Annotated in this window: 61 protein-coding genes (2 of these 61 only partly in view); 49 read left to right on the forward strand and 12 right to left on the reverse strand. The window is 37.2% G+C overall.

All coding sequences use genetic code 11. The annotated features are described in order from the left end of the window. A protein-coding gene (gene comER / locus WAK64_RS01655; RefSeq protein WP_336585178.1) for a late competence protein ComER crosses the window boundary here: on the reverse strand, positions 1-667 show its 5' portion. It extends 155 nt beyond the left edge of the window; 667 of the gene's 822 nt are visible here — the first part of the coding sequence; it begins with the start codon at positions 665-667; its stop codon lies beyond the left edge, outside the window. Between the two features lie 87 nt (positions 668-754). Here comER and WAK64_RS01660 point away from each other — a divergent pair, with 87 nt between their 5' ends. The 3 genes from WAK64_RS01660 (at position 755) to WAK64_RS01670 (ending at position 4,219) form a co-directional block, all read left to right on the forward strand. Beyond that, positions 755-1,327, forward strand: coding sequence for a helix-hairpin-helix domain-containing protein (locus WAK64_RS01660; protein ID WP_336585179.1), 573 nt, complete (start codon positions 755-757; stop codon positions 1,325-1,327). A 67-nt stretch (positions 1,328-1,394) separates the two neighbouring features. Further along, a complete protein-coding gene (locus WAK64_RS01665; RefSeq protein ID WP_336585180.1) occupies positions 1,395-1,958 on the forward strand; it encodes a ComE operon protein 2 in 564 nt (187 codons plus the stop codon). A gap of 5 nt (positions 1,959-1,963) precedes the next feature. Then, positions 1,964-4,219 carry a DNA internalization-related competence protein ComEC/Rec2 gene (locus tag WAK64_RS01670; RefSeq protein WP_336585181.1) on the forward strand — a complete coding sequence of 752 codons (2,256 nt, stop codon included), beginning with the start codon at positions 1,964-1,966 and terminating at the stop codon, positions 4,217-4,219. 57 nt (positions 4,220-4,276) lie between these two features. On the opposite strand, the gene WAK64_RS01675 is transcribed toward WAK64_RS01670, so the two are convergent. Continuing rightward, entirely contained in the window at positions 4,277-4,411 is a 135-nt protein-coding gene (locus WAK64_RS01675) for a YqzM family protein (RefSeq protein WP_336585182.1), read from the reverse strand. 299 nt (positions 4,412-4,710) lie between these two features. Between WAK64_RS01675 and holA the strand changes: the two genes are divergently transcribed. Beyond that, on the forward strand, positions 4,711-5,730 hold the full coding sequence (gene holA / locus WAK64_RS01680) for a DNA polymerase III subunit delta (protein ID WP_336585183.1): 1,020 nt from the start codon (positions 4,711-4,713) through the stop codon (positions 5,728-5,730). 83 nt (positions 5,731-5,813) lie between these two features. Here holA and rpsT read toward each other — a convergent pair whose 3' ends face one another. Beyond that, positions 5,814-6,068, reverse strand: a complete 255-nt coding sequence (gene rpsT / locus WAK64_RS01685; protein ID WP_336585184.1) for a 30S ribosomal protein S20 — start codon at positions 6,066-6,068, stop codon at positions 5,814-5,816. A gap of 172 nt (positions 6,069-6,240) precedes the next feature. Between rpsT and gpr the strand changes: the two genes are divergently transcribed. The 13 genes from gpr (at position 6,241) to deoC (ending at position 21,367) form a co-directional block, all read left to right on the forward strand. Beyond that, on the forward strand, positions 6,241-7,398 hold the full coding sequence (gene gpr, locus WAK64_RS01690; RefSeq protein ID WP_336585289.1) for a GPR endopeptidase: 1,158 nt from the start codon (positions 6,241-6,243) through the stop codon (positions 7,396-7,398). Between the two features lie 79 nt (positions 7,399-7,477). After that, entirely contained in the window at positions 7,478-8,644 is a 1,167-nt protein-coding gene (gene spoIIP, locus WAK64_RS01695; protein ID WP_336585185.1) for a stage II sporulation protein P, read from the forward strand. 29 nt (positions 8,645-8,673) lie between these two features. Then, complete coding sequence (locus WAK64_RS01700) at positions 8,674-8,997, forward strand: DUF3679 domain-containing protein (RefSeq protein WP_336585186.1); 324 nt, start codon at positions 8,674-8,676, stop codon at positions 8,995-8,997. Between the two features lie 213 nt (positions 8,998-9,210). Then, on the forward strand, positions 9,211-11,043 hold the full coding sequence (gene lepA / locus WAK64_RS01705; protein WP_336585187.1) for a translation elongation factor 4: 1,833 nt from the start codon (positions 9,211-9,213) through the stop codon (positions 11,041-11,043). 165 nt (positions 11,044-11,208) lie between these two features. Then, positions 11,209-12,339, forward strand: a complete 1,131-nt coding sequence (gene hemW / locus WAK64_RS01710; protein ID WP_336585188.1) for a radical SAM family heme chaperone HemW — start codon at positions 11,209-11,211, stop codon at positions 12,337-12,339. 91 nt (positions 12,340-12,430) lie between these two features. Beyond that, positions 12,431-13,462, forward strand: a complete 1,032-nt coding sequence (hrcA, locus tag WAK64_RS01715) for a heat-inducible transcriptional repressor HrcA (RefSeq protein ID WP_336585189.1) — start codon at positions 12,431-12,433, stop codon at positions 13,460-13,462. A gap of 118 nt (positions 13,463-13,580) precedes the next feature. Beyond that, a complete protein-coding gene (grpE, locus tag WAK64_RS01720; protein WP_336585190.1) occupies positions 13,581-14,150 on the forward strand; it encodes a nucleotide exchange factor GrpE in 570 nt (189 codons plus the stop codon). A gap of 34 nt (positions 14,151-14,184) precedes the next feature. Continuing rightward, complete coding sequence (gene dnaK, locus WAK64_RS01725; protein ID WP_336585191.1) at positions 14,185-16,017, forward strand: molecular chaperone DnaK; 1,833 nt, start codon at positions 14,185-14,187, stop codon at positions 16,015-16,017. A 296-nt stretch (positions 16,018-16,313) separates the two neighbouring features. Next, entirely contained in the window at positions 16,314-17,429 is a 1,116-nt protein-coding gene (dnaJ, locus tag WAK64_RS01730; RefSeq protein ID WP_336585192.1) for a molecular chaperone DnaJ, read from the forward strand. Positions 17,430-17,451: 22 nt separating this feature from the next. Next, positions 17,452-18,405, forward strand: coding sequence for a 50S ribosomal protein L11 methyltransferase (prmA, locus tag WAK64_RS01735; protein WP_336585193.1), 954 nt, complete (start codon positions 17,452-17,454; stop codon positions 18,403-18,405). 10 nt (positions 18,406-18,415) lie between these two features. Continuing rightward, positions 18,416-19,168 (forward strand): 16S rRNA (uracil(1498)-N(3))-methyltransferase, encoded by a 753-nt coding sequence (locus WAK64_RS01740; protein ID WP_336585194.1) that lies wholly within the window; start codon positions 18,416-18,418, stop codon positions 19,166-19,168. A 5-nt stretch (positions 19,169-19,173) separates the two neighbouring features. Further along, positions 19,174-20,529 (forward strand): tRNA (N(6)-L-threonylcarbamoyladenosine(37)-C(2))-methylthiotransferase MtaB, encoded by a 1,356-nt coding sequence (mtaB, locus tag WAK64_RS01745; protein WP_336585195.1) that lies wholly within the window; start codon positions 19,174-19,176, stop codon positions 20,527-20,529. Between the two features lie 166 nt (positions 20,530-20,695). Continuing rightward, on the forward strand, positions 20,696-21,367 hold the full coding sequence (deoC, locus tag WAK64_RS01750; protein ID WP_336585196.1) for a deoxyribose-phosphate aldolase: 672 nt from the start codon (positions 20,696-20,698) through the stop codon (positions 21,365-21,367). Positions 21,368-21,497: 130 nt separating this feature from the next. Here deoC and WAK64_RS01755 read toward each other — a convergent pair whose 3' ends face one another. Beyond that, positions 21,498-22,427: a Na/Pi symporter gene (locus tag WAK64_RS01755; protein WP_336585197.1), complete on the reverse strand. Its 930-nt coding sequence runs from the start codon at positions 22,425-22,427 to the stop codon at positions 21,498-21,500. Positions 22,428-22,603: 176 nt separating this feature from the next. Here WAK64_RS01755 and rpsU point away from each other — a divergent pair, with 176 nt between their 5' ends. The 15 genes from rpsU to recO all read left to right on the forward strand — a co-directional run bounded on the left by rpsU (position 22,604) and on the right by recO (position 34,467). Next, on the forward strand, positions 22,604-22,777 hold the full coding sequence (gene rpsU, locus WAK64_RS01760) for a 30S ribosomal protein S21 (RefSeq protein ID WP_006838418.1): 174 nt from the start codon (positions 22,604-22,606) through the stop codon (positions 22,775-22,777). Positions 22,778-22,794: 17 nt separating this feature from the next. Beyond that, positions 22,795-23,241 carry a GatB/YqeY domain-containing protein gene (locus WAK64_RS01765; protein WP_336585198.1) on the forward strand — a complete coding sequence of 149 codons (447 nt, stop codon included), beginning with the start codon at positions 22,795-22,797 and terminating at the stop codon, positions 23,239-23,241. A gap of 225 nt (positions 23,242-23,466) precedes the next feature. Continuing rightward, positions 23,467-24,789, forward strand: a complete 1,323-nt coding sequence (locus WAK64_RS01770) for an NfeD family protein (RefSeq protein ID WP_336585199.1) — start codon at positions 23,467-23,469, stop codon at positions 24,787-24,789. Positions 24,790-24,791: 2 nt separating this feature from the next. Next, positions 24,792-25,796 (forward strand): flotillin-like protein FloA, encoded by a 1,005-nt coding sequence (gene floA / locus WAK64_RS01775; RefSeq protein WP_336585200.1) that lies wholly within the window; start codon positions 24,792-24,794, stop codon positions 25,794-25,796. 41 nt (positions 25,797-25,837) lie between these two features. Continuing rightward, positions 25,838-26,239 (forward strand): hypothetical protein, encoded by a 402-nt coding sequence (locus tag WAK64_RS01780; RefSeq protein ID WP_336585201.1) that lies wholly within the window; start codon positions 25,838-25,840, stop codon positions 26,237-26,239. Between the two features lie 55 nt (positions 26,240-26,294). Then, positions 26,295-26,582 (forward strand): sporulation protein YqfC, encoded by a 288-nt coding sequence (yqfC, locus tag WAK64_RS01785; protein ID WP_336585202.1) that lies wholly within the window; start codon positions 26,295-26,297, stop codon positions 26,580-26,582. 9 nt (positions 26,583-26,591) lie between these two features. After that, positions 26,592-27,788 (forward strand): sporulation protein YqfD, encoded by a 1,197-nt coding sequence (gene yqfD / locus WAK64_RS01790; protein ID WP_336585203.1) that lies wholly within the window; start codon positions 26,592-26,594, stop codon positions 27,786-27,788. Further along, complete coding sequence (locus WAK64_RS01795) at positions 27,785-28,744, forward strand: PhoH family protein (RefSeq protein ID WP_336585204.1); 960 nt, start codon at positions 27,785-27,787, stop codon at positions 28,742-28,744. Before yqfD ends, WAK64_RS01795 begins: the two co-directional genes overlap by 4 nt. A 119-nt stretch (positions 28,745-28,863) precedes the next feature. Then, positions 28,864-31,029, forward strand: coding sequence for an HD family phosphohydrolase (locus tag WAK64_RS01800; protein WP_336585205.1), 2,166 nt, complete (start codon positions 28,864-28,866; stop codon positions 31,027-31,029). After that, the gene (ybeY, locus tag WAK64_RS01805) at positions 31,026-31,499 is read left to right on the forward strand and encodes an rRNA maturation RNase YbeY (protein ID WP_336585206.1); all 474 of its coding nucleotides are present in this window, start codon (positions 31,026-31,028) and stop codon (positions 31,497-31,499) included. Before WAK64_RS01800 ends, ybeY begins: the two co-directional genes overlap by 4 nt. Then, a complete protein-coding gene (locus WAK64_RS01810) occupies positions 31,480-31,866 on the forward strand; it encodes a diacylglycerol kinase family protein (RefSeq protein ID WP_336585290.1) in 387 nt (128 codons plus the stop codon). Before ybeY ends, WAK64_RS01810 begins: the two co-directional genes overlap by 20 nt. A 222-nt stretch (positions 31,867-32,088) precedes the next feature. Further along, positions 32,089-32,487 carry a cytidine deaminase gene (locus WAK64_RS01815; protein ID WP_336585207.1) on the forward strand — a complete coding sequence of 133 codons (399 nt, stop codon included), beginning with the start codon at positions 32,089-32,091 and terminating at the stop codon, positions 32,485-32,487. Continuing rightward, positions 32,480-33,394, forward strand: a complete 915-nt coding sequence (gene era, locus WAK64_RS01820; RefSeq protein WP_336585208.1) for a GTPase Era — start codon at positions 32,480-32,482, stop codon at positions 33,392-33,394. The genes WAK64_RS01815 and era overlap by 8 nt, the downstream gene beginning before the upstream one ends. A gap of 106 nt (positions 33,395-33,500) precedes the next feature. Continuing rightward, the gene (locus WAK64_RS01825; RefSeq protein ID WP_336585209.1) at positions 33,501-33,644 is read left to right on the forward strand and encodes a YqzL family protein; all 144 of its coding nucleotides are present in this window, start codon (positions 33,501-33,503) and stop codon (positions 33,642-33,644) included. Between the two features lie 55 nt (positions 33,645-33,699). Further along, on the forward strand, positions 33,700-34,467 hold the full coding sequence (gene recO, locus WAK64_RS01830) for a DNA repair protein RecO (protein ID WP_336585210.1): 768 nt from the start codon (positions 33,700-33,702) through the stop codon (positions 34,465-34,467). A gap of 51 nt (positions 34,468-34,518) precedes the next feature. Here recO and WAK64_RS01835 read toward each other — a convergent pair whose 3' ends face one another. Continuing rightward, positions 34,519-35,892 (reverse strand): glycine--tRNA ligase, encoded by a 1,374-nt coding sequence (locus WAK64_RS01835; protein ID WP_336585211.1) that lies wholly within the window; start codon positions 35,890-35,892, stop codon positions 34,519-34,521. A 481-nt stretch (positions 35,893-36,373) separates the two neighbouring features. On the opposite strand from WAK64_RS01835, the gene WAK64_RS01840 reads away from it, so the two are divergent. The 9 genes from WAK64_RS01840 (at position 36,374) to WAK64_RS01880 (ending at position 45,907) form a co-directional block, all read left to right on the forward strand. Next, entirely contained in the window at positions 36,374-37,009 is a 636-nt protein-coding gene (locus WAK64_RS01840) for a transcriptional regulator CcpN (RefSeq protein WP_336585212.1), read from the forward strand. Positions 37,010-37,032: 23 nt separating this feature from the next. Continuing rightward, complete coding sequence (locus WAK64_RS01845; protein ID WP_336585213.1) at positions 37,033-37,839, forward strand: pyruvate, water dikinase regulatory protein; 807 nt, start codon at positions 37,033-37,035, stop codon at positions 37,837-37,839. A gap of 398 nt (positions 37,840-38,237) precedes the next feature. After that, positions 38,238-38,696, forward strand: a complete 459-nt coding sequence (locus WAK64_RS01850; protein WP_336585291.1) for a YaiI/YqxD family protein — start codon at positions 38,238-38,240, stop codon at positions 38,694-38,696. A 42-nt stretch (positions 38,697-38,738) separates the two neighbouring features. After that, entirely contained in the window at positions 38,739-40,553 is a 1,815-nt protein-coding gene (gene dnaG / locus WAK64_RS01855) for a DNA primase (RefSeq protein ID WP_336585214.1), read from the forward strand. A 28-nt stretch (positions 40,554-40,581) separates the two neighbouring features. Next, positions 40,582-41,712, forward strand: coding sequence for an RNA polymerase sigma factor RpoD (gene rpoD, locus WAK64_RS01860; protein ID WP_336585215.1), 1,131 nt, complete (start codon positions 40,582-40,584; stop codon positions 41,710-41,712). Between the two features lie 636 nt (positions 41,713-42,348). Further along, entirely contained in the window at positions 42,349-43,497 is a 1,149-nt protein-coding gene (locus tag WAK64_RS01865) for an acyl-CoA dehydrogenase family protein (protein WP_336585216.1), read from the forward strand. 157 nt (positions 43,498-43,654) lie between these two features. Then, positions 43,655-44,014: a cytochrome c550 gene (cccA, locus tag WAK64_RS01870; protein ID WP_336585217.1), complete on the forward strand. Its 360-nt coding sequence runs from the start codon at positions 43,655-43,657 to the stop codon at positions 44,012-44,014. An 82-nt stretch (positions 44,015-44,096) separates the two neighbouring features. Further along, complete coding sequence (locus tag WAK64_RS01875; protein WP_336585218.1) at positions 44,097-44,792, forward strand: tRNA (adenine(22)-N(1))-methyltransferase; 696 nt, start codon at positions 44,097-44,099, stop codon at positions 44,790-44,792. After that, complete coding sequence (locus WAK64_RS01880) at positions 44,789-45,907, forward strand: Nif3-like dinuclear metal center hexameric protein (RefSeq protein ID WP_336585219.1); 1,119 nt, start codon at positions 44,789-44,791, stop codon at positions 45,905-45,907. The genes WAK64_RS01875 and WAK64_RS01880 overlap by 4 nt, the downstream gene beginning before the upstream one ends. Before the next feature lie 43 nt (positions 45,908-45,950). Here WAK64_RS01880 and WAK64_RS01885 read toward each other — a convergent pair whose 3' ends face one another. After that, positions 45,951-46,904, reverse strand: coding sequence for a 4-hydroxy-3-methylbut-2-enyl diphosphate reductase (locus tag WAK64_RS01885; RefSeq protein WP_336585220.1), 954 nt, complete (start codon positions 46,902-46,904; stop codon positions 45,951-45,953). 118 nt (positions 46,905-47,022) lie between these two features. Then, positions 47,023-47,760, reverse strand: a complete 738-nt coding sequence (gene vrrA, locus WAK64_RS01890) for a VrrA/YqfQ family protein (protein ID WP_336585221.1) — start codon at positions 47,758-47,760, stop codon at positions 47,023-47,025. A 203-nt stretch (positions 47,761-47,963) separates the two neighbouring features. Between vrrA and WAK64_RS01895 the strand changes: the two genes are divergently transcribed. Continuing rightward, the gene (locus tag WAK64_RS01895; RefSeq protein ID WP_336585222.1) at positions 47,964-49,271 is read left to right on the forward strand and encodes a DEAD/DEAH box helicase; all 1,308 of its coding nucleotides are present in this window, start codon (positions 47,964-47,966) and stop codon (positions 49,269-49,271) included. Between the two features lie 29 nt (positions 49,272-49,300). Next, complete coding sequence (locus WAK64_RS01900; protein ID WP_336585223.1) at positions 49,301-50,197, forward strand: deoxyribonuclease IV; 897 nt, start codon at positions 49,301-49,303, stop codon at positions 50,195-50,197. Between the two features lie 107 nt (positions 50,198-50,304). Here WAK64_RS01900 and WAK64_RS01905 read toward each other — a convergent pair whose 3' ends face one another. After that, entirely contained in the window at positions 50,305-50,562 is a 258-nt protein-coding gene (locus WAK64_RS01905; protein WP_336585224.1) for a DUF2624 domain-containing protein, read from the reverse strand. 80 nt (positions 50,563-50,642) lie between these two features. Here WAK64_RS01905 and WAK64_RS01910 point away from each other — a divergent pair, with 80 nt between their 5' ends. The 4 genes from WAK64_RS01910 (at position 50,643) to WAK64_RS01925 (ending at position 53,712) form a co-directional block, all read left to right on the forward strand. Beyond that, positions 50,643-51,527, forward strand: a complete 885-nt coding sequence (locus WAK64_RS01910) for a YitT family protein (RefSeq protein WP_336585225.1) — start codon at positions 50,643-50,645, stop codon at positions 51,525-51,527. Positions 51,528-51,647: 120 nt separating this feature from the next. Further along, the gene (locus WAK64_RS01915) at positions 51,648-52,406 is read left to right on the forward strand and encodes a metal ABC transporter ATP-binding protein (protein WP_336585226.1); all 759 of its coding nucleotides are present in this window, start codon (positions 51,648-51,650) and stop codon (positions 52,404-52,406) included. A 14-nt stretch (positions 52,407-52,420) separates the two neighbouring features. Then, positions 52,421-53,284 carry a metal ABC transporter permease gene (locus WAK64_RS01920; protein WP_336585227.1) on the forward strand — a complete coding sequence of 288 codons (864 nt, stop codon included), beginning with the start codon at positions 52,421-52,423 and terminating at the stop codon, positions 53,282-53,284. Next, positions 53,281-53,712 (forward strand): Fur family transcriptional regulator, encoded by a 432-nt coding sequence (locus tag WAK64_RS01925; RefSeq protein ID WP_336585228.1) that lies wholly within the window; start codon positions 53,281-53,283, stop codon positions 53,710-53,712. Before WAK64_RS01920 ends, WAK64_RS01925 begins: the two co-directional genes overlap by 4 nt. A gap of 33 nt (positions 53,713-53,745) precedes the next feature. Here WAK64_RS01925 and WAK64_RS01930 read toward each other — a convergent pair whose 3' ends face one another. Next, positions 53,746-54,318 carry a 5' nucleotidase, NT5C type gene (locus WAK64_RS01930; protein ID WP_336585229.1) on the reverse strand — a complete coding sequence of 191 codons (573 nt, stop codon included), beginning with the start codon at positions 54,316-54,318 and terminating at the stop codon, positions 53,746-53,748. A 164-nt stretch (positions 54,319-54,482) separates the two neighbouring features. On the opposite strand from WAK64_RS01930, the gene WAK64_RS01935 reads away from it, so the two are divergent. Continuing rightward, positions 54,483-54,860 carry a DUF4190 domain-containing protein gene (locus tag WAK64_RS01935; RefSeq protein ID WP_336585230.1) on the forward strand — a complete coding sequence of 126 codons (378 nt, stop codon included), beginning with the start codon at positions 54,483-54,485 and terminating at the stop codon, positions 54,858-54,860. A 55-nt stretch (positions 54,861-54,915) separates the two neighbouring features. Here the strand turns inward: WAK64_RS01935 and ispG are convergent, their stop codons facing one another. The 3 genes from ispG to WAK64_RS01950 all read right to left on the reverse strand — a co-directional run bounded on the left by ispG (position 54,916) and on the right by WAK64_RS01950 (position 57,389). Further along, complete coding sequence (gene ispG / locus WAK64_RS01940; RefSeq protein ID WP_336585292.1) at positions 54,916-56,010, reverse strand: flavodoxin-dependent (E)-4-hydroxy-3-methylbut-2-enyl-diphosphate synthase; 1,095 nt, start codon at positions 56,008-56,010, stop codon at positions 54,916-54,918. A 118-nt stretch (positions 56,011-56,128) separates the two neighbouring features. Then, positions 56,129-56,452: a hypothetical protein gene (locus tag WAK64_RS01945; RefSeq protein WP_336585231.1), complete on the reverse strand. Its 324-nt coding sequence runs from the start codon at positions 56,450-56,452 to the stop codon at positions 56,129-56,131. A 166-nt stretch (positions 56,453-56,618) separates the two neighbouring features. Beyond that, complete coding sequence (locus WAK64_RS01950; protein ID WP_336585232.1) at positions 56,619-57,389, reverse strand: DUF1189 domain-containing protein; 771 nt, start codon at positions 57,387-57,389, stop codon at positions 56,619-56,621. 254 nt (positions 57,390-57,643) lie between these two features. On the opposite strand from WAK64_RS01950, the gene WAK64_RS01955 reads away from it, so the two are divergent. Then, positions 57,644-57,671, forward strand: partial view of a Na/Pi cotransporter family protein gene (locus WAK64_RS01955; RefSeq protein WP_419465880.1) — the 5' portion only. Its footprint extends 1,583 nt past the window's final position; only the first 28 of its 1,611 coding nucleotides appear in the window; it begins with the start codon at positions 57,644-57,646; its stop codon lies off the right edge, out of view.

The raw sequence follows: 57,671 nt of genomic DNA on the forward strand, positions 1-57,671 counted from the left end.
GCGATGGTAATGTGTACACGTTTTTCTTTAATAAATCCCCTAGACCAACAAGCATTTGTGATGCTAGAAGAGTGGCTTGTTGTTGGGATATTTTCGTTTCCTCTACAGCCCCATCGATAAAGCGTTGTGTGATATAGCTGAAAAAGGCTGGTCCACAACTGACAATATCAGAAGCTACCCTCGTAATTTCTTCTTCGATTTCAACAGGAATCGAAATATTATCTGCTAAGCTTGTTAAAGTTAATTTCCAATTGGTTGAGCAATTTTCCCCAAATGATAAAAGGGAAACCCCCGCTAATACGCGATTGGTAATACTCGGTATCATTCGAGCACAGGAGCAATCTACGATTGACTCTAGTTGCTTCACACTTACTGGACTTGTAATGGACACAAGGCATTTATTATTTGAGAAAAGATGCCTATGTTTAAACAATATCGGGAACATATCTACCGGCTTAACACAAAGAAACAGAAGGTCTGCCATTTGGATGGTATCCGAAATGGATTTGCAAACGGTTATTAACGGGATATCCTTTTGAATATTCTTTGCCTTATGGATGCTCCGATTAGTAATATAAAGTTGGGAAGGAGAAATAGCTTCCGATTCTACAAGAGCCTCAATCATAATTTTTCCCATGTTGCCCGTACCAATAATGCCAATTTTCATGCTGAATCCCCTCCTTCTATATCCACATTCTCTCATACAATCTATGTCGTATTCGTTCTATTTATGCTAATGGAGGTGAATTAGAATATGAAAGAATGGATACTGCTGTACAAAAAGCCAATCTTATTTGGAACCTTATTCATTGTAGTTTTTTTAATTTATTATGAAACAGCCGTTAAAGAGAAAAGGAATATCGAAGTTTTACCGCCTGTATTACAAGAAACAGAGGAAGTAAATCAACATACAGAGGAAGTTTTAATGGTTGATGTGAAGGGTGAAGTGACTCACCCAGGAGTGTATGAAATGATGGTGAATGAACGAGTCATTGATATTATAAAGAAAGCTGGTGGGCTTACGAATCAAGCGGACGCTTCAATGATTAATTACGCCCAAAAAGTAAGAGATGAAATGGTTATCACCATACCTAAAAAGGGAGAGGTGATAGATGGAGGAACTTCACAAGGGACTACACTTAATCTTAATGTAGCGACAAAAGAAGAGTTAGAAACTCTTTCGGGAATTGGTCCATCTAAAGCAGAAGCCATTATCAAGTATCGTGAAGACAATGGTCCATTTGAAAGCGTTGACGATCTCCAAAATGTTCCTGGAATCGGTGAAAAAATGCTTTTTCAAATAAGAGAGGATGTTTCAATCAACTAAAAAAGTATATTGACGATGTCTTCTAATACTCGCTACACTAAAGATAATGAAATGAAAGGGGAAAAACATGAATAGAATTTCCTGGAATGAATATTTTATGGCTCAAAGCCATTTACTATCATTACGAAGTACTTGTACAAGGTTAGCTGTTGGTGCCACGATTGTAAGGGATAAACGGGTCATTGCAGGTGGATATAATGGATCCATTACGGGAGGAGATCATTGTATCGACCATGGTTGCTATGTCATTGATAATCACTGTGTCAGAACGATACATGCGGAAATGAATGCTGTCTTACAATGTGCCAAATTCGGGGTGCCAACCGAAGGGGCTGAAATATATGTCACCCATTTCCCTTGTTTGCAATGTGCGAAATCGATCATTCAAGCTGGTATTCAAACAGTATACTATGCTCAAAATTATAAAAATCATCCGTATACGATGGAATTATTTAACCTAGCAGGAGTAACTGTGCAGCATGTTCCATTTCAGCAAAATCAACTTGATCCTCAATCCGTTCAAAAAGAAGAACTGGTAAATGAACTCTTATTAGAAGTTGAAACAAATGGAACTTCAGATGAATCGCTATCAACACTTAAGAAAAGAGCTTTGCAGCTCTTTTCAAGCTGAAGTGCATGATATTTTATGTATATATCACTTTCTCCTTTGTTATTGGAGTATCCCTTCAGCTAACTGCTGGAGGGGGATTTATGTTACTTTGTTTCTTCCTTCTCGTTATCCTCTTTAAAAAAATGCCTCTAACTGCTGTACCACTTTTAATTGCTTCGTTTATTATTGGTTACGAATATACTGAATATATCGACGCTAACCAAATCTCCTCATACAACGGTAATGAAACCTCGTTTACCATTTTCGTAAAAGAGCCTCTTCAACAACAGGACGATAATTTAAGGGGAATTGTTTATACGACAAAAGAACGTTTTCTGCTTACTTATTCTTCTCCTAATGTAACAGAACATTCCGTTAACAACTTATCCTTTCCAATAGGTTCAAAATGTCAAGTAGAGGGGAAATTAGAAAAGGCGAAGAAGCCATCAAATATGAATGCATTTGATTATAGGCAATACTTGCGAAATCAACAGGTGTATTGGACCCTTGAAGTACATCATGCTGTTTGTCAAAAAGATGGAAAGAGTCTTTCTATATTCATTAATCAATGGAGAGATCGAGCTAAATCATTTATTTTGAGTCATTTTGGTCAAGCTAGTCCAGTAGCATTGGCATTGATTATGGGTGATCGCTCGGAGCTTTCAGAAGATATTTACAAAGCGTTTCAACGAATTGGTGTCATACATCTGTTAGCAATTTCAGGGTTACATGTAGGAATCATTACAGGAATTTGTTATTATGTTTTTCTGCGATTTGGCATGACTCACCGTGATATAAAAGTAGTGCTGTTATTCTTTTTACCATTGTTTGCTCTATTTACAGGAGCTGCTCCTCCTGTTGTACGTGCAACGGTTATGCTAATGCTTATTCTCATCTCTTCTCTAATCAAACTTAATATAAATAGTTTAGCGGCTGTGTGTCTTAGTTTAGTGTTGAATATTTTGTACGACCCACGACTGATTCTGTCTCCTGGGTTTCAGTTGTCCTATTGCGTTTGCTTTGCATTAATTTTATCCTCACGAAAGCTCTTCCAAGGAAAACCTTATTTTACTGTGATGTGGAGAGTAAGTGTCGTGTCAACGATCTCTTCGTTACCGATTATTTTATTTCATTTTTATGAGGTCTCGATTATAGGCTTAATCACTAATTTAGTGTATGTTCCTTTCTTTTCCTTTATTATTTTACCTCTTTGCTATCTCACTTTCTTCATTAGTTTAATGATTCCGACTTTATCGGATAGGATAATCTATCCATTAGAACAATCTATAAAGATAATGGAAGATATGTCTATTATGATAAGTTCAATTCCGTACTCGACAGTCTTACTCGGTAAACCTTCGATTCCCCTTCTTTTCTTTTGTTTATGCTTAATTGTTTCATTCTTTTATTTTTGGGAAAAGGGCAAGACCCTTTACCTTTTTATCTTATGTTGCACATTCTTTTTTCTTTCCTTTATTCTCCCCTTTTTATCTCCAAAGGGAGAGGTAGCTTTCTTAGATGTTGGTCAGGGGGATAGTATTTTTATTAAACTGCCGTTTAACAAAGGGAACTACTTAATAGATACAGGAGGGATGATGCCTTATAACAGTAGTTCAACATACGATGTGGGAGAGGCCATTATCGTTCCGTTTTTAAAAAGCAAAGGTGTAAAAAGAATCGATAAGTTAATTTTAACGCACAATGATTTTGACCATATTGGAGGAGCGACTGCAGTCATGGAGGAGTTTATTGTAAAGGAGATCGTAATAAGTCCGTCATCGTTAGATAATGTTGAAATGAACAAAATAGCTAGCAAAGCAGCTAGCAAACAAATCCCTATTTTACAGGTGAGAGCAGGAGAAACATGGACGAATTCAGGAGGTTCTTTCTTGGTTGTCTCACCCTTTGAGGAGCATTATGAAGGGAATAATGACTCGCTCGTTATATATGCGGAACTAGGAGGGAAACGATGGCTATTTACAGGTGATTTAGAAGAAGAGGGGGAGAGGCAATTACTTCAGAAATGGGAGCTTGATATTGATGTCTTAAAAGTTGGGCATCATGGGAGTGATACGTCATCAACGGAAGAATTTATCAAGTCGTTAACTCCTCAAGTATCAATCATCTCAGCAGGGAATAATAACCAATTTGGTCATCCACATGAAGCGGTCCTTTCCAGGTTGCAATCTGAAAAGTCAAAGGTTTTTATTACAGCAAAACAAGGGGGGATTCATTATGAATATGCCGGAAATAGTGGAACGTTTTATACGGTTCTCCCATAGAATACTGTAACAATAATGAAAAAAGAGTTCGTATTTACGAACTCCCTTCCATCGTTATTAAGATCCTAAAAATTGAATCAATGTTGCAATGGCAAACATTGTAGCAAAGAACCCAAAAGATACTATAAATCCAACACCTGAATCAACAGCATCATTACGTTTTGATTGAACATTTTTTTCGAATTGGTTCACAAGTACCCCTCCTATTTCTATTTTAGTATAGAGGATTGTCTTTAAAAAATCTATACTTCTCTTCACATTTTCCTTTACTAGAAAGAGTTTACACCTATAGTTTATTCTAAGGGGGTTAAAATAAGCTTACCAAGGGAGATACCGTCAAGAAAGAGGAATCCTAGGTCTTGTTTCTTGACGTTTATATAGATTTAGGGGGGGGCCTTCTAGACAAGGTACCCCTCTTACCCCTTGATTTATCCTCTGCGCTTCCTTACCATTATAAATGAAAGATAAACTATAATTTGGAGCGGTTAATAGTGGTTACAACTATATGGAAAGACTTAGAACGAAAAAAATTCTCGTCCCTTTATCTATTATATGGTACAGAGGACTTTCTTATCAATGAAACGAAGCAAAAGCTGATTCAAAATGCACTCTCCCAAGAAGAAATGGATTTTAATTTTGCCTCCTATGATTTGTTGGAAACACCAGTAGAAGTAGCGCTTGAGGATGCGGAAACTTTCCCTTTTATGGGGGAAAGAAGAGTAGTCACCTTACATAATCCTGCTTTTCTCACATCTGAAAAAATAAAAGAAAAAGTAGAACATAACATTTCAAAGCTTGAGCAGTACCTTCATTCCCCTGCACCGTACACCATCCTTGTTATTGTAGCCCCATACGAAAAACTGGATGAACGGAAAAAGATAACGAAAACGTTAAAAAAAACTGCGACGGTTTTGGAAGCAAAGAAGCTAAACGAGCATGAATTGAAGAGGTGGATTCGAGAGAGAGTGTCTTTAAACGGTGGGGAAATTGATGAAGAAGCGATTGAGCTATTATTAACTTTGTCTGGTACCAATTTAATGATGCTTACAAGTGAAATCGATAAATTATCCTTATTTGTGAATAAAACGAAACGCATCGATACACAGATCGTCAATCAGCTTGTAGCACGTTCATTAGAACAAAATATATTTGCTCTTGTGGATAAAGTGATTCATGGTGAAACAGAACAAGCTCTACGTATATACTATGACCTATTGAAGCAAAATGAAGAACCAATAAAAATATTATCCATTATCGCCGGCCAATTCCGCTTAATCTATCAAGTCAAAGAATTATCCAGAAAAGGATATGGCCAACAAAAAATTGCTTCCTTCTTAAAAGTTCACCCTTTTCGGGTAAAATTGGCAGCTGGACAAGCTAAAGCTTTTTCAGATGAACAGTTAGGTAAAGTCATGCTCTTATTATCTGAAGGTGATTATGACATGAAGACGGGTAGGAAAAAGAAAGAAATGATTGTTGAATTGATTTTACTACAACTGCATAATTTATAAGGGACAAGACTGACGTAATTGCACTTGGAATAAAATGTAAAAAAGACAAAAAAAACGATCCAATTGGATCGTTTTTTCGTTTATTATGCGTTAACTTTCTTCATTAAGCGAGACTTTGTACGATCAGCAGTGTTTTTATGGATTAGACCCTTTTGAGCTGCTTTATCTAATTGCTTTACTGCATCGCTAAGAAGTTCAGTTTTGTTGCTTTCGTTGTTAACAACTGCTGCTTCGAATTTCTTAACTGCTGTACGCATGGAAGATTTTACCGTAGCGTTTTGCGCTTGACGAGCTTCACTAGTTTTTACGCGTTTGATGGCAGATTTAATATTTGGCATTCCTGTCACCTCCTAAAAAGCGATCGAGATCTATTTTACTCGATGATTACATTTTTCATTTTGAATGAGAACAAATGATATTTTACCAAACGATAGAGTGGAATGCAATACTCTTCCTTTAGAAAGCATTGATATGAATGAAGAAAAAGGAGCAGGGCAAACTGAAAAAAGCATGATTTATCTAAATGTGGAGGTGGAATACGTTGTGAAAAAAAATGAACTAGATTTATCCCGTTATTCGGTTCGAACAGATTTAGCAGTTGAAGCTAGGGAGATGACACTGCAAGAAAATGAAAAACAAGGTGTTGAAACGAATCGTACTCATCTAAAAGGAGTTCTCATTGAAGAACGAGAGAAAATGGGTGTTACGATTACGACGATTAAGATAACCCCAGAGGGAGAAGAGGTGATTGGAAAGAAAGCCGGTCACTATTTAACCATTGAAGCACTAGGAATTCGTGAAGAAAATACAGATATGCAACAAAAAGTAGGGGAGGTGTTTGCTGAAGAATTTAGTGAATTTTTAAAGAGAAAAGGCATTTCAAAGGAGGCCAGTGGCTTAATAGTTGGATTAGGGAACTGGAATGTAACTCCAGATGCTTTAGGTCCGATTGTATGTGAGAACATTCTTGTGACAAAACATTTATATGCCCTGCAACCAGAAAACGTTGAAGAAGGATATCGACCAATAAGTGCAATTTCTCCAGGTGTTATGGGGATTACGGGGATTGAGACAAGTGATATTGTTTGCGGTGTTGTTGAAAAGACAAAGCCTGATTTTATTATTGCAGTCGATGCCTTAGCAGCGAGAAATGTTGAAAGAGTCAATGCGTCTATTCAAATATCGGATACTGGCATTCACCCTGGCTCTGGAGTGGGGAATAAACGTAAGGAACTAAGTGATCAAACGTTAGGTATACCTGTTATTGCGGTTGGAGTCCCTACGGTTGTCGATGCAGTAACTATTGCTAGTGATACAGTAGATTATTTATTAAAACATTTCGGCAGAGAGATGAAAGAAGGGGAGAAACCTTCTCGTTCGCTCGTTCCAGCTGGAATGACCTTCGGTGAGAAGAAAAAATTTACTGAAGAGGATTTACCCCCTGAAGAACAGCGAAAAACTTTTTTAGGTATGGTTGGAACGTTAGAAGAACAAGAAAAGAGAAAGCTCATTCATGAAGTGTTAGCACCAATCGGACATAACTTAATGGTAACACCAAAAGAGGTCGATGTTTTCATTGAAGATATGGCGAATTTAATTGCAAATGGCTTAAATGCCGCTCTTCACGACGCAGTTAATCAAAGCAATACAGGGTATAAAACGAGGTAGAGTATAAAGGTAAATATCGGTTCTACTTTCTCTAGTAACAACATAGCTTTTAATAGAGTTAATTAGAGAGGGTGGAATCATGAAATCTTTTAAGACGTCGCATCCAATTATATTAATAAACATCACAACCATTGCTAAAGGTATCTTTCTCTTGAGCGCTTCACTCCTTTCCGTTTTTTTGCTGTCAGGCTTTTTAACCTCCTTAAAGCCTGAATACCGAATTACATCCGATTCTGTTCACCGAGCAACCGAAAATCTCTCCGGTGCATCGCTGTTTCGTCTTTTTGCGCTAGAAAATCGAATTTACGAAAGTAGCCTAACTGATGAGACAGAGTGGCCAAGTGTTTCAGATATAGTCGTATCGTTGACGACAAATATACGTTTTGAAGACCCGCGAAGCTTTTTAGGGAGAGAGCTCCCAGGCTTTTCAATATTTGATGGAAAAATTTTAGTAGCTGGTGAAGGGACCGATTACACCAATTTGCCAATCGAATCAGAGCCTCCTGAAGGGACATTTGAGAATGAAGCAGAGCTTCAAAATACAGATGGCATTCCAACAGATATACCTGGTGAATCTAACAGTGTCGATGAAAAAAAGGTTTATATCTATTTTTCCCATACTAGAGAGTCTTTTCTTCCGTATTTAAAAGGGCAGACAGACCCGGATAGAGCTTATCATTCTCAACTGAATGTAACCAAAATAGGTGAAACATTAAGGGCGGAGCTCGAAGATTTAGGGGTAGGAACGATTTCTGATCCTACTGACATCAACACGAAATTAGTCGAAAAGGGAAAGCCGTTTAGTCAGTCTTATAATGAATCACGAACGGTCGTACAGGCTTCTATGCAGGAACATGAAGATTTAATGTATTTTATCGATATTCATCGTGATTCTCAGCGGCGAGAATTTACGACGAAAACGATTGGTGACCAGGATTATGCAAAGCTATTTTTTGTTGTCGGTAAGGAACATGCGAATTATGAAGAAAACTTAAAGGTCGCCACCGATCTTCATAATTTGTTAGAAAAACAATACCCAGGTTTATCTCGTGGAGTTCTTGAAAAATCTGGACCAGGGATAAATGGAAAGTACAATCAAGATTTATCTGGAAATGCCATGCTTATCGAGTTTGGTGGGGTAGATAATACCTTTGAAGAATTAAATCGAACAGCAGAAGCCTTTGCAAAAGTATTTGCCGAGTACTATTGGCAGGCTGAGAAAGTATCTGCTCCTAGTAATGAATAGAAGATAGACAAACGTAGGAGTCAGTCTTGATGAATGGAGGTTGCAAAAGAATGACAACATTTCTTACTAAATGTATTGTACTCATGACAACGTTATTTATAGGGGTGCTCATTGGGATGCAAGTAGCCTCAAGCGGAATGAGTAATGACGATGGTTATCTTTTAGCGGATCCTTCCATTCACTATTCTATAGGAGAAGAGGAAGGTTATCCAAATGAGACAATCTTTGAAAAACAAGAAAAGCTTGAAGAAATGAAATCTTTCAACTTCTTCTCTTCGATAGGAAAAGGACTGGCAGAAGCTGTATCTACTGTAATCAATGTAATAATTGAGACTGTATCCTCCTTCCTATGAAAAAAATCATTTTATCGACAGCTATTTATCCTTGAAGGAAGTCGGTTTACACAATGTCCATTCTTCTATTTATAACGCGAAGCATCTATTTACTAGATTAATAAATAGATGCTTGTTTATGATTAACAGCCTCCGCTTTTAGTTGAATCTTATGTTTTGTACTGATATAATTCAGAATAGTGTACATGTGTCGATTAACAGGAGTGAACTGAAATGAACCGTGAAGAAAAAATAAAAAGACAGCAGAAAATAAGAAATTTCTCGATTATTGCCCACATCGATCATGGGAAATCTACTTTAGCGGATCGGATTTTAGAAAAGACAAATGCTCTAACTTCTCGTGAAATGAAAGAGCAACTGCTTGATTCGATGGACCTTGAGCGTGAGCGAGGAATTACGATCAAGTTAAATGCTGTTCAATTAAATTATAAAGCTAAAAATGGTGAAGATTACATATTTCATCTAATTGATACCCCAGGGCATGTAGATTTTACATACGAAGTTTCGCGTAGTCTTGCAGCATGTGAGGGAGCTGTTCTCGTTGTAGATGCTGCACAAGGGATAGAAGCACAAACATTAGCAAATGTTTATCTTGCGTTAGATAATGATTTGGAAATATTACCAGTCATTAATAAAATTGACCTTCCTGCAGCTGACCCTGAAAGAGTACGTCAAGAAGTAGAAGACGTCATCGGTTTAGATGCTTCTGAAGCAGTGTTAGCTTCTGCAAAAGCCGGAATAGGAATAGAAGACATTTTGGAACAAGTGGTAGAAAAGGTACCAGCGCCTCAAGGTGATCCCGATGCCCCATTAAAAGCGTTGATTTTCGATTCTTTATACGATGCTTATAGAGGTGTCGTTGCATACATTCGTGTTGTAGAAGGATCTATTAAAAAAGGCGATAAAATCAAAATGATGGCAACAGGAAAAGAATTTGAAGTAAATGAAATTGGTGTGTTTACACCGAAATCAACTCCTCGTGATATATTGACGGTAGGAGATGTTGGCTTTTTAACCGCTTCAATCAAAAACGTCGGAGATACACGAGTTGGGGATACGATAACAAGCGCTGTTACCCCTGCAGATACAGCACTACCAGGGTATCGTAAGTTAAACCCAATGGTATATTGTGGACTATATCCAATTGATTCTGCTAAATATAATGATTTACGTGAAGCCTTAGAAAAATTAGAATTAAACGATTCTGCTTTACAATATGAACCAGAGACATCTCAAGCATTAGGATTTGGTTTCCGTTGTGGGTTCTTAGGTTTACTTCATATGGAAATTATTCAAGAGCGTATCGAACGTGAATTCAAAATTGATTTAATTACAACTGCACCAAGTGTAATTTATGATGTTCACTTAACAGATGGTGAGATAATGAAAGTGGATAACCCATCCGCAATGCCAGACCCACAAACCGTTTTGAAAATTGAAGAACCATATGTGAAATCAACCATTATGGTTCCAAACGATTATGTTGGGGCTGTGATGGAATTATGCCAAAGTAAACGAGGTATTTTCATTGACATGCAATATTTAGATGAAACCCGCGTAAGCATTATTTATGAAATTCCTCTATCTGAAATCGTTTATGACTTCTTTGATCAGCTCAAATCAAGTACAAAAGGGTACGCTTCATTTGATTACGAGCTGATTGGTTATAAAGAGTCACGCCTTGTTAAGATGGATATTTTATTAAACACTGAACAAGTCGATGCTTTGAGTTTTATTGTCCACCGAGACTTTGCTTATGAGCGAGGGAAAGTGATTGTGGAGAAGCTTAAAGAGCTTATTCCTCGACAGCAGTTTGAAGTACCTATTCAAGCAGCAATTGGCAATAAAATAGTTGCTCGTTCCACCATTAAAGCGATGAGAAAAAATGTGTTAGCTAAATGTTATGGTGGAGACATTTCACGTAAACGTAAACTTCTTGAAAAACAGAAAGAAGGAAAGAAACGGATGAAACAAGTTGGTTCTGTTGAAGTACCACAAGAAGCGTTTATGGCCGTCTTAAATCTGGACGACAATTCTAATAAGTAAATAAAAAGAGGGGGAAAGCATTAGCTTCCACCCCTTTTTTCTATGTAGGATAAATAGATTTTTACGTATTAATAGAAAGTGTATGGCGAGTATGATTTTTTTCCACGAATTAGTGAAAGAACCACTTTGCCACGTTCTAATTTTATTTAAAAGAGAGGGAAGAAAATGATTTCTTCTGCATATATTCATATTCCATTTTGTCAACACATTTGTCACTATTGCGATTTCAATAAAGTATATTTAAAAGGGCAACCGGTAAATGAATATTTATCGTTCTTAGATTTAGAAATGCAGTTAACTTTACAAAAATTCCCTTCTGATATAGTGAAAACAATCTTTGTTGGAGGTGGAACACCGACTGCATTAAGTGCAGTACAACTTGATGTTCTTTGCCAAAGTATTCGACGTCATTTACCTTTTGATCAAGGTGAGTTTACATTTGAAGCGAATCCTGGAGAATTAACGGAAGATAAACTATTGGTATTACAAAAACATGGCGTCAATCGACTAAGCTTCGGAGTTCAATCTTTTAATAATGATTTATTAAAGAAAATAGGACGGACGCATACAGTTGAAGAGGTATATTCATCCATTTCTACCGCTAAGGCTATTGGATTTGAAAATATTAGTATCGATTTAATCTATAGTTTGCCAACTCAAACATTGTCTGATTTTGAAGAGACTATCAACATGGCCTTAGAGTTAGATTTGCCCCATTATTCTAGCTATAGCCTAATCGTAGAACCTAAAACCGTTTTTTATAATTTAATGCAAAAAGGCAGGCTTTCTTTACCTAGTCAAGACAAAGAGGCTGAAATGTACGAGTTATTAATGGAAAAAATGCACAAACATGGCTTGCATCAATATGAAATTAGTAATTTTGCGAAAGCGGGTTATGAGAGTAAGCATAATTTAGTTTATTGGAATAACGAGGAATACTATGGGTTTGGAGCTGGTTCGCACGGGTATATGAATGGAATTCGACGCTCTAATTATGGACCATTAAAAAAATACATGGATCCATTAAAGGAACGAACCCTTCCTTTTATTGAAGAGAACATCGTGACAAAGCAAGAAAAAATGGAAGAAGAAATGTTTTTAGGGCTAAGGAAAATAGAAGGGGTATCGAAACAAAAATTCGAACATAAATATGGCTTAGATGTTAAGGAAGTTTTTCCATCATCCATTAACAAGTTAGTAAGCCAAGGGTTACTTAAGGAACAGGATGACTTTTTAAAGCTAACAAAGCAGGGAAAGCTTTTAGGAAACGAAGTGTTCCAATCTTTTTTACAATAAGCTCAAACCATTGACAGTTGATTGTCATTTTGATAATTTATTATTAGATTTAGCACTCGGGAAGAAAGAGTGCTAACAGAGGTGATGAATAATGTTAACGGATCGCCAATTATTGATCTTGCAAATTATCATTGATGATTTTATTTATTCTGCTCAACCTGTGGGATCAAGAAGCTTATCAAAGAAGGAAGATTTAGAATACAGCTCTGCTACGATCCGCAATGAAATGGCGGATTTAGAAGAATTGGGCTTTATTGAAAAAACTCATACATCTTCTGGGCGCGTCCCTTCTGAAAAGGGCTATCGATATTATGTTGATCATTTACTTTCTCCCCACAAGCTAGATCAAAATGACATGCAGGAAATACAATCTGTTTTCGCAGAAAGAATATTTGAAATGGAAAAGGTTGTCCAAAAGTCAGCCGGTATCCTTTCAGATTTGACCAATTATACGGCCATTGCTTTAGGCCCGTATGTACGTGAGAATAAAGTGAAAAGTCTTCAAATTGTTCCACTAAACTCGAAAACAGCCATTGCCATTATTGTCACCAATACGGGTCATGTTGAAAATAAAATGTTTACACTCCCTGTTGGAGTAGATTCAAGTGATTTAGAAAAAATGGCCAATATTTTAAATGAACGATTAGTAGGTATTCCGCTCGTAGATTTGCATGACAAAATCTATAAGGAAGTGGCTGTCCTTCTAAAACAACATATTCAACGTTATGATAAAATGTTGCTGTCCATTTCAGAAGCACTAAACATACCGTTAAATGAGAAGCTATTCTTTGGCGGTAAAACGAATATGCTAAATCAACCTGAATTTCATGATGTCAACAAAGTAAAAAAGCTATTTAACATGATTGAACAAGAGCAGGGATTTTATAAAATCATTCGACAGCTACCGTATGGTATTCAAGTGAAAATCGGGAAAGAAAATGATGCAAGCGCTATGGAAGATTGTAGTTTGATTTCAGCTTCTTATTCAATTGGGGATAATCAAGTGGGAACCATAGCCATTTTAGGCCCAACTCGAATGGAATACTCACGAGTCATTAGCCTTCTTAACTTGATTACAACAGATATGTCAAAAGCATTAACGAAGCTGTATCAAAGCGAATGAGACTGGAAATATTGGTAAAGATAAGCGATAGCTAATCCCCTGTCCTTTCAAACAGGGGCTTAAAACTTGCATAACTTTTCATAAAGAATCGAAATTTCCTTTCAAGGAGGTGATACACATGAATGAAGAAACAAAAAATGAACAGCAACAAGTTGAAGACGTTGACGTTAAGTCTGATGAAGTTGTTGAACCGATTTTTGATGAAGTAAACGAAGACGAGGTTCAACCTGAAAGCTCTTCTTCAGTAGTAGTGGAATTGGAAGAGAAACTAGAAGAAGCTGAAGCACGTTATCTTCGACTTCGCGCTGATTTTGATAACTTCCGTCGCCGCGTGACATTAGACCGTGAGGCGAGTGAAAAATATAGAGCTCAAAGTGTCATTTCTGACATTCTCCCAGCACTAGACAATTTCGAGCGAGCGTTAAAAATGCAAGCGGATAATGAGCAAACGAAATCCCTTCTTCAAGGAATGGAGATGGTTTACCGAAGCTTGGTAGACGCATTAAATAAAGAAGGACTAGAGGCTATTGAAGCAGTCGATCAACCTTTTGACCCAAACTTGCATCAAGCTGTAATGCAAGCCGAAGAAGCAGGAAAAGAAAGTAATATTGTACTTGAAGAGTTTCAAAAAGGATTTAAGTTAAAGGATCGTGTTATACGACCATCCATGGTAAAAGTAAACCAATAAAACTTACATATAGACATAAAAGGAGGAAAAAAACATGAGCAAAATTATAGGGATTGACTTAGGTACAACAAACTCATGTGTAGCGGTCCTAGAAGGTGGAGAACCAAAGGTTATTCCAAATCCTGAAGGAGGACGTACTACACCGTCAGTAGTTGCGTTCAAAAACGAGGAAAAACAAGTAGGTGAGGTTGCTAAACGCCAAGCCATCACAAATCCAAATACGATTATATCTGTAAAACGTCATATGGGAACAAGCCATAAAATCGAAGCAGAAGGAAAAGAATATACACCACAAGAAATCTCAGCAATGATTTTACAATATATTAAAGGCTATGCTGAAGATTATTTAGGTGAAAAAGTAGAAAAAGCTGTTATTACAGTACCAGCTTATTTCAATGATGCAGAGCGTCAAGCAACGAAAGATGCGGGAAAAATTGCTGGCCTAGAAGTAGAGCGTATTATTAATGAGCCGACAGCTGCAGCTCTTGCGTATGGCTTGGATAAAATGGAAGAAGATCAAACGATTCTTGTATATGATTTAGGAGGAGGTACTTTTGACGTTTCTATCCTAGAATTAGGAGATGGCGTTTTTGAAGTACGTTCTACAGCGGGAGACAATCGTCTTGGTGGAGATGACTTTGACCAAGTTATTATTGACTACCTTGTAGCTGAATTCAAAAAAGATAATGGCATTGACCTTTCGAAAGATAAGATGGCTCTTCAACGTTTAAAGGATGCAGCTGAAAAAGCTAAAAAAGATCTTTCTGGTGTAACTTCAACACAAGTATCACTACCATTCATCACTGCTGGTGAAGCTGGTCCATTGCATTTAGAAGTGACCCTTTCTCGTGCTAAATTTGAGGAACTTTCCGCTGATTTAGTTGAAAGAACAATGATTCCAACTCGTCAAGCTTTAAAAGATGCAGGCCTTTCTTCATCTGAATTAGATAAAGTCATTCTTGTTGGTGGTTCAACACGTATTCCGGCTGTGCAAGAGGCTATCAAAAAAGCAACAGGTAAAGAGCCTCATAAAGGAGTAAACCCTGATGAAGTCGTAGCTATGGGTGCTTCAATTCAAGGTGGTGTACTAACTGGAGATGTAAAAGACGTTGTTCTACTTGACGTAACACCATTATCATTAGGAATTGAAACAATGGGTGGAGTGTCTACGAAACTTATTGACAGAAACACGACAATTCCTACGTCTAAACAACAAGTCTTCTCTACTGCTGCTGATAATCAAACGGCTGTTGATATTCACGTATTACAAGGTGAACGCCCAATGGCTAGTGACAATAAAACACTTGGCCGTTTCCAATTAACTGACATTCCTCCAGCACCGAGAGGAGTACCACAAATCGAAGTGAAATTTGATATCGATAAAAATGGTATTGTGAATGTTACAGCGAAAGATATGGGAACTGGAAAAGAACAAAATATTACGATTCAAGCTTCTTCTGGCCTTTCTGATGAAGAAATCGATCGTATGGTAAAAGAAGCCGAAGAAAATGCAGATGCTGATAAAGCACGTAAAGAAGAAGTTGATCTTCGAAACGAAGCGGATCAGTTAGTGTTTACTACGGAGAAGACGTTAAAGGATCTAGAAGGAAAAGTAGAGGAAGCAGAAGTGAAAAAAGCGGAGGAAGCAAAGGCAGCGTTGTCGGAAGCTATTGAGAAAGATGATTTAGCTGAAATCCGCGAGAAAAAAGACGCCCTTCAAGAAATTGTCCAAGCGCTTTCCATGAAGTTGTATGAAGAGGCAGCTCAGCAAGCACAAGCAGCTCAAGGAGCAGAAGGTGCTTCAGAAGGTAAAAAAGACGATAATGTTGTTGACGCAGACTTTGAAGAAGTTAACGACGACAAATAAAAACGGCTGACAAATAGAAAAGTCAAAGTCAGGACATTCTTGGCTTTGACTTTTTATTTAGGAGAAGAATATATTTTAAGAATAGAAGCAAAGGGAGAATAAAGCAGTACGCTTACTAATTAAGTAAGCTAGCGCCTGAAATGAAGGATATAAAGGGTATTAAAACCGTTTAAGACATTCCGCCAGGTGTTTGAATGCCTAGTTCATGAGGACTATCACTGCTTTTATTCTTGAAATTATTTTTTTTTGTGTGTTAAAATAACCTTTATGTGAAAGGAAACGGGAGTGTTGATCTGATGAGTAAGAGGGATTATTATGAGGTATTAGGTGTGGGGAACAATGCTTCTCAAGATGAGATAAAAAAGTCTTATCGAAAACTATCTAAAAAATACCATCCAGATATCAATAAAGCAGCTGATGCTGCTGATAAATTTAAAGAAGTAAAAGAAGCTTATGAAACATTAAGCGATGATCAGAAGCGTGCCCATTATGATCAATTTGGTCATACAGATCCAAACCAAGGATTTGGTGGAGGAGCAGGTGCTGGTTTCGGCGGCTTCGAAGATATCTTTAACTCTTTCTTTGGAGGGGGAGGAAGACGACGTGATCCTAATGCCCCACAACAAGGTGCAGATCTTCAGTACACAATGACTCTATCATTTGAAGATGCTGTTTTTGGAAAAGAAACAGAAGTTGAGATACCTCGAGAAGAAACATGTAATACATGTGATGGTAGTGGTGCTAAACCAGGTACACATCCTGAAACATGCTCACACTGTCAAGGAAAAGGCCAGTTAAATGTCGAGCAAGATACTCCATTTGGTCGAATTGTAAATCGTCGTGTATGTCACTACTGTGAAGGAACTGGAAAACAGATTAAGAACAAATGTACGACTTGCGGAGGAAAAGGAAAAGTCAAAAAACGTCGCAAAATTAACGTGAAAATTCCAGCGGGAATTGACGATGGTCAACAGCTACGAGTACCAGGTCAAGGAGAACCTGGAGTCAATGGGGGACCAACTGGAGATCTATACGTTGTCTTCCACGTAAAATCTCATGATTTCTTTGAAAGAGATGGAGATGACATCTACTGTGAAATGCCAATCCATTTCCCACAAGCTACACTTGGTGATGAAATCCAAGTTCCAACACTTCATGGAAAAGTGAAGCTTAAAATCCCGGCTGGAACTCAAACTGGAACTCGTTTCCGTTTGAAAGGAAAAGGTGTGCCGAATGTAAGAGGATACGGGCAAGGAGATCAGCACATCATAGTCAAAGTTGTGACACCAACAAAATTATCAGAGAAGCAAAAGTCGTTATTGCGTGAATTTGCTGACCTTAGCGGTGGCATACCTGATGAGCAAAATCATAGTATTTTTGACAAAGTAAAAAGAGCCTTTAAAGGTGAATAATTGAAATGGAGTTGGTAGAGCAATGAAATGGTCTGAAATAAGTATTCATACGACAAATGAAGCGATTGAACCAGTTTCTAATATTTTACATGAAGCAGGTGCTAGCGGAGTCGTCATTGAGGATCCGTTTGATCTAATTAAAGAAAGAGAAGATCAATTTGGTGAGCTCTACCAGCTCAATCCAAATGATTACCCAGTAGAAGGGGTCATTGTGAAAGCATATTTACCCGTAAACAGCTTCTTAGGTGAAACGGTTGAAGAAATTAAACTTGCGATAAATAATTTAATGTCTTATAACATCGATGTTGGCCATAACAAAGTAGAAATTTCAGAAGTGAATGAAGAAGAGTGGGCGACTGCTTGGAAGAAATATTATCACCCTGTTAAGATATCGGAACGTTTTACCATTGTTCCAACTTGGGAGAACTATAAACCGGTTTCAAGTGATGAATTGATCATTGAATTAGATCCTGGAATGGCTTTTGGAACAGGGACTCACCCGACAACTGTTATGTGCATTCAAGCACTTGAACGAACGGTGAAAAAAGGTGATGAGATTATCGATGTTGGCACAGGCTCAGGGGTATTGAGCATCGCCTCAGCCATGCTTGGAGGAAAGGCAGTTCAAGCTTTAGATCTAGATGAAGTAGCTGTTCGATCGGCACGATTAAATATAAAACTAAATAAAGTACATGATGTCGTTTCCGTTTCTCAAAATAACCTATTAGAAGGCATCGATGGGCAAAAAGACGTAATCGTAGCCAATATATTAGCAGAGATTATTCTTCGTTTTACTGACGATTCCTTTAATCTTGTCAAACCTGGTGGCTATTTTATTACATCTGGTATTATTCAACCGAAAAAGCAAGAGGTGAAGGATGCACTCATTCATGCAGGGTTTGAAATAGAAGAAATTTTGTTGATGGAAGATTGGGTTGCAATCATCGCAAAGCGCCCAGAAAAAGAAGCTCTTTGAGGTGAATGAAATGCAACGATATTTTGTAAACACCCATGCAAATGATCAAGGGACTTTTAAAGTCGAACATGAAGATGCCCATCATATGTTAAAAGTGATGAGGATGAAACCGGGGGATTGTTTTTTTAGTGTATTTCTGAATGGGCAATCTGCTTTGGCAAAAATAGTTGAGATTACCAGTGAATCCGTTATCGCTTCCGTTATAGAATGGAAGGATGAAGACAAAGAGCTTCCAGTAGGCGTAACCATTGTGAGCGGGCTGCCGAAAGGGGATAAGCTTGAATATGTCATTCAAAAGGGAACAGAGCTAGGGGCAGCTAGGTTTATCCCTTTTAAAGCCGATCGCTCTATTGTGAAATGGGACGCTAAAAAAGCGTCGAAAAAACGGGACAGATGGGAGAAAATTGCGAAGGAAGCTGCTGAGCAATCCCACCGTACCATAGTTCCGACCATTGATGAACCACAGACCTTGCAAGAGCTTGTGGCAATTAGTCAAAACTATGACCATAAGCTCATTGCTTATGAGGAAGCTGCAAAGGAAGGAGAGTATTCCGTTCTTGCTACTAAGTTAGCGAATGTTTCTCCTGGTGACAGTCTTCTCTTTGTTTTTGGGCCAGAAGGTGGTCTATCAACAGATGAAGTAGTACACCTTAAAGAGAATGGCTTCCAAGCCTGTGGTCTTGGTCCTAGAATATTACGAACGGAAACAGCACCACTTTATGCTTTATCTGCAATATCATTTAAATTTGAACTAATGAGGTGATGAACATGCCGACTGTCGCTTTTCACACACTAGGCTGTAAAGTAAATCATTATGAAACAGAAGCGATTTGGCAGTTGTTTAAAGAGAATCAATACGAACGTGTTGATTTTGAAAAATCATCAGATGTTTACGTAATCAATACATGTACGGTTACGAATACAGGTGACAAGAAAAGTCGTCAAGTCATTCGTCGAGCGATTCGTAAAAACCCTGATGCTGTCATATGTGTAACAGGATGTTATGCACAAACTTCTCCTGCCGAGATTATGGCTATTCCAGGAGTTGATATTGTTGTAGGAACGCAAGATCGCCATAAATTAATTGAGTATATTGATCAATATAAACAAGAGAGACAACCGATTAATGCGGTTCGAAATATAATGAAAAACCGTGTATATGAAGAATTAGATGTACCAGCATTTACAGATCGTACGAGAGCTTCTTTAAAAATTCAAGAAGGTTGTAACAACTTCTGTACTTTTTGTATCATTCCGTGGGCGCGCGGATTAATGCGTTCTCGTGAACCACAAGAAGTAATAAAGCAGGCACAACAACTTGTAGATGCAGGCTATAAAGAAATCGTATTAACAGGTATTCACACGGGTGGATATGGTGAAGATATGAAGGACTACAACCTTGCTATGCTATTAACCGATCTAGAGAAGCAAGTAAAAGGGTTAAAACGAATTCGTATATCGTCCATTGAAGCAAGTCAACTGACGGATGAAGTGATTGAAGTTATCGATCGTTCTAAATTGGTAGTGCGTCATCTTCACGTCCCACTTCAGTCGGGCTCAAATACAGTACTAAAACGGATGAGAAGAAAATACACGATGGAATTTTTTGGGGAGCGTCTTGATAAACTGAAAAAGGCACTGCCTGGCCTCGCTGTAACTTCTGACGTTATCGTAGGTTTCCCAGGGGAAACGGAAGAAGAATTTATGGAGACGTACAATTTTATTAAAAAGCATAAATTCTCTGAGTTACATGTGTTCCCATATTCTAAACGGACAGGTACACCGGCTGCGCGTATGGATGATCAAGTTGATGAAGAAATAAAAAATGAGCGTGTCCACCGCTTAATTTCTCTTTCCAATCAATTGGCGAAAGAATACAGCTCTCAGTTTGAAGGAGAAGTTCTAGAAGTTATTCCTGAAGAGCGATTCAAAAATGATAGAGAAAGTGGATTATATGAAGGGTACTCCGATAATTATTTAAAAGTAGTTTTCCCAGCAACTGAAGATATGGTAGGGAAACTTGTGAAAGTAAAAATTACGAAAGCGGGTTACCCGCATAATGAAGGTCAATTTGTTAGAATGTTGGACGAAGGAATACCTGACGAACAAACGGCGGTTATATAATATTTCTATACCTATATAAGCATTCATTTCCCTATCCAGTTTTGGATAGGGTTATTTTATGTTTTAGAAGATGAAATAAGGTAAATAATAGCGAAGAGCTCGTATTTTACGACAAAATTTGATATGATGGAGAGGTACGGACAACTGTCTGAAAGGAGAATGGAATATGACAAAAGAAATAGCAAAAATGATTGATCATACATTATTAAAAGCGGAGGCAACTACAGAGCAAATAGTAACTATTTGTGAGGAAGCAAGAGAATACTCGTTTGCATCAGTATGTGTGAATCCTACATGGGTACCGTTAGCAAGTGAGAAATTACAAGGCTCAGAAGTTAAGGTTTGTACGGTTATTGGCTTCCCTCTTGGTGCTAACACGCCTGAAACAAAAGCCTTTGAAACAAAGAATGCGATTGAAAATGGCGCTACGGAAGTAGATATGGTAATCAATCTTAGTGCTTTAAAAAGTGGAGACTTAAACCTTGTAGAGCGAGATATTCGTGCAGTTGTAGATGCAGCAAAAGGAAAAGCATTAACGAAAGTTATCATTGAAACTTGCTTGTTAACAGATGAAGAAAAAGTAACGGCTTGTGAGCTGGCTGTCAAAACAGGTGCAGATTATGTGAAAACTTCTACAGGCTTCTCAACAGGTGGTGCAACACCAGAAGATGTTGCATTAATGAGAAAAACTGTAGGGCCAGATATCGGAGTGAAAGCATCAGGTGGAGTACGAAATGTTGCGGATGCTGAAGCTGTGATTAAAGCAGGAGCTACTCGAATTGGAGCGAGCTCTGGTGTGAAAATTGTTCAAGGCTTAACAAGCGATTCGGACTATTAAGGGTTAAAAAGTAGATTCTTCTGGATCTTGTAATGAATTGATACGTAATTTTAAGGCATGAGCATGGAAAACCGTGACTCATGCCTTTTCTATTTTTTATAAATGACAAAATGTAAAATAGGAAAGTTCCTTAGGAAATTTTGTTGGAATGCAGAAATAAAATAAATGACTGAAATGGCTTAATAAAAGGCAGTACAATAAGAGAAGTCACAACATTAAAGAGGACACTTGCATGAGCGAGCTGAATAGCAGGATCCGAGCTTAATTGTTGACTTATACTACCGAGATAAGACGTAAATGGTAGGCAAGCACCTACGCTAATAATATTTAGCCAAACATGAACCCAAGCCGTTAATCTTGCATCCTCTCCGCTTCCGATACTTGCAATCATACCGGTAATACACGTGCCAATATTTGCTCCAAGCATAATCAAAATACCTTCATTAATTCCGATATTTTGAGTTGAAAGTAAGCTCATTGCTAACACAGTAGTGGCTGTACTTGATTGAACGATACTAGAGAAAATAATGCCGATAAATAAAGCTAATAATGGATAAAGCTTCATGGAATTAATCATAGACAAAAACCATTTACTATTGCTTAAGCTTGCAGAAAGAGATTCAAACCCTGTCATTGATAACAGAATAATTGCTAAACCTATGCAAATAATCCCGCTACTTATTAAATTTTTTTCCTTAAATAATGTAAGGCATATGCCGATAATAAGTAAAGGAACACTCAGTTGTTTAACTGAGAAGGACAGAAATTCTAAAGTTAAAGTCGTTCCAATATTTGTACCAAGAATGATGCCGATGGATTGGTAAAAAGAAAGGATACCTGTTGACACAAAACCAATTGTCATAACAGTTACAATTGAACTGCTTTGTAATAATCCCGTACAAATCGTACCTGTTATAAGCCCTCTGACCGATGTTTTTGTGTAGTGTTGAAGCCAGTGGTTCATTGAATCCCCAGCGATTCTAAATAACCCTTCTCTTAAAATAATCATGCCAACTATAAAGGAACCTACTAATAAAATTAATGAACCTAAGGTCACCATCAAATTCCCCCTTTTCCAAATATATATGGACAAATTGTAGGATAGATGTGGAGTGTTAGGGAAGAATTATGAATAGCTGTTGACCTCAACCCATGCTTATATTATAATGACAAAGTACATGGGATTTTTTCATGTTGAACATGTAGCGTAGTGTGTTCGGAGGGAGGGAAAGAGAGATGTCAAAAACAGTTGTTCGTAAAAACGAATCGCTTGAAGATGCTCTTCGTCGCTTCAAACGTTCTGTATCAAAAACTGGAACTTTGCAAGAGTATAGAAAGCGCGAATTCTATGAAAAGCCTAGCGTAAAGCGTAAAAAGAAGTCTGAAGCTGCTAGAAAACGTAAGTTTTAATTAGAGAGGGTGTATCGATGAGTCTTCTCGAGCGTTTAAATCAAGATATGAAGCAAGCGATGAGAAACAAAGAAAAAGAAAAGCTTTCCGTAATCAGGATGCTTAAATCATCATTACAAAATGAAGCGATTAAGCTCGGGAATCCGGAGCTTACTGAAGACGAAGAGTTGACAGTCCTTTCTCGTGAAGTAAAGCAACGCAAAGACTCCCTCCATGAATTCGAGAAAGCCAATCGCGGCGATCTTGTGGAAAAAATTCAATCTGAATTAGCTTACGTAGAAATATATATGCCTAAGCAGCTTTCAGAAGAAGAGGTAGAAGTCATTGTTAAAGAAACAGTGATGGAAGTAAATGCTTCTTCAAAGGCTGAAATGGGAAAAGTGATGGGAGCTATCATGCCTAAAGTCAAAGGTAAGGCTGATGGAAATCTTGTCCAAAAAGTAGTTCAGAAGTTTTTATCCTGAAAAAAGACTGAGTAACAGCAAAACTGTTTCTCAGTCTTTTTTTCATTTTGTTCTTACAGTAAATATTTTATCTATAGTCCAAACATGATTGTTGATGAAGTGTCCCTGCTATCGATATAATATAAGGGGGACTATATTTTATAATTACATAATTCAAGTTTTTGAAACTAGGCGATGATTCATTCGTATAGGTATAATGAATCAAGAGAGAGGAGGAAATCAGATATGAAAAAAATAGTGCCAATTCTTTTACTATTAATGTCGATTGGCTTAATGGTCCCTGCTGCTTTATCTGCTCAGAATGAAAAAGTCGCTGTTGTTCCCCTTCATAATGAAGTTGAGAAAGGGTTGGCTCAGTTTCTAAAAAGAGCGGTTAATGAAGCAGAGGAAGCTGGGGCAGAGACGATCATTTTTGATATTGATACACCTGGGGGGCTTGTAGATGCAGCAGGTGATATCTCACAAATGTTACAAGACGTGAAGATGAAGAAAGTAGCTTTTGTCAATGATGAAGCCATATCAGCTGGAGCATTTCTCGCGTTGAATGCTGATGAAATATACATGGTACCTTCAGCACGAATGGGAGCTGCTGCAATTATTGACCAAGAAGGAAATACAGCTGGTAAGAAGGCTGAGAGTTACTGGTTGACAACAATGGAGACGGCAGCTGAGAATAGTGATAGAGACCCAATCTACGCACTGGCAATGGCCGATGAAGACATTGATTTACCTGATTTGAACGCCCCTAAGGGTAAATTGCTAACGTTAAATGCACAAAGTGCACTAGAGGTTGGCTATTCGAACGGGACAGTAAAGAATCTAGACGAGTTATTAACGGCTATTGGATTAGAAGATGCTGAACTTATATCTATTGAGGAATCCTTCGCTGAAAAATTAGCTCGTTTTATTACAAATCCCATCGTTGTTCCGATTTTATTGTCGATTGCAAGTTTAGGGTTTATAGTAGAACTGTATTCTCCTGGCATAGGAATACCTGGTGCAATGGGATTAACTGCTTTGCTGCTGTTTTTCTACGGACATCTTGTTGCAGGATTAGCGGGATTTGAATCGCTTATTTTGTTTGTTATAGGTGTCATTTTAATCATTGTAGAATTCTTTATACCGGGTGGTATTGCTGCAATCTTAGGTGTTGCTGCCATCATTGGAAGTATTATAATGGCAGGGGGAAATGTCGTATATATGGGGATTTCTTTACTTATTGCTTTATTTGTAGCTATTATAGCAATGGTAGTATTCGTAAAAGTATTTGGGAAAAAAATGAATCTATTTAATAAAATCATTTTAAAAGATTCAACAAGTACAGAAGGTGGATATGTAACGAATCTCACCCGTCATGAACTCATTGGTTTAGTTGGTATAACAACGACTCCGCTAAGACCAGCTGGGACGATGATGATTGATGATGAACGAATCGATGTTGTTTCTGAAGGTAGCTTTATTGCACAAAATGTTGAAGTAAAGGTCATAAAAACAGAAGGTGCAAGAATCATTGTTAGAGAACTTGTAAAAGATGAAGGAGGAAATTAGTTATGCCGTTAACACCCGAAACAATTTTTATTTTATTAGCTGTTGTCATTGGTGTAATTTTATTAGCTGTATTATTTACTTTTGTACCCGTTATGCTGTGGATTTCAGCATTAGCAGCTGGAGTGAGAATATCAATCTTTACGCTAATTGGGATGAGACTACGTCGAGTAATACCAAGTCGAGTCATTAATCCATTGATTAAGGCTTCCAAAGCAGGACTTAATGTTACAATCAATCAACTTGAAAGTCATTATTTGGCTGGAGGAAATGTTGATAGGGTTGTAAACGCTTTAATTGCTGCTCATCGTGCTAACATTGAATTAACGTTTGAACGTACAGCAGCCATTGATTTAGCTGGTCGTGATGTACTAGAAGCTGTACAAATGAGCGTTAATCCAAGCGTAATCGAAACTCCATTTATTGCAGGGGTAGCAATGGATGGAATTGAAGTGAAAGCAAAAGCAAGAATTACGGTCCGTGCCAATATTGATCGACTTGTTGGTGGTGCGGGAGAAGAAACAGTTATTGCCCGTGTAGGTGAAGGAATTGTTTCTACGATTGGTTCTTCTGACAATCATAAAAAAGTATTAGAAAACCCTGACTTAATCTCTCAAACTGTTTTAACGAAAGGTCTAGATGCAGGGACAGCCTTTGAAATTTTATCCATTGATATTGCTGATGTAGATATCGGTAAAAATATTGGGGCGGAACTTCAGACGGAGCAAGCAGAAGCAGATAAAAATATTGCGCAAGCGAAAGCCGAAGAAAGACGAGCGATGGCTGTAGCAAATGAACAGGAAATGAAAGCACGCGTTGAAGAAATGAGAGCGAAGGTTGTGGAAGCAGAAGCCGAAGTACCACTTGCAATGGCAGAAGCGCTTCGTTCAGGAAATATGGGTGTAATGGATTATATGAACCTTCGCAATATTGATGCAGATACTGAAATGAGAGATTCAATCGGTAAGATGACAGGTGAAGACAAAGATCAGGATATAGATAAAGAATAAGTGTATAAGTAAGACGATAATGAGTAGGAAGGAGGGGGACAATGGAAGCCATTATAATCGCTGTGATACTGTATATTTTAGGTAAAGTGTTTACTAGGCCGCAGGTAGAGGATCATCCCCCTGCCTCGCCTTCAGGACATCCACCTAAGCAAATGAACCAGCCGTTAGAAGATGCTACAGAACCAGTACGAGAAAAGCGACAGGGGTTAGAAAATCAACAAAAAAAGCGGCTTGAAAGTAAATTAGATGTAGCACGTCAGCTAACAGATGTTGCTGAGAAAAGACAACGTATTACAAAACAAGTAGAAACAGTGAAGAAACAAAAAAATAAAAAAAATGAAAAGAAACTATCTGTTCGTAAAAACGACCTTGTGAATGGAATTATCTTGTCGGAAGTACTTGGTCCACCAAGAGCAAAGCGAAAAAGAATTCGAAAATTTTAAGTGATGAATCCTCTTATAATCTCATAAATATGAGATGAAAGGGGGTTCTTTTTTTATGGCTAAAAAATTGATGCAACGATGGCGTCAATGGTTAACTAAGCACATGGACCTTCCAGAGGATGTCATGATGGACTTACCTAGAATAACCATGGTCGGACAGCTTCATATTTATATTGAAAATCATAATGGATTATTGTCCTTTACAGATAAAGAGGTTCGTTTGCTACTGAAACAAGGTCAATTATTAATAAAAGGGAAGAAATTAGTCATTAAAACAATTTTACCAGAAGAAATATTATTAGAAGGAAAAATTCAACAAGTATTGTATCTTGAAGAATCATAAGGGGGAAACATGTTGAAAAACCAATGGATGACATTTATGACTGGTAAAATAATTGTGAAAGTAACAGGTAAGGGGATTGAACGCTTAATAAATATCCTTATTAGAAGAGAAATATCAATATGGAATGTGAAGCGGGTTGGAACAGAAGCAGTCATTTTTACCTTTGCTCTTCAAGATTTGCATAGGTTCAGGCATGCTGTGCGTAAAAGTGAGTGTAAAGTTACCTTCCTTTTTGGACGCGGCATTCCTTTTATGTGGAAACGAACGAAGAAAAATAGTGGTTTTATGATAGGTGCCGGTTTATTTATTTTTACGATTATGCTGTTATCGAATATGGTATGGGACATAGAAGTGAATGGTGCTAGCCCTGAAACAGAGCATACACTAAAAAAAGCATTAACAGAAATGGGAATTAGGGCAGGGTCGTTTCAATTTTTGATACCTGACGCTGAATATATACAGGAAGAATTAACGATGAAAATGGACAATATAACATGGGTAGGCGTGGAGCTGAAAGGGACAACCTTTCATTTCCAGGTCGTTGAAAAAACGGCACCTGATGAAAAAGAAATGGCAGGACCTCAACATTTAGTAGCGACGAAAGCCGCCGTTGTTTCGAAGATATTCGTAGAGGAAGGCAAGGCAGAAGTGAAAGTTCACGAATATGTAAAAAAAGGACAAATTCTCGTCTCGGGATTAATAGGAAAAGAAGAACAACTTAAAGCCATTTCAGCTAAAGGTGAAATATTAGGAGAGACGTGGTATACGAGTACTGTTACGGTTCCTCTTGAAACAGAGTTTGATGTGTTAACGGGTGAGGAGAAAAAAAACTATTCCATTCAATTGGGTGACATATCAATCCCTATTTGGGGATTCAGCAAACCGGAATATTCCAACTATCAGGAAGAAGAAACAAGCAAGCATATCAAATTTTTAAAATGGCAGCTTCCGATAGCAGTTGATTCTAGGAGCTATAAAGAAAGTGAAGCAATTACAAGAATTTATACAAAAAAAGATGCAACCAAAGCGGCTCTTGAGTTAGCGAGAGAAGATCTACTATCCACTCTACCTCAGGATGTAAAGATATTAAATGAAAAAGTTTTGCATGCAAAAGAGGAGAATGGTAAAGTAAAGGTAAATATTCATTTTAAAGTACTTGAAAATATTGCAATCGGACAACCAATCATTCAAGGAGAGTTAGAATGACAGAAATGGTAAAAACAATCAATGTAACATTAACAAACCCAAGTGAGGCTTCTGCCCTTTTTGGAGCAGGAGATTCACATTTGAAAATTATTGAAGAGCAGCTTAACGTTACAATCATCTCACGAGGTGGTGATATCTTTGTATCAGGAGCAGATGAGGATGTTCAGGATACAAATAAGGTATTATCAACTTTATTAATTGTTCTACGAAAAGGGATATCTATAGGACCGAGAGATGTATTGTATGCAACAAAACTTGTTAAACAAGGTATTATAGAGTTTTTGATCGATTTGTATGAGGAAGAAATCACAAAAAATGCCAAAGGGCAAACAATCCGTGTAAAAACGTTAGGTCAACGACATTATATCTCTGCCATTAAGAAGAACGACCTTGTCTTTGGAATAGGGCCTGCTGGGACAGGGAAAACCTATTTAGCAGTTGTAATGGCTGTACGCGCGTTAAAAAATGGAGAGGTAAAAAAGATTATCTTAACCAGACCAGCAGTTGAAGCAGGTGAGAGTTTAGGTTTTCTACCTGGAGATTTAAAGGAGAAGGTAGATCCTTATTTACGTCCCTTATATGATGCTTTGCATGATGTACTAGGAACAGAGCAAACACAAAGGTTAATTGAACGAGGAACCATTGAAATCGCACCGCTAGCTTATATGAGAGGACGCACATTAGATGATGCGTTTGTGATATTAGATGAAGCACAAAACACGACAAGTGCTCAAATGAAAATGTTTCTAACTCGTTTAGGGTTTGGCTCAAAGATGGTTATTACAGGGGACCCATCTCAGTTAGACTTACCAAAAGGGGTTCAGTCTGGGTTGATACAGGCGGAATTCATATTAAAAAATGTATCAGGTATTTCATTTATTATACTTGAGCAAGGAGACGTTGTCAGACATCCACTCGTTGCTAAAGTCATTAATGCGTACCAAGATCACAAGTAGCCTGGATAGAATGTTCAGGTTTTTCTTTATGAAATAAAGTGAATTTTTCGTGAAAAGCTGTTATGATTTTACATAATTAATGCAAAGGTACCTATCATAAAGAGATAGGGAGGGGAACGATGGAGAAGTTGTTAAAGAAAATAAAAAAAATAATGAATTTTAAAGTATTTACCAGCATGTTATTTCTCTTTCTAGGGCTCATTTTATATGGATTACTTATTAGCGATGTCCAGCCTGAGACATATAATGTTCGGCTTTTTGAGGTAGCAAAAGAAACCATTCACTCTCCAACAACGAAGGAAGATGTGGAGAAAACGGAACAACTTAAACAACAGGCAGCAGAAGAAGTAGAACCCGTCTATGAATATTCACCAGAGGTAAAAGAAAATCGAAAAGAGCTAATTAAATTAATATTTGAAATGATTATTGAGGTTCAACAAGAAAGCGAGAATAACTCTCCTACAGCTCAAGGACAATCTGGAAATATAGAGAGTAAGCCCCTTTCAACGAAACAGCAATTAAGCCTGTTTAAAACGAAATTAATAAACAATACAAATGAGAGTGTAGCAAATTCCATTTCAGAAGAAGTATTTGAGGCTCTTTTACTAGCTGATGAAACAGTAATCAATAGAGCGGAACAGTTTGTGTTAGATGAAATTGAATTCGTTATGAAAGAGAAAATTAGAGAAGATGATGTACCTCAATCGAAAAATAAGATTGAATCTAAAATTGAATTGAAGGATTTACCTAAATCTGTCAAGGAATCTTCCATTGCATTAGGGCGTTTCGCAATTGTTGCAAATGAAACTTACAATGAGGTCGAGACGAATGAGAAGATTGAAGAAGCAATGGAGGAGGTAAAGCCCGAGAGAATTCTAGAAGGGTCGGTAATAGTAGAAGCAGGAGATATTGTTAACCCTGAACAATATCGAAAATTAAAACTAGTAAACCTTCTGAATGAAGATAGTTCAAACAGATACTTAGTCGGACTGGCGTTATTTGTTATTATGATTGTTTTTATTTTATTTGTGTATTTCTATAGATGGCCTATTCCGGAAGAGAAAAAGCAAAATTATATGATTTTACTTAGTTTAATTTTTGTATTTACTTTATTACTAATGAAAATCTTTGCTTTATTACAGGAACTGGACATCATGATGGTGGGATTTCTTTTCCCTGTCGCTATGGCATCCATGCTCGTAACACTTCTATTAAATGAACGGCTCTCGATTATCATGTCGATTTTATTAGCGGTCTGTGGGAGTATTATTTTTCATGAAAGTGTGACGGGCAGCTTCAATGTGGAGATTGCCATTTATTTTCTGTTCAGTGGACTGATGGGAACGATTATACTTTCCAAACAAAATCAACGAATTTCCATTTTACAAACAGGCTTTGTTGTCTCAATTGTAAATTTAATGATTATATTTTTTATTGTGTTATTAGGGTCTAACCCATATGAAGATATGGATTATATTTACTTTGTGGTCTATGCTTTTGGTTCTGGAATTACCTCTGCTGTCTTAACGATAGGAATTCTTCCTTTTTTTGAAGCAGGTTTTGGAATATTATCGACAATGAGGTTAGTCGAGTTATCCAACCCGAATCATCCGTTATTAAAACGCATATTAACAGAGGCACCTGGAACATACCATCACAGTGTAATGGTAGCAAATTTATCAGAAGTAGCATGTGAAGCGATAGGAGCAAATGGTTTGCTAGCAAGAGTTGGGTCATATTATCATGACATTGGAAAAACGAAACGATCCCATTTCTTTATTGAAAACCAGATGAATAATGTGAATCCACATGATCGAATTCCACCTGAAAGAAGTCGAGACATCATTATTGCGCATGCAGTCGATGGTGGGGAGATGCTAAGGAAGCATAAAATGCCCAAGGAATTTATCGATATTGCTGAGCAGCATCACGGGACTAGTTTAATCAAGTTCTTTTACCATAAAGCAAAAGAAACGAGAACGGATGTAAAAGAGGAGGAGTATCGTTATCCAGGTCCAAAACCGCAAACAAAAGAAATAGCGGTGATCTCTATAGCCGATAGTGTAGAAGCTGCCGTTAGGTCTATGGATCGTCCTACAAAGGAAAAAATTGAAAAGCTTGTCTCCTCCATCATTCAGGATCGTTTGTTAGATGGACAATTTAATGAATGTAATATTACGTTAAGAGAGTTAGAAGTGGTAAAAGAGACATTATGCGAAGCATTAAACGGTATTTTTCACTCAAGAATTGAATATCCGGATGAAAAAAAGGAGGATGGTGTATGAGTTTACAAATTGATTTTGTAGATGAAACGAAAAGTCTAACCGAGGGTGACATTGAACGTATTGAAAATTTATTATTCTTTGCTGCTGAACAGGAGACAGTGAAAAGTAACGCGGAGCTATCCGTGACATTTGTATCAAATGAGCGTATTCATGAAATTAACAAAGAGTATCGGCATAAAGATCGCCCAACAGATGTCATCTCCTTCGCAATGGAGGAAATGGGTGAAGGGGAACTGGAAATCGTTGGAGAAGAGATACCACGGATATTGGGAGATATTATTATCTCTGTTCCTAAAGCAAAGGAGCAGGCAATAGATTACGGTCATAGTTTTTCAAGAGAGTTAGGTTTTTTAGCTCTTCACGGCTTTTTACATTTGCTTGGCTATGATCACATGACTGAAACAGATGAGAAGGCAATGTTTTCTCGTCAGAAAGACATTCTTGAACAATATGGACTCGAAAGAATATAAATTTTTTCAGTGGTCGAAACTCCCCGCTTCCCTAGGCTATGCGATGGAAGGTATTAAGGTCGTTTGGCAAACACAACAAAATTTTCGCTTTCATGTGTTAGCAGCCTTCATTGCCATTTTACTTGGTACTATCTTCTCTTTAGATAAATTTGAATGGTTAATTCTTATAGTAGTTATTGCGGGGATGCTAGTGATTGAAATCATAAATAGTGCTATTGAAGTCACAATTGACTTAATTACTGAAGAGGTTCACCCTCTTGCTAAAAAAGCAAAGGATATGGCAGCGGGCGCAGTTGTTATATATGCGGCTATGTCTGTTTTAATCGGAATCATCATTTTCTTTCCGAAAATATGGTCTTTATTTTAAACAAGCTTGGGAAACCGAGCTTGTTTTTTTGTTTTTAATAATTCTTTTCGAAGTAAGGGTGGAGAAATTTGAAATGAATGAAGAAGTTGGATAAAATATGATGACAATCAAATAATGGGTAATAATTATTTGAATTTTCTAAAATTTTTAGTTGAAGCCCATTAATTTTTTGTTTGATATGTAGTAAAATAGAAATTGTAAAGAAAAAGGAGAGTCGCAATTTTGAATGTGGATCAGTTAATACAAGAAGCGAAATTGGCTAGAGAACGTGCATATGTTCCTTACTCAAAATTTAAAGTAGGAGCAGCACTCTTATCTAATGACAATGTTATATATCATGGATGTAATATTGAAAATGCTGCCTATAGTATGTGTAATTGTGCTGAACGAACAGCCTTATTTAAAGCGTATTCAGAAGGAGTTACTTCTTTTCAAATGCTGGCTGTTGTTGCAGATACAGAACGTCCAGTACCTCCTTGTGGTGCATGCAGACAAGTTATATCAGAATTATGTTCAAAGGATATGAAAGTTGTTTTATCTAATTTAAATGGTGAATTGAAAGAACTAACTGTTGAAGAATTATTACCAGGAGCATTTTCATCGGAGGATTTACATGATTAATCAACAAACAAAGCATAAATCAGGTTTTATCTCAATTATTGGTAGACCAAATGTAGGTAAGTCAACGTTGCTCAATAGGGTCATTGGCCAAAAGATTGCCATTATGAGTGATAAGCCTCAGACTACGAGAAATAAGGTTCAGGGTGTTTTAACACAAAGCGACGCCCAAATGATATTTATTGATACACCCGGCATTCATAAACCGAAGCATAAACTTGGCGATTTTATGATGAAGGTTGCTCAAAATACCCTTAAAGAAGTTGATCTTATTATGTTTATGGTCAATGTGGCTGAAGGGTATGGGAGAGGTGATGAATTCATTATAGAAAAGCTCAAAAATATTACCACTCCAGTATTTTTAGTGTTAAATAAAATTGATCAGGTGCAACCAGATGAGCTTTTACCACTGATGAACCATTACCAAAGCTTATATGATTTTGCAGAGATTATCCCTGTTTCAGCATTGGAAGGAAATAATGTAGAAACATTATTAGATCAAATTAAAGCCTATCTACCGGAAGGGCCTCAATATTATCCTGCTGATCAAGTAACAGACCACCCTGAGCGGTTTATTGTATCAGAATTGATTCGTGAAAAAGCGTTACATTTGACAAGAGAAGAAATCCCGCATTCGTTGGCAGTTGTTATTGAAAAAATGTCTAAGGAAGAGGATAGTGATCTTGTTCATGTCATGGCTACAATTATTGTAGAAAGAGACTCTCAAAAAGGAATCATTATTGGAAAGAAAGGCTCTATGTTAAAGGAAATTGGAAAGCGAGCTCGAATGGATATTCAAAATTTGTTAGGAACAAAGGTGTTCCTAGAACTATGGGTTAAAGTTCAAAAAGATTGGCGAAATAAGGCAACTCAACTTCGAGATTTCGGTTTCCGTGAAGACGAATACTAACAGTTAGCAAAAATTACGTCTTATGTTTTTAACAAATAGGGTGATGATAAATGTGTAGAGTCATTAGGGCAACTTACTAGTAAATACCAGAAAGGTGGAGATCATTATGTTAGATTTTACTTGGAGAATTTTTCAAGAAACAGGTAACATAGATACGTATCTTCTCATCAAGGAGCTTGAAAAGACTCATCTTGAATCTTCATTATCTGATGATGTAGATCTATTAGAGGTTGATTTCCCTTTATCTTAAGACTATAGATGTCATCACCCGAAATTATTTGAAATCATGGCGGGAGGTGGCAACCTTGTTACAAAAATGCGAAGGAATTGTGATTCGTACGAGTAACTACGGTGAATCAAATAAAGTTGTGACGATTTTCTCAAGAGAGTTTGGGAAGATTGCGTTTATGGCAAGAGGGGCTAAAAAACCAAAAAGTCGCCTCTCTGCCGTCTCACAACCATTTACATATGGATATTTTTTATTTCAAAAGGGGAGGGGCCTAGGGTCGTTACAGCAAGGAGATATTATCTCAAGTATGAGAGGGATAAAAGGAGACTTGTTTAAAACATCCTATGCAACCTATATTTCTGATTTACTTGATAAAGGAACAGAGGATTATAAACAGAATTCTCAACTTTTCGAGTTATATTTGCAAGTTCTTGAATTTATTGAAGAGGGCTATGATCCGGATATTTTAACTCACATATTTGAGTTGAAAATGCTACCGGTTCTAGGATTACACCCCACTTTGAATGAATGTTCTGTTTGCGGTAATACAAACGGAACATTCGGCTTTTCTTTTAAAGAAAATGGATTTATTTGCCAAAATTGCAAAGTGAAAGATCCTTACCATATGCCATTATCTCAAAGTACGGTAAAATTATTAAGAATTATGTATTTCTTTGATTTAAATCGTATGGGAAAAATATCTGTTAAAGACACCACTAAAAAAGAACTGACAACTGTTATTCGACAATATTATGATGAAGCTTCTGGATTAAGCTTAAAATCCCGGAAATTTTTAGATCAACTTCAAACCCTTGAAGACGTAATAAAAAAAGACGAACCTTAAGGTTCGTCTTTTTTATTACAATAATCCGTTCTACTAGGCAATGATGAATCGTTAGAAGCTCATTTTTTCTTTTAGGAAATTAGCTACTTCACTAATTGGCATACGCACTTGATCCATCGTATCACGATCTCGAACGGTTACTTGCCCATCTTCTTGAGAATCGAAATCATATGTTATACAATATGGCGTTCCGATTTCATCCTGTCTACGATAACGTTTTCCAATTGAGGCTGTTTCATCAAAATCAACCATTAGTTCTTTCGAAAGCTCTTCATGAACTTTCCGTGCTCCTTCAGACAGCTTCTTTGATAATGGTAAAACAGCTGCTTTATACGGAGCAATAGCAGGGTGGAATCGAAGAACGGTTCTAGTGTCTTTTTCTAGTTCTTCTTCTTCATATGCATCCACTAAAAATGCTAATGTTACACGGTCAGCGCCTAATGAAGGTTCAATGCAATAAGGGACATACTTTTCATTTGTTTGAGGATCTTGATAATGGAAGTCTTCTTTTGAATGTTCCATATGACGTTTTAAATCAAAATCTGTTCGATCGGCAATTCCCCATAGTTCTCCCCAGCCGAATGGGAACTTAAATTCAATGTCAGTAGTAGCATTACTATAGTGAGACAATTCTTCTTCACCGTGGTCCCGTAAGCGAATATTAGCCTCAGACATGCCAAGATGAAGCAACCAGTTTTTACAAAATTCACGCCAGTATCCAAACCATTCAAGGTCTTCACCAGGCTTACAGAAAAACTCCAATTCCATTTGTTCAAATTCTCTTGTTCTGAAAGTGAAGTTTCCTGGAGTAATCTCATTGCGGAAACTTTTTCCTATTTGACCAATTCCGAACGGTACCTTTTTACGTAAGCTTCGTTGGACGTTTTTAAAATTAACGAAAATTCCTTGTGCGGTTTCTGGACGAAGGTAGATTTCGTTGGTAGACGATTCTGTTACACCTTGATGAGTTTTGAACATTAAATCAAATTGACGAATATCCGTAAGATCTTTGCTTCCACACTCTGGACATGCTATTGAGTGTTCTTTAATAAGCTCACTCATTTTTTCAAATGGAAGGCCATCAACAACCATTTCGATTCCTTCTTCTTCTAGCTTATCTTCTATCAGCTTATCTGCACGATGTCGTGCTTTACAATTTTTACAATCAACCATAGGGTCATTAAAGTTCCCGACATGACCTGAAGCAACCCAAGTTTGTGGGTTCATTAAGATGGAGGCATCCAAGCCAACATTATAAGGAGATTCCTGAATAAACTTCTTCCACCAAGCTTTTTTTATATTATTTTTTAATTCTACACCTAATGGACCATAGTCCCAAGTATTGGCCAAACCACCATATATTTCAGATCCTGGAAAAACAAACCCTCTATGCTTGGCTAAATTTACGATTTTCTCCATAGACATATCCTTCACTCCTTTTTGAAATTTTGCATAACAAACAAAAAACTCCTCCCAAGGCAATTGAAAAATTCTCACTGCCTAGGGACGAGCTTTACCCGCGGTTCCACCCTAGTTAATAGACTAATTAAGCCTATTCACTTAATAAAGGTATGCTCAGGAGTTCCGTTTCCTTGTGATGTCAAGCTTACACCATCCTTGACTCGCTATTATGTACAAGTACTTATTTGTCCGTCAACGCAATTATTTAGTTAAAAGATGGACTCATTTTATCACGTTCTGTCTAAATTCTCAATATGAATGAGATTCAATTCTATAAAAAGATAGATGACAAAGCATGTGAAAAGCGTAAGAATTGAATTTTAAGAAAGAAAAAGGTAATCTGTCATAATAGGCAGTTATAAGAAATCCACCCTTTTCTTTTCTGTTTATTAGTATATAATATTTTTATAAAAGTATAACACTTTTAATTTTCCTTTATTAGGTGGTGAGGACAATCGAGCTAAATAAACGACAAGAACATATTTTACAAATTGTTAAGGACAATGGACCTATTACAGGTGAACAAATTGCAGAACAATTGAATTTAACAAGAGCCACACTACGACCGGATTTGGCAATCTTGACGATGGCAGGCTATCTTGATGCTCGTCCGAGGGTGGGGTATTTCTATACAGGGAAAACAGGAACACAACTATTAACAGAAAACCTAAAGAAAATCCACGTAAAAGACTATCAATCCATCCCCGTTGTTGTACATGAAAATGTCTCTGTTTATGATGCAATTTGTACAATGTTTCTTGAGGATGTAGGGACGTTATTTGTTGTAGATGAACGAACACACCTTGTTGGTGTATTATCAAGAAAAGATTTACTTAGAGCGAGTATTGGAATGCAAGAATTAACAACCTTACCCGTTAATATTATTATGACTAGAATGCCTAATATCACGGTGTGTGAGCGAGAGGATTTGCTGATTGATGTTGCGAAAAGCTTAATTGAAAAACAAATCGATGCCGTCCCAGTGGTTAAAAGTGTTCAAGGAGATTTAGAAGTAATCGGAAGAATAACAAAAACAAATGTGACAAAAGCATTTGTCGCATTAGCAGAAGAAGATTTGTAGGATAAAAAGGTGGTGCTACTTCGTTGAAAGAACCTATAGTTTATATTGTATCAGATTCGGTGGGGGAAACAGCCGAATTAGTTGCAAAAGCTGCTGCGAGTCAATTCGTTGGAAAGAACACGGTGATTCGCCGCTTCCCATATGTTGAAGATATTTCAAATTTAGATGAAGTATTTACTTTAGTGAGTCTTAATAATGGGGTTATTGTATATACATTAGTAAAGCCTGAAATGCGTAACTACATGAAGCAGGAAACGAAGAAATTAGGGATCAAATCATTCGATGTAATTGGACCATTAATTGATACGTTTGAAACAATGTATCAACTAGAGCCTTTGAATGAGCCTGGCCAAGTGAGAAAGCTTGATGAAGACTATTTTAAAAAGGTTGAGGCCATTGAGTTTGCTGTGAAGTATGATGATGGGCGTGACCCTAGAGGAATCTTACGAGCTGATATTGTCCTGATTGGAGTATCTCGAACGTCCAAAACACCTCTTTCCCAATATTTAGCCCATAAGCGACTTAAAGTTGCGAATGTTCCGCTAGTGCCGGAAGTTGATCCACCGGAAGAACTGTTTAAGGTTTCTCCAGATAAATGTATCGGGTTGAAAATCTCTCCAGATAAATTAAATAATATTCGAAAAGAGCGGTTAAAGGCTTTGGGGTTAGATGATCAGGCAAGTTACGCAACGATGCAAAGAATTTCTCAAGAACTAGATTACTTCGAGAAAATTGCAAATAGAATTAATTGTAAAGTAATTGATGTGTCGAATAAAGCGGTGGAAGAAACAGCAAATATTATTACGAATTATATTCGTGATAATCATTAGAAGCACCTGTCTATCAACAAGTAAGAATAACAGCACAATAAATATGTGCTGTTATTTTATATGTAGAATGAAAAAGAGGAAATGATTTCTATATTTATAAATTAATGAGATGAAAGTCGCACATACCTTTCGCTCATTCTAACTAGCGGAAGAGATGTTAACATAAACATTATTATTTTAAAGGATGTTAAGTGAAAAAATCGTGGTCAAATAAAGATGTTTATACTATAATAAAAAATTGTGATAAAAACTAATAAAAATAGGTTTAGACTATTCATGATAGGAATAAACTAACTATTGTGGTATGTCAAGGTTTGGAAAATAATAAATTTCGACAAGTATCGCTTTTTTGAAAGAGAATATGTAAATATGAGAAGGAATCTTTGGAGTGATGTAGAATAACTATTAATACAGAAACAGTAAGGTCCATTTTTGTTGATGCAGATGCTTGTCCTGTTAAGGACGATGCCTCAAAATTGGCTGATCAATTTAACATAAGGATTATTTTTGTCGCCTCCTATCAGCATAGGATGAATAATCCTACTAAGGGACAATGGATTTATGTAGATAGTGACAAAGAATCGGCGGACCTCTATATCCTGAATCACATAAAAAAGGGAGATATTCTAATAAGCCAAGATATAGGTTTGGCTGGCTTAGCGTTACCAAAGGGAGTGCTAGTAATTTCACCAACTGGAAGAAAGTATGAAGAAAGTACTATTCAAACAGCGCTAGACTTTCGCTACCTTGCTGCGCAGGAGAGAAAAAAGGGTCGTTACGGCAAAGGTCCTAAGCCTTTTCAAGGAGAAGATCGGATTCGATTTGTTGAATTATTATCTTCCATTTTATCTAATTAGCTAATTTCTTTAGGATTGAACACATGAAGTAAGGTGATGTTGATGACTGGAAGAATACCTGAAGAAAAAATAAATGAAATTCGTCAATCAGTTGATATTGTTGATGTAATAAGTGATTACGTACAGCTAAAGAAACAAGGGCGAAACTATTTTGGTTTATGTCCGTTTCATGGCGAAAGTACTCCATCTTTTTCTGTCGCACCAGATAAACAAATATTTCATTGTTTTGGTTGTGGGGCTGGAGGAAATGTTCTCTCCTTTTTAATGGATATTGATGGAATGAGTTTTCAGGAAGCGTTAGTTGAAATAGCTGGTCGTACAGGAATCACACTCGATGTCGATCTTCCTTCTACTATTGAAACGAATGTTCCTAAAGAGCAACATTTGATGCTTGAAGCTCATGAGTTATTGTGTAAATTTTACCATCATTTACTTATAAATACAAAGGAAGGACAAGAAGCTCTTGATTATTTATTAAATAGAGGGTTTACACTTGAAACAATTAAAGAATTTCGTATAGGGTGGTCATTACCAAGTTGGGAGTTTACAGTAAAGTTTCTTCAAAAGCGTGATTTCCCACTTGAACTTATGGAAAGTGCTGGGCTTCTAGTTAAAAAAGCTGAGGAAGAAACTTACTTCGACCGATTTAGGGGAAGAATTATGTTCCCAATTGAAAATGCAAAAGGGCGTGTGATTGCCTTTTCAGGACGTGCTTTACATGATGACTCTCCAAAGTATTTAAATAGCCCAGAAACCGATTTATTTAATAAAAGTGCAACACTTTATAATCTTCATCGAGCAAGAGGAACAATAAAGAAGCTGGATCAGGTTATTTTGTTTGAAGGGTTTGCTGATGTCATATCTGCTTCGATGGCAGAGGTGAAAAATGGTGTTGCAACAATGGGGACATCACTAACGGAGCAGCATATTCAAAGTATTAAAAGAGTAGCAAGCTCTCTTGTCATTTGTTATGACGGAGACAATGCAGGCATTCAAGCTGCATTCCGTACAGCAAAAATGCTCACTGAAAATGGTTTGAAAGTACGAATTGCGCAAATTCCTGATAAGTTAGACCCTGATGACTACATTCAGAAGTTCGGTTCAAAGAAGTTTCAAGAGAATGTAATAGGGGCTAGTATAACGTTTATGGCCTTTAAGCTCATTTATTATCGTATGAGAAAAAACCTTCAAGATGAAGGAGATCGGCTAAAGTATATCGAAGAAGTGCTAAAAGAGATTTCACACCTAAATAGCTTTGTTGAAAGAGACCTTTATTTAAGGCAATTATCCGATGAATTTGATTTATCGTTAGAGGCACTTGAACAACAACAGAAACAAATATATTTTCAGGAAAAGAAAAAAGATCCATTTGTTGGGAAGAAGCAACTACCTTCAACGATAGAACCGAGGAACAATCACAGATTATTCCCTGCTTATCAAACAGCTGAAAGACAACTTCTCGCTCATATGTTTAGAGATGATGAAGTTACATTCAAGGTGAAAGAGCTATTAGCAGGTGAAACTTTTAATATAGATGAACATCAAGCAATTTTTACGTATTTATTGGCTTATTACGAAGAAGAAAACGCGCCTAATACAAGTTCTTTTCTTTTTTTTATCCCTGATGAAAAATTAAGAAGAGTCATTACAGATATTGAAATGATGTCTATTAATCAAGAAGTAAGTGAACAAGAAATTAATGACTGTGTAAATTCAGTGTTAAATCATCAAAAGATGTTGACAATAAAAGATAAAGAATTCGAAAGAAAAGAAGCGGAGAGGCAAAAAGACTATCTTAAAGCAGCACAGGTTGCCATGGAGATTATTCAACTACAGAAGTCTCTTCAAAATAATTAGTTGTAGGATGTTGGAAGGAGGGGAACAAATGGCTGAAAAGTCAGCACGTTCCAAAGAGGTAGAAGCAGAGCTTACGTTAGAACAGGTAAAAGAGCGATTACTTGAAGCAGGAAAAAAACGTGGTGTGTTAACATACGAAGATATAGCAGAAAAACTGTCAAATTTTGATCTAGAATCAGATCAAATGGATGAATATTATGAACAACTAGGTGAGCAAGGCATTGAAATTATTAACGAAAATGCAGAAGATGATGACCCAAATATCAATGACATAAATAAAAGCAATGAAGAAGAATTTGACTTAAATGATTTAAGTGTTCCTCCAGGAGTCAAAATTAACGATCCTGTACGCATGTATTTAAAAGAAATTGGTCGAGTCGACCTACTTTCTGCAGAAGAAGAAATTTCTCTTGCGAAACGAATTGAAGATGGGGATGAAGAAGCAAAAAGGAGACTTGCGGAGGCAAATTTACGACTTGTTGTAAGTATTGCAAAGCGGTATGTCGGACGCGGTATGCTCTTCCTAGATTTAATTCAAGAAGGAAACATGGGGTTAATTAAGGCAGTAGAAAAATTCGACTATCGAAAAGGATATAAATTTAGTACGTATGCGACTTGGTGGATTCGACAAGCGATTACACGGGCAATAGCAGATCAGGCAAGAACGATTCGAATTCCAGTTCATATGGTGGAAACAATCAATAAATTAATTCGTGTTCAAAGGCAATTATTACAGGATTTAGGTCGAGAGCCTTCACCAGAAGAAATTGCTGAAGAGATGGACCTAACGCCGGAAAAGGTACGTGAAATTTTAAAAATTGCCCAAGAGCCTGTTTCACTTGAAACACCAATTGGGGAAGAAGATGATTCTCACCTCGGCGATTTTATTGAGGATTCTGAAGCACAGTCCCCATCTGAACACGCTGCCTACGAATTGCTAAAAGAGCAACTTGAAGATGTACTAGACACGTTAACAGACCGTGAAGAAAATGTTCTTCGTCTACGCTTTGGTCTAGACGATGGTAGAACAAGAACATTAGAAGAAGTAGGGAAAGTGTTTGGTGTCACACGTGAACGTATTCGTCAAATTGAAGCGAAAGCTCTACGTAAACTACGTCATCCAAGCCGTAGTAAGCGATTAAAAGACTTTTTAGAATAGAATTTATTGAACTAACAATAGCTTGCTTCTTATGAAGTGAGCTATTGTTTTGTTATTGCATCAATAATGAATGAGAAGGAAAGAACAACTACCATTCAGGACGACTTATAAGGTATGAATGGCAAAGATAGAAGCAACTATTGTTAATAGTAATTAAGAAGCAAGGAAAATGACTGAAAAATGACATGTAAATCTAGTGGATATTTACTATCGATCGTGAAGGATGCGAGTAATATTTTAGTATTAGTATTTGTCCTTTATTTTACTGAATTGTCAAACGTTTTGCAAATAAGGATTTTGTTCTTTTTTGTCGTTTTTTTATTTTTTCAATAAATTATTTTTCTAAAAAAGAATATTATCTTTTTCATACGTGTGAATATCACCCTAATAATTGAGTGAATTTGTTTATTTTAGATGAAACAAGGACGGTATAGATCTACATAGCAGTAAGTATTAGTAGATTCTCTTATATAATCTAAAAGTGAGGTAAGATTGTTTGTTTACGTATGTGAAGCTTTAAAAAAACATATATCTATATAATTTTTTGAAAAAAACGAAAATTTTAAATGTTGAGAACAAAAATGTTACCTTATATAATACATATGAAAGCGCATTCAACAACAGAGGGGGATGGTTATGAACTATGAATTAACGTCAGAACAGCAGATGATTCAACGTACCATCAAAGAATTCGCCAACGAAGTGGTAGCACCAGGAGCTATTGAACGGGATCGACATAAAACATTCCCAATGGAGGAATTTAAACAATTAGGCCAACTCGGTATGATGGGGTTACCTTTTCCAGAAGAATATGGAGGTGCAGGTGCTGACACGGTTAGTTTTGCTATTGTAGTAGAGGAACTAAGTCGAGTGTGTGCTTCAACGGGAATTACATATTCTGCTCATATCTCATTAGGCGGTGCTCCATTAAACTTGTTTGGTTCTCATAAACAGAAGCAGCAATATTTAACACCTATTTGTACAGGTGAAACTTTTGGTGCATTTGGGTTAACAGAACCAAATGCCGGATCAGATGCAGGTGGCACGCAAACTACAGCGGTGACAGATGGAAATGATTTTATTATTAATGGGAACAAATGCTACATAACGAATGCTAGTTATGCTAAAGCTTTAGCACTGACAGCGATTACTGACAAGAAGGATGACCAAAAGGAAATCAGTGCAATCATAGTGCCTACTAATAGTGAAGGATTTAAAGTCATTGATAATTATGAAAAAATGGGATTGAACGCATCCAACACGACCGAGCTTGTTTTAGAAGATGTACGTGTTCCAGAAGAAAATCTTCTTGGCAAACGGGGAGAAGGGTTTAAACAGTTCTTGACCACATTAGACGGCGGAAGGATAGGCATTGGTGCAATGGCAGTCGGTGTTGCCCAAGGAGCTTTTGATAAAGCCATGCAATATTCAAAAGAGCGAAAACAATTCGGGAAAAGTTTAGCTCAATTCCAAGTAACTCAATTTAAATTAGCTGATATGGCAATGAAGATTGAGTTAGCACGTAATATGGTCTATAAAGCAGCTTGGTTGAAAGACCAAGGAAAAGCATTCACGAAAGAAGCTAGCATGTGTAAGCTGTACGCATCTGAAATCTGTATGGAAATCACTGACCAAGCAGTTCAACTGCATGGTGGTAACGGGTATATGCGTGATTATGAAGTTGAAAGAATGATGCGTGATGCAAAGCTCCTTGAAATAGGAGAAGGGACGTCAGAGATTCAGCGAATGGTTATTGCAAGAGAAATTGGTTGTTTTTCTTCATAAAATAGGAAAGTCTCGACCAAGGTCGGGACTTTTTTGTGGCAATTTAGCAAACATTGTTGAAAAGTTGTGGTTTTGTCTTTTCCTTTTGATTTTTTTCAAGTAAAATAGGAGATGCTTGTACATTATAATAGTAGATACATACAAAGGGGGTAAATTTATGAATAAGAATCCAATTATTCCATTTATATTAATTATGGTGATGGGTATTGGTCTTGTTTTCTTCCTTTCTGTTGAAGGATTAGGCAATTCGAAAGAAATGGCTGGTGAACATGGTGAGGGAGAACCTACTACAGATGTTGCTTTTGATCCAGAAGCACTAGGTCAAAATTCTTGTATTGGTTGTCATGGCGGTAATTATGAAGGTGGTATGGGTCCAGCTCTTGTCGGAATTGGTGATAAATACTCGGCTGATGAAATTAAAGCCATTCTTAAAGATGGTAAGGGCGCTATGCCTGGTGGCCTTGTACCTGTAGAAAACCTGGATGCAATGACAGAATGGTTAATGAGCTTAGAATAAAAAAAAGCCCTTTGCTTTGCAAAGGGCTTTTTTTGTTGGCATAATAGAAACGTAATCCAATGAAAAGAATGTGGTGAATAATTTGAACGCAGAGAAATTATCGAATAGATTAGAACGAGTGGCTGCTTTTATCCCGCATGGAGCAAGGCTTGCTGATATCGGCTCTGACCATGCTTACTTACCTTGTAATGTGATAAAGAAGGGAATTGTGAATTTTGCTATTGCAGGAGAAGTTGTACCTGGACCTTATCAATCAGCAAAACAACAAGTTGAATTGTTACAGCTAGCCGAATTTGTTCACGTCCGCTTAGGTAGTGGCCTTGAAGTGATTGAAAAAGGTGAAGTCAATGCAATTACGATAGCTGGAATGGGAGGGACATTGATTACCTCCATTTTGGAAGAAGGAAAATCAAAGCTAACTGGAGAAGAGCGTCTAATTCTTCAGCCTAATATATCGGCTATATCGATTAGGAAATGGTTAGTCGCTAACGATTGGGCATTAGTGGCTGAAGAAATTATAGAAGAAGATGGAAAAATATACGAAGTGTTAGTTGCCGAGCGAGGGAAGTCTCAACGCTATAGTGAAGCAGAATTATTATTAGGGCCTTTCTTAATGGCTCACAAAAATGAAGTATTTAGGAAGAAATGGACTTTTGAGTTAACGCAATGGAAGCAGATCCTAGCCAATATGATGTCTGCTGTGGATACAGATGCCTTGCAAAATAAGAAAACTGAAATTTTAAAGAAAATTGCGATTGTCGAGGAGGAATTAAATTGAAACAAGCAAATGGTTTTGAAATCATTCAGTTGTTCGAACAATTTTCTCCGAGGAAATATGCGGTTGAGGGCGATAGTGTTGGCCTTCAAATAGGAACACTAAACAAAAAGGTAAATAAGGTTATCGTGACACTGGACGTATTGGACGAAGTCGTAGATGAAGCGATTAGGGAAAAAGCGGATTTAATTATCGCTCATCATCCACCGATCTATCGCCCATTAAAAAACCTTGTAACGGATAGCGGGAAAGGGAGCAAATTTGAAAAGTTAATAAAGCATGATATTGCTGTTTATGTTGCTCATACTAATCTCGACGTAGCACCGGGTGGAGTCAATGATTTACTCGTTGATGCACTTCAATTGGAAAATGCGAAAGTGCTTGTACCGACCGTTCATGAAGAATTACTAAAATTAGTTGTTTATGTCCCTACAGAATATGAAGAAGCCGTGCGTCGGGCACTAGGGGATGCAGGAGCTGGATATATAGGGAACTACAGCCATTGCTCTTACACGAGTAGTGGAGAGGGTAGATTCCTACCTTTATCAGGTAGCACACCATTTGTTGGGACACATGGGGAAGTGGAGCAAGTAGAAGAAGTTAGAATTGAAACGATTGTCACATCTTCTAATCAAAAATCTGTGATTCGAGCGATGAAAGCTGCTCACCCGTATGAAGAACCTGCATATGATCTTTTCTCTCTCCAAAATGAAGGGAACACTTTAGGGCTTGGAAGAATTGGCGTTTTAAATGAGACAATGTCTTTAAAGGATTTTGCTTTATATGTAAAGGAGAAATTAGAAGTAGATGGGGTCAGAGTAGTCGGAAATTTAGGGGATAAGGTGAAAAAAGTAGCGGTATTAGGTGGGGATGGAAATAAATACATTCATTCAGCGAAATTTAAAGGTGCAGATGTATTTTTAACGGGAGATTTATACTTTCACACTGCTCATGATGCGATGGAGCTGGGTTTAAATGTTGTAGACCCTGGACATCATGTGGAGAAAGTCATGATTAAAGGAGTTGCGAAAGAATTGAAGAAGCGAGTAGAATCAGCTAAAATTCAAGTTGATGTAATTCCATCCACAATTAATACTAATCCGTTTACGCTCATATAAAAAGCTATGCAGAACAATTCTGCATAGCTTTTATTTCTTTCAATTAAGATTGAATTTTTGGCTTTTTTACTTTCGGGAGAATTTTATGAAGGGGGACTGTGCGCTCCCGCTTCCAAGTGGCTTGATCTTCATACTTAAATTCATTTAAGAAATTTATGACCTCTTTTACAATTGGTGTTGGCGTAGAAGCTCCTGCTGTAACTGCCACTTTATTTGCATCCTTTAACCATTCGATGTCTAGTTCCGTAATGTCAGAAATTCGATAAGCTCTTGTGTGAGCAATTTCTTCAGAGACTTGGGCTAGTCGATTGCTATTATTACTTTTTGGATCGCCAACAACAATCAATACATCCGCATCTCCTGCTTGCTCAGCAACCGCTTCTTGTCGAACTTGTGTGGCTAAGCAGATTTCTTTATGCACTTCGACATGTGGAAATTTCTCTTTCACATTTTCCATAATCTCGGCAACATCCCACTGACTCATTGTGGTTTGGTTCGTGACAATGATTTTATCATTTTGGATTGTTAACTGATTCACTTCTTCAGGCTTTTCAACAAGGTGAACGATGTGGGGAGCAACTCCAACAGCACCTTCTGGTTCAGGATGGCCTTTTTTCCCAATATAGATCACTTCGTAACCTTCAGCTTCCTTTTGGCGAATCAAATCATGTGTTTTGGTTACATCAGGGCAGGTTGCGTCAATGGTTACAAGCCCTTTTTTGTCAGCAAGTTCCCTTACTTCAGGTGAAACACCATGAGCGGTAAAAATGACGGTTCCTGAATCTACCTTTTCCAAAATCTCTTTACGATTTTCTCCGTCTAGGGTAATAATCCCTTCTGCCTCAAATGCATCTGTTACATGCTTGTTATGAACAATCATCCCTAAAATATAGATAGGACGAGGAAGGCTTTTATCTAATGCAGCATTCCGAGCAATGACCATCGCATCGACAACGCCGTAACAATAACCTCTTGGAGATATTTTTTGTACTTCCATGAATATCCTCCTTAATTAGAAATCGGAGTACGTTTTCTACTATATTATAAATGAGAATGGGTAACTTGACAAAAAAGAAGCCATAATAAAAAAAGGAACCCAGCATATTTACTGGGCTTTATATATATAATTTGGGTTTAGACGGTCCTTTTTCAGGTTCAGCCTTCTTATCTTGAGAATTTGACGAAGTTTTTTTCTTTTTGGTTGTTTTCTTCGTTTTTTTCTTACTACCTTGCTTTCCGGTACTTTTAGCTTCTTCGACAATAATTTCTTCTTCCTCATCATCAGCTTCTTCTACCGATTCTTCTGATTCTTCCTCATCATCAGTTGTTTCTTCAGTCTCTTCTTCAGTCTCTTCTTCAGAATCCTCAAGGTCAACATCTTTTAACCCACGATATAATTGCCACATTGCAGGTATATTCTTAATTAAAGGACCATATTGTTGAATTTGTTGAATCATTGGACCGACTTGTTGAGCCGTTTGTAATACTTGCTGAGTATTGCTAAGCATCGAATTGACTCCACCTGGTTGTAATAAACCTCTAAGCAAGCCGCCACTATTTCCGCCTCCACTTCCTACTTGAGCTGCAGTTCTTTCGAATCCAGTCGCAATATTATTGGCGTTCATAGCGGGATTTCCACGTTGAAATAACCTTGACAAAATACCGCCGCTGTTACCGCCGCCACTTTGAGCACCTCTTACTGGGATTGAATTTTGACCCGAAAGAATTCTTTCTCCAAACCCTCTTGGAGCCATTTGCGAGGAGAATCTTCCTAACGATGATGGGAGCCCCCCTCCACGTCTTGCCCCCATTTGAAAGAGTGATGAGGTAAATGGATTTCTTGGTGGTGGCATTATTTTCGCCTCCTCTCAGAGCAATTGCCCGCATTATTCTCCTTATAGTTTATGCAAGTTGTTCCAAAACGGTTGTGATAACAGTGGAATTTCTTTTGAGAAATAGAGGAATTATAAAGGTTGATAGGTAGAAGTTTCAATAAATGTTTATTATAATGACATAATGGGTTCAATACAGTATTGTTTATATTAGGAGGGAAAGTATGTCCCATCAATTTCATAAATTTTCATTTAAACCATTTATTTCTCAAGCAATAGAGGCTTCAGGATTTCATGAGCCGACTGAAATACAAGAAAAAATGATTCCTACGATATTAAAAGGGGAAAGTGCGATTGGACAATCGCAAACGGGAACAGGTAAAACTCATTCCTTTTTATTACCGATTCTTCAAAAGATTCAACCTGAAAAACAAGCTGTTCAAGCAGTGATTACGGCGCCGACAAGAGAGCTTGCTCAGCAAATTTATAAGGTTATTATGGATATTACCAAATATGCAAATGATGAAATTTCAGCGCGTCTCTTTATAGGAGGAACGGATAAGCAACGCTCCATTACGAAGCTGAAAAGCCAACCTCATATTGTAGTTGGAACACCTGGTCGTATTAATGATTTAGTAAAAGAGCAAGCACTAATGATTCACACTGCGAATTTTCTTGTTGTAGACGAAGCTGATTTGATGTTAGATATGGGCTTTATTTTCGATGTGGACCAAATTGCTGGGAGAATGCCAGAAACTCTCCAAATGCTTGTATTTTCTGCTACGCTTCCAGAAAAGCTTAAGCCGTTTTTGAAAAAGTATATGGAAAACCCAGTCTACACGCATGTGCAGCCGAAACAGCTTTCAGCTGAAAAAATACAACATGTGCTCGTACCACAAAAAAGTAGAGATAAACTGAATTTACTAGTCAGTATGTTAAAAAGCTATAATCCTTATTTAGCCATTGTGTTTACGAATACAAAAGCGAAAGCGGAAGAGGTGGCGAAGCAACTAAATGAAGCTGGCTTGAAGGTAGGAAGGATCCACGGAGATCTATCCCCACGTGAACGAAAGCAGCAAATGAAACAAATAAGAAACTTAGAATTTCAGTATATCGTCGCAACAGATTTAGCTGCTCGTGGCATAGATATTGAAGGGATTAGTCATGTGATCAACTATGAATTACCAAAGGATCTTGACTTTTATATTCATCGAACGGGTCGTACGGCTCGAGCTGGGCATTCTGGAATAGCTGCAACTATCTACACGCCTAGCGATGAAGATGCCATTACAAAGCTGGATAAAATGGGGATAGTGTTCAATCACCAAGATATTCGGAAAGGTGAGTGGATTGACCTTGGTGAATTTAACAAAAGGTCAAAGCGTCAACGTAAAAGCGATAGCATAGATGAAAAAGCGAAGACGATGGTACGGAAAAGAAAAAAGGTAAAGCCGGGTTATAAGAAAAAGATGAAATATGAAATGGAACAAATTAAAAAAAGAGAACGTCGTAAAAATAGACAAAATAAATAAGTTTGTTTAAGAGGAAGGGTTGGTCGAAGATGCTAAAAATAGGTTCACATGTATCGATGAGTGGAAAAAAAATGTTGCTTGCATCGAGTGAGGAAGCTGCATCTTATGGTGCAAATACTTTTATGATTTATACTGGCGCACCTCAAAATACGAGACGGAAAAAAATTGAGGACTTAAATATTGAGGCTGGCCTGCTCCATATGAAAGAACATAATATTGAGGAGATTGTTGTTCATGCTCCATATATAATTAATATAGGCAATAGTAAAAATTTAGATACTTTCGAGCTAGGTGTAAACTTTTTACGACAAGAAATTGAGCGCACAGCGGCAATTGGGGCCAAACAAATCGTTCTTCATCCAGGTGCTCATGTAGGTGAAGGAGCGGATGTAGGAATTAAACAGATAATCAAAGGCTTAAACGAAGTGATTACAAAGGATCAAACTGTACAAATTGCATTAGAAACAATGGCAGGTAAGGGCTCAGAATGTGGACGATCATTTGAAGAAATTGCTCAAATCATCGACGGTGTCCATCACAATGAGAAGCTCTCTGTTTGTTTCGATACCTGTCATACGCATGATGCAGGGTATAATATCGTTGAAGACTTTGATGGTGTTTTACAACAGTTTGATACAACAGTTGGTCTCGATAGAATAAAGGTCTTGCATATCAATGATAGTAAAAATCCACAAGGTGCTAGAAAAGATAGACATGAAAATATTGGGTTTGGTCATATCGGTTTTCAGGCATTGAACTATATTGTCCATCACCCAAGCCTTATGGACGTCCCAAAAATTTTAGAAACGCCTTATGTTGGTGAAGATAAAAAAAATAAAAAGCCACCATATAAATTTGAAATTAATATGTTTAAAAACCAACAATTCGATGAAAAGGTGTTAGAGGCAATCAAGACACAAGAATAATGGAATAAATTGGCCTAATGATGAAAAGAAAAGCTGTGGAAAAACACAGCTTTTCTTTTCATAAAGTAATGGCCCTTCTTCTTCATTCCTAATTGAAAGTAAACTTCTTAAGAATCAGTGAATTGTAAAAAAAGCCGATTTACCTCTCTAGCGGTTTTAGGTCCAGAAATCTTGGCTAATTGCTTAATGATATGGCTTCGTTGCTGATCGTCAAACACATCGTAATTTTTTCCTCTTAAATATTGGGCAATTTGATTAGCTTCTTTAATCGAAAGTTTAACAGAATACTGCTTAGCATACTTTAGTAACTCTTCTCCTGAAATACGATTCATCTTTTGATTAATCACATGTTGAATAAGCTTCACCGCATATCACTCCTTAGTTGAAGCATATGCATCATAGTAAAAAAAGTGTCCGGTAAATGAACAGAATAGGAGGTTTAGTGATGAACAAAAAAGTCCATAAAAAAGAAAGTATCCCTCATTATATTTATCGCTTAACGATGATTTTTGTAGGAGCAGGATTGGCCGCCATTTCCATTGAGTTATTTCTCGTACCGAATCAAATTATTGACGGTGGAATTATCGGCATTTCCTTAATCCTGAGCTATTTGTTTTCTAGTACATTTCCATTATTAAATTTTGGTGTTCTTGTTGTCTTATTAAATCTTCCTTTTATGTATTTTGGGTATAAACAAATTGGAAAAACATTTGTCATTTCTTCGCTTTTCGGTATCATTTCTCTTGCGTTATTAGAAAGTTTGTTACATCAAATTGAGCCGTTTAATACAGATCAAACCATCCTTGCGACCGTTTTTGGGGGATTAATACTTGGCATCGGGGTAGGTCTTGTCATTCGTCATGGCGGATCAATGGATGGTACAGAAATATTAGGTATTTTATTAACCAAAAAACTCCCGTTTTCAGTCGGTGAATTCGTGATGTTTATAAATATCTTCATTTTTGGTTGGGCAGCGTTTGTATTTGGAGCAGAGCAGGCGATGTTTTCAGTGATGACCTATTATATTGCTTTTAAGGCCATTGATACGGTTATTCAAGGGATGGATGAAACGAAGGCTGTTATCATTGTGTCAGAAATGTTTGATGAAGTGTCAGAAGCAATTTTGCACCGTCTTGGTCGGGGGACTACGATGTTGAAAGGGCGGGGAGGATACACAGATAATGAAAAAGAAGTTATTTATGTAGTGGTGACACGATTAGAAGTGACAAAACTGAAAGCCATTGTTGCAGATATTGATCCTCAAGCCTTTATTACTATCATGAGTACACAAGAAACGAAGGGGGCTCGCTTTAAGTCAGCCATACATTAAAACAATCTTGCTAGCAAGATTGTTTTGTTGTTTTAAGCATGTATATTTACAAGACCTGTATCTTCTTGTATACTTTGAACATTAGTAAATCGGAATGATTCTGAATAAGGGAGTTCTGTAATGGAGACTAAATCAATTATTGATATAAAGGACCTAAGTTTTCGATATGATCGAGACTTTGTGCTAAAAGATGTGAATTTATCAGTCCCAAATGGTGCATTTCTAGGGATTGTTGGACCGAATGGTTCTGGTAAGTCAACACTATTAAAAATCATTCTTGGCCTTTCTAAGGCCAAATATGGGGATGTAAAACTATTTGGAATACCGCAAGAGAAATTCAAAGAATGGGACAGAATTGGCTATGTGTCACAAAAAGCAAATTCTTTTAATACAGGTTTCCCCGCAACGGTATATGAAGTAGTAGCGAGTGGTTTAACGAAAAAAACAGGGATGTTTCGTTTTATTGGACGAAAAAATAGTGACCGTATTATGAAGGCTATTGCATCTGTTGGAATGGAGCAATTTTATAACCGAAATATTGGTGAATTATCCGGTGGACAGCAGCAACGAGTATTTATTGCTAGAGCACTTGTCAGTGAGCCTGATATTTTAATTTTAGATGAGCCGACTGTTGGGGTAGATAGCCAAAATGTCCAATCATTTTATAATATGTTGGACAAGCTCAATAAAAGAATGGGCATTACGCTAATACTCGTGACTCATGATATCGGGACAATTACGAATAAAGTAACTCATGTTGCGTGTTTAAATCGTGATCTTCACTTTCATGGAGATACAGAAGAGTTTCAACGACTGAAAGACAGTGAGCTATCCTCCTTTTATGGACATGGTGTTCATTTGTTACAGCATAATCATTAGAAAAGAGGGAGCTTATGGTAGAAGCCATTTTTCAATATACATTTTTACAAAATGCGTTCATAACAGGATTACTTATTGGTGTAATAGCACCATTATTAGGGGCGTTTGTAGTAGTAAGACGACTATCACTCATCGCAGATGCCCTTAGTCATGTTACACTTGCTGGAATTGCTTCCAGCCTATTATTAAGTAAATCTGTGCCTTCATTGGCAAGTATGAATCCACTTTATTTCGGGATGGGGTTTTCAGTCGTAGGGGCGATTCTCATCGAACGACTGAGAATCGTTTATAAACATTATGAGGAATTAGCTGTACCAATCATTCTTTCAGGCGGTATTGGGTTAAGCGTTATTTTTATTTCGCTTGCGGACGGGTTTAATACTGATTTATTCAATTATTTATTTGGAAGTGTATCGGCAGTAAGTTCTAGTGACGTTTGGTTAATTACATTGATAAGCATTGGTGTCGTTTTAACGATTATTTTTCTATATAAGGAGCTTTTTTTACTATCTTTTGATGAAGAGTTCGCCAAGGCGTCTGGCATTAGAGCTAGAGTTATTCATTTAATTTTTATTCTTATGGTTGCCCTCGTTATTGCGGCATCTATGAGAATTGTTGGAATTTTACTTGTCTCCAGCTTGATGACATTACCTGTGGCAGCTAGTATGCGAATTTCAAGAGGGTTTAAGCAAACGATTTTCTACTCGATTCTCTTTGGAGAGACAGCCGTAATAGCAGGGCTAATCTCCGCCTATTATTTAGATTTAGCACCAGGTGGAACAATTGTTGTATCTTCGATTCTCCTTCTAATTGCTACAATTGTAGGAAAGAAAGTTCAACATAGTTTTATGTTTAAAGGAGTGGAGGATAGCAAATGAACGTAAGTGAAGCGATTGAAATCATGAAAGATAGAGGGTATAAACAAACGGGTAAAAGAGAAGAAATGTTAGAATTGTTTGCCAAGCATGATCGCTATTTGAATGCGAAAGATGTATTAGAACATATGAAAGATAGCTATCCTGGTCTCAGTTTCGATACGATTTACCGAAATTTATCGTTGTTTGTAGAGCTTGGAATCTTAGAGGAGACAGAACTTTCGGGTGAAAAGCTATTTCGTATTTCTTGTTCAAGTGCACATCATCATCATCATTTTATTTGTACTTCTTGTGGGAAAACAAAGGAAATTCATACATGTCCAATGTCAGAAATGAATGAAAAACTACAAGGATATATGATTTCAGGACATAAATTTGAAATATATGGACAATGTCCAAACTGTCGACCAGAGGAAAACCCTCCACTATAGTGGAGGGTTTTTTTCATAATTTCACATTCTTTTTTATTTAAGAGAGAGGGCCCATGCTTGTACCCATTGATCCGCCTCAATCCAGTTTTTTACCCGTACTACTCCTTCAGGAATAGGCTCCTGATTATAAGGGGTGTCAAATAATAGGACGGGAATCTGTAGCTCTTCATGTAGCATAACAGCATTATCATGCTTATCTTCTAAAAATAAATGAACATTATGTTCTCTAGCTGTTTCCACCTTGTTATGAGAACCAATTAACTCTATGTGATGAAAATCGATATCCTGTTCAGTAAACCATTGCTCCGTCAAAAGGGAGAGGTGCTTAGGTCTAGCAGAAATGAAATATAGCTCAAACATTTCTTTCCATTGGGAAAGGACTGTTTTTGCATTCTCAGCGAGGGGAGACTCCTTATATATCACTGGTTCTTCTTTTTTAAACCATTCGGCGAAAGCATTTGGTGGTATATTTAGTGCGTCGGATAAATCATATTGAGTAATATCCGTTAATGTAATATTTTTATCGAATTTTTTGTTGATATATGGAATAAGCGTGGATGGATCTGTCACCGTCCCATCAATATCTATGCCAAATCGTAAAGCCATTGAATTATCCCCTTCCTGATGTGCTTCTATTAACATCCTTACATAGTGTACCATATTTTTTAGCAAGGAGAAAAAATAGAAGAACTGTTAAACATTACAATAGTAAGATTAACGTTATATCTTATACTAATAATGCTCCTATAAACCGAAAGTGAGGGATTGGTATGAGCGAAGATCAACGCTATTCATCAGTGGATTTTCAATATCCAGGGAAAGATACAGATGACAATCCAGAAACAGAGGTTATTACAAGGAAATATAATGAAGAAACATCAGCTGAAATCGGTACGCCAATGGCGCTCGGAGCTGACTTCCAACAAGATTTTATAGAAGAAACCGATACGTCTGGGCGAGTTTATGGTATTTCTGCCTTAACGTTATCCCTTCTTTCGCTCTTCTTATTGCCTGTATTGCTTGGCGCAGCAGGTATCATCCTAGGGTTTGTTGCTAGAAGAAAAGGTGCGAACGGTCTTGGGGGATGGGCCATTGGAGTAGGAGCTGTTTCCATTATCATTGGAATCTTTGTTCTCCCTTTTTTTTAATTGGAAGAACAAGATTTATACAGGAGCAAAAAAGCTTGGCCTAAGGGCCAAGCTTTTACGCGTTTTGATCATTCTGTTGTTTCTCCAAATACTCTGCAGCGATGGCATCAATTTCTTTTTTAAGTTCCTCTACCATAGTTTCTTCCGGAACTTTTCGGACAATTTTCCCTTTGCGGAATAATAAGCCTTCGCCTCTTGCCCCAGCAATCCCAATATCTGCTTCTCTTGCTTCGCCAGGTCCATTCACAGCGCATCCTAATACAGCAACCTTGATTGGTGCTTTTATACTTTGGATATATTCCTCAACCTCGTTGGCAATGGAGATTAAGTCAATTTCAATTCGACCACAAGTTGGGCATGAAATTAAAGTCGCTGCATTAGAAGAAAGGCCAAATACTTTTAGAAGTTCTCTCGCAACTTTAACTTCTTCAACAGGGTCGGCACTTAATGATATACGTAATGTATTCCCAATGCCTTTACTTAGCAAAGCTCCAAGACCTGCTGCACTTTTGACAGTACCAGCAAATAGTGTTCCCGATTCAGTAATCCCTAAGTGTAATGGGTAATCGAAAGCTTTGGAAGCTTTTTCGTAAGCTTCAATGGCCAGGTTAACATCCGATGCTTTTAAAGACACGATGATATCATAAAAATCAAGGTCTTCTAAAATCTTAATATGATGCAGGGCACTTTCGACCATTCCTTCTGCTGTTGGATAACCGTATTTTTCGAGAAACTGCTTTTCGAGGCTTCCGGCATTGACTCCAATTCGAATCGGAACGCCTTTCGCTTTCGCTGCTTTAACAACGGCTTCTACCTTTTCTCGTCGCCCTATATTTCCAGGATTTATTCTGATTTTATCTGCTCCACCTTCAATCGCTTTTAGAGCTAATTTATAATCAAAATGAATATCTACTACAAGTGGTAGGTTAATTTGTTTTTTAATTTCAGCAATGGCATCTGCTGCCCGTTCATCAGGACAAGCAACACGAACCACTTGGCATCCTGCCTCTTCTAAACGGTTAATTTCGTTAACAGTGGCTTCAATATCATGTGTTTTTGTCGTGGTCATACTTTGTATAATAAGTTCGTTACTTCCCCCAATTGTGAGGTTCCCGACTTTTACAGGTCGTGTCTTAGAACGATGAATAATTTCAGTCAAATGATTTCGCTCCTTTAGGTTCCATTCATAAAGATTTCCTGAAGATATTGTAACAGTCTTTCATAGAGATTGACAAGAAATAGGATGCAAACAATAGCTGAAAATCATATTAATAAATTGGAATGAGGTAAACCTTCCCTAATTGAATTTTCTCAGGTGCTACCCCATTATTTAAATAACGAAAATCTGCAATAACTTGTTCTATTGGGACGGGAATGGTACTGTTCATCTCCTCTTCTATTATGGATAATACCGTATCCCCGGGTTGAATCTTTTTCTTAAAAAAGTTTAAGGAAGGATTAGAAGATACAGCTTGAGCTGTCGTAGGGTTATCCTTTTGCTTATCGTCTGCCTGAAGAGTACCGTATCGTAAATCAAAATAAATACTATAAACAACAACGAGTATGATAATAAAAATCGCCAGCCCCTTCATAACTTCCTCCTTTTTCTGTGTTTAGTTCACTCTATGAAGAAATTAATAGAATTATGACTCAATTAATAGAATGAATAGAAAGAATGATACGGATTTCTTAAATCGAAGGTAAGGAGAGGGGGACCATTATTTACACCGTAAAAGAAGCCGCATTAAGCGGCTTCTTTTACGGTGTTTTCGGTTGAGGTATTTCTTTAATTGTTAAATAAAGCATTACGGTCGTGACGAGGCTATTCAATAGTAACCCCCCTGGCACAATTGTGTTTAACAAATTCATAATTGAAAAGAATAGCGTAGGTAGTGTAATGGCATAAGCGGTAATACGAAAACTTTGGCGATAGTTTAGTTTTCGTTGTAATGCCTTTGCTATTAAGACGCCCACAAAGGAAAATAAGATTACTTTCATAAAAGTCATAAAAGAAGAAAAGATATAGGTAATTAAATAGATAATAGGCAAGAAAATAATAAGAGATGATTCAAACATCTCCAAATACTCTGCTAAGCTTTGATCAGATATCGAAAGTCCACTTAATTGATTATAAGGAATCTCTTGATGGTTCCCTGCGGTCGCAATAAGCATTTTCGTCTGTAAAAACGCAATGGTGAAGGTATTGTCATATTCAGGGTTAAAAGAATTTGATGAATTGTCAATTACGATTGAAAAATCATTCCCTGATTTAGTGTAAGGCTCTGTCAAGTCGGTTTGTAGCTCGTCATTACGAATTTCGAAAGGAGGAATATCGTCAGAAAGAATATTCTTCCCTTCATCTATTGTTTGATTAATAAATGAGGTGAGTGTTATAAAAGTTGGGATTGTTGTAATTAGTGTCAGAAAAAAGAGGAAAAGTATAGTCTTTCCTATTCCTTGAAAACGAAATCTAGCGATATCAAGTGGTGAGTACAAACTTTTTACTAGCTGAGAAAATATATTCATCATTTCACGTCCTTTTTAGATTCCTTCCTATTTTATTCTTAATTGGTTGGTTACTTCAAGGAGGAAATATTATTTGAATATTGAGTTAGATGTAATATTATTGTAATATTGAGGTTGTATTGTTAACCCTGTGTAAATTTTAGATGAAAGCCATTTACATTCTTAAGGGATATCAATAAGATATAGAAGGAGTTTTTGTTGATACTTGTCGAAATTAAAATTAGGGGTTGAAATTAGTGGATTTAAATTGGCAGGAAATGTTGTTTCAATTTTTTGGAGGACTGG

The organism is Bacillus spongiae (assembly GCF_037120725.1).
GTDB lineage: Bacteria > Bacillota > Bacilli > Bacillales > Bacillaceae_K > Bacillus_CI > Bacillus_CI spongiae.

Bases quoted from the DNA above. Each gene is read 5' to 3' on its own strand.
- WAK64_RS01660 (WP_336585179.1), top strand. From the start codon at position 755: ATGAAAGAATGGATACTGCTGTACAAAAAGCCAATCTTATTTGGAACC.
- WAK64_RS01665 (WP_336585180.1), top strand. From the start codon at position 1,395: ATGAATAGAATTTCCTGGAATGAATATTTTATGGCTCAAAGCCATTTA.
- WAK64_RS01670 (WP_336585181.1), top strand. From the start codon at position 1,964: ATGATATTTTATGTATATATCACTTTCTCCTTTGTTATTGGAGTATCC.
- rpsT (WP_336585184.1), bottom strand. From the start codon at position 6,068: ATGCCAAATATTAAATCTGCCATCAAACGCGTAAAAACTAGTGAAGCT.
- gpr (WP_336585289.1), top strand. From the start codon at position 6,241: ATGATTTATCTAAATGTGGAGGTGGAATACGTTGTGAAAAAAAATGAA.
- spoIIP (WP_336585185.1), top strand. From the start codon at position 7,478: ATGAAATCTTTTAAGACGTCGCATCCAATTATATTAATAAACATCACA.
- WAK64_RS01700 (WP_336585186.1), top strand. From the start codon at position 8,674: ATGAATGGAGGTTGCAAAAGAATGACAACATTTCTTACTAAATGTATT.
- lepA (WP_336585187.1), top strand. From the start codon at position 9,211: ATGAACCGTGAAGAAAAAATAAAAAGACAGCAGAAAATAAGAAATTTC.
- hemW (WP_336585188.1), top strand. From the start codon at position 11,209: ATGATTTCTTCTGCATATATTCATATTCCATTTTGTCAACACATTTGT.
- hrcA (WP_336585189.1), top strand. From the start codon at position 12,431: ATGTTAACGGATCGCCAATTATTGATCTTGCAAATTATCATTGATGAT.
- grpE (WP_336585190.1), top strand. From the start codon at position 13,581: ATGAATGAAGAAACAAAAAATGAACAGCAACAAGTTGAAGACGTTGAC.
- dnaK (WP_336585191.1), top strand. From the start codon at position 14,185: ATGAGCAAAATTATAGGGATTGACTTAGGTACAACAAACTCATGTGTA.
- dnaJ (WP_336585192.1), top strand. From the start codon at position 16,314: ATGAGTAAGAGGGATTATTATGAGGTATTAGGTGTGGGGAACAATGCT.
- prmA (WP_336585193.1), top strand. From the start codon at position 17,452: ATGAAATGGTCTGAAATAAGTATTCATACGACAAATGAAGCGATTGAA.
- WAK64_RS01740 (WP_336585194.1), top strand. From the start codon at position 18,416: ATGCAACGATATTTTGTAAACACCCATGCAAATGATCAAGGGACTTTT.
- mtaB (WP_336585195.1), top strand. From the start codon at position 19,174: ATGCCGACTGTCGCTTTTCACACACTAGGCTGTAAAGTAAATCATTAT.
- deoC (WP_336585196.1), top strand. From the start codon at position 20,696: ATGACAAAAGAAATAGCAAAAATGATTGATCATACATTATTAAAAGCG.
- WAK64_RS01755 (WP_336585197.1), bottom strand. From the start codon at position 22,427: ATGGTGACCTTAGGTTCATTAATTTTATTAGTAGGTTCCTTTATAGTT.
- rpsU (WP_006838418.1), top strand. From the start codon at position 22,604: ATGTCAAAAACAGTTGTTCGTAAAAACGAATCGCTTGAAGATGCTCTT.
- WAK64_RS01765 (WP_336585198.1), top strand. From the start codon at position 22,795: ATGAGTCTTCTCGAGCGTTTAAATCAAGATATGAAGCAAGCGATGAGA.
- WAK64_RS01770 (WP_336585199.1), top strand. From the start codon at position 23,467: ATGAAAAAAATAGTGCCAATTCTTTTACTATTAATGTCGATTGGCTTA.
- floA (WP_336585200.1), top strand. From the start codon at position 24,792: ATGCCGTTAACACCCGAAACAATTTTTATTTTATTAGCTGTTGTCATT.
- WAK64_RS01780 (WP_336585201.1), top strand. From the start codon at position 25,838: ATGGAAGCCATTATAATCGCTGTGATACTGTATATTTTAGGTAAAGTG.
- yqfC (WP_336585202.1), top strand. From the start codon at position 26,295: ATGGCTAAAAAATTGATGCAACGATGGCGTCAATGGTTAACTAAGCAC.
- yqfD (WP_336585203.1), top strand. From the start codon at position 26,592: ATGTTGAAAAACCAATGGATGACATTTATGACTGGTAAAATAATTGTG.
- WAK64_RS01795 (WP_336585204.1), top strand. From the start codon at position 27,785: ATGACAGAAATGGTAAAAACAATCAATGTAACATTAACAAACCCAAGT.
- WAK64_RS01800 (WP_336585205.1), top strand. From the start codon at position 28,864: ATGGAGAAGTTGTTAAAGAAAATAAAAAAAATAATGAATTTTAAAGTA.
- ybeY (WP_336585206.1), top strand. From the start codon at position 31,026: ATGAGTTTACAAATTGATTTTGTAGATGAAACGAAAAGTCTAACCGAG.
- WAK64_RS01810 (WP_336585290.1), top strand. From the start codon at position 31,480: ATGGACTCGAAAGAATATAAATTTTTTCAGTGGTCGAAACTCCCCGCT.
- era (WP_336585208.1), top strand. From the start codon at position 32,480: ATGATTAATCAACAAACAAAGCATAAATCAGGTTTTATCTCAATTATT.
- WAK64_RS01825 (WP_336585209.1), top strand. From the start codon at position 33,501: ATGTTAGATTTTACTTGGAGAATTTTTCAAGAAACAGGTAACATAGAT.
- WAK64_RS01835 (WP_336585211.1), bottom strand. From the start codon at position 35,892: ATGTCTATGGAGAAAATCGTAAATTTAGCCAAGCATAGAGGGTTTGTT.
- dnaG (WP_336585214.1), top strand. From the start codon at position 38,739: ATGACTGGAAGAATACCTGAAGAAAAAATAAATGAAATTCGTCAATCA.
- rpoD (WP_336585215.1), top strand. From the start codon at position 40,582: ATGGCTGAAAAGTCAGCACGTTCCAAAGAGGTAGAAGCAGAGCTTACG.
- WAK64_RS01865 (WP_336585216.1), top strand. From the start codon at position 42,349: ATGAACTATGAATTAACGTCAGAACAGCAGATGATTCAACGTACCATC.
- cccA (WP_336585217.1), top strand. From the start codon at position 43,655: ATGAATAAGAATCCAATTATTCCATTTATATTAATTATGGTGATGGGT.
- WAK64_RS01885 (WP_336585220.1), bottom strand. From the start codon at position 46,904: ATGGAAGTACAAAAAATATCTCCAAGAGGTTATTGTTACGGCGTTGTC.
- vrrA (WP_336585221.1), bottom strand. From the start codon at position 47,760: ATGCCACCACCAAGAAATCCATTTACCTCATCACTCTTTCAAATGGGG.
- WAK64_RS01895 (WP_336585222.1), top strand. From the start codon at position 47,964: ATGTCCCATCAATTTCATAAATTTTCATTTAAACCATTTATTTCTCAA.
- WAK64_RS01900 (WP_336585223.1), top strand. From the start codon at position 49,301: ATGCTAAAAATAGGTTCACATGTATCGATGAGTGGAAAAAAAATGTTG.
- WAK64_RS01910 (WP_336585225.1), top strand. From the start codon at position 50,643: ATGAACAAAAAAGTCCATAAAAAAGAAAGTATCCCTCATTATATTTAT.
- WAK64_RS01915 (WP_336585226.1), top strand. From the start codon at position 51,648: ATGGAGACTAAATCAATTATTGATATAAAGGACCTAAGTTTTCGATAT.
- WAK64_RS01920 (WP_336585227.1), top strand. From the start codon at position 52,421: ATGGTAGAAGCCATTTTTCAATATACATTTTTACAAAATGCGTTCATA.
- WAK64_RS01925 (WP_336585228.1), top strand. From the start codon at position 53,281: ATGAACGTAAGTGAAGCGATTGAAATCATGAAAGATAGAGGGTATAAA.
- WAK64_RS01930 (WP_336585229.1), bottom strand. From the start codon at position 54,318: ATGGCTTTACGATTTGGCATAGATATTGATGGGACGGTGACAGATCCA.
- WAK64_RS01935 (WP_336585230.1), top strand. From the start codon at position 54,483: ATGAGCGAAGATCAACGCTATTCATCAGTGGATTTTCAATATCCAGGG.
- WAK64_RS01945 (WP_336585231.1), bottom strand. From the start codon at position 56,452: ATGAAGGGGCTGGCGATTTTTATTATCATACTCGTTGTTGTTTATAGT.
- WAK64_RS01950 (WP_336585232.1), bottom strand. From the start codon at position 57,389: ATGATGAATATATTTTCTCAGCTAGTAAAAAGTTTGTACTCACCACTT.